Annotated in this window: 59 protein-coding genes, 1 tRNA gene and 1 pseudogene (2 of these 61 running past the window's edge); 27 read left to right on the top strand and 34 right to left on the bottom strand. The window is 64.0% G+C overall.

Annotated features, from left to right (window positions below; all coding sequences use genetic code 11):
- The 5 genes in view from AUR_RS11465 to AUR_RS11445 are tightly spaced (at most 9 nt apart) and all read right to left on the bottom strand, a layout consistent with a single transcriptional unit that may run on beyond the window.
- Positions 1–190, bottom strand: partial view of an urease accessory protein UreF gene (locus AUR_RS11465; RefSeq protein ID WP_062094625.1) — the beginning only. It extends 491 nt beyond the left edge of the window; 190 of the gene's 681 nt are visible here — the first part of the coding sequence; its start codon is at positions 188–190; its stop codon lies off the left edge, out of view.
- Entirely contained in the window at positions 171–647 is a 477-nt protein-coding gene (gene ureE / locus AUR_RS11460) for an urease accessory protein UreE (protein WP_021471305.1), read from the bottom strand. Before ureE ends, AUR_RS11465 begins: the two co-directional genes overlap by 20 nt.
- Before the next feature lie 7 nt (positions 648–654).
- A complete protein-coding gene (ureC, locus tag AUR_RS11455; protein WP_062094623.1) occupies positions 655–2,385 on the bottom strand; it encodes an urease subunit alpha in 1,731 nt (576 codons plus the stop codon).
- Positions 2,382–2,735 carry an urease subunit beta gene (locus AUR_RS11450; protein ID WP_062094620.1) on the bottom strand — a complete coding sequence of 118 codons (354 nt, stop codon included), beginning with the start codon at positions 2,733–2,735 and terminating at the stop codon, positions 2,382–2,384. Before AUR_RS11450 ends, ureC begins: the two co-directional genes overlap by 4 nt.
- Before the next feature lie 9 nt (positions 2,736–2,744).
- Positions 2,745–3,047: an urease subunit gamma gene (locus AUR_RS11445; RefSeq protein ID WP_031216174.1), complete on the bottom strand. Its 303-nt coding sequence runs from the start codon at positions 3,045–3,047 to the stop codon at positions 2,745–2,747.
- 240 nt (positions 3,048–3,287) lie between these two features.
- Here AUR_RS11445 and AUR_RS11440 point away from each other — a divergent pair, with 240 nt between their 5' ends.
- The 4 genes from AUR_RS11440 to AUR_RS11425 all read left to right on the top strand — a co-directional run bounded on the left by AUR_RS11440 (position 3,288) and on the right by AUR_RS11425 (position 6,390).
- Entirely contained in the window at positions 3,288–4,487 is a 1,200-nt protein-coding gene (locus AUR_RS11440) for a pyridoxal phosphate-dependent aminotransferase (protein ID WP_062094617.1), read from the top strand.
- Positions 4,484–5,446: a 2-hydroxyacid dehydrogenase gene (locus tag AUR_RS11435; protein WP_062094614.1), complete on the top strand. Its 963-nt coding sequence runs from the start codon at positions 4,484–4,486 to the stop codon at positions 5,444–5,446. The genes AUR_RS11440 and AUR_RS11435 overlap by 4 nt, the downstream gene beginning before the upstream one ends.
- A gap of 189 nt (positions 5,447–5,635) precedes the next feature.
- A complete protein-coding gene (locus tag AUR_RS11430; protein WP_062098934.1) occupies positions 5,636–5,920 on the top strand; it encodes a hypothetical protein in 285 nt (94 codons plus the stop codon).
- A 101-nt stretch (positions 5,921–6,021) separates the two neighbouring features.
- Positions 6,022–6,390: a hypothetical protein gene (locus tag AUR_RS11425; RefSeq protein WP_062094611.1), complete on the top strand. Its 369-nt coding sequence runs from the start codon at positions 6,022–6,024 to the stop codon at positions 6,388–6,390.
- 53 nt (positions 6,391–6,443) lie between these two features.
- Here AUR_RS11425 and AUR_RS11420 read toward each other — a convergent pair.
- Positions 6,444–6,516, bottom strand: a tRNA-Lys gene (locus AUR_RS11420).
- 238 nt (positions 6,517–6,754) lie between these two features.
- Between AUR_RS11420 and AUR_RS11415 the strand changes: the two genes are divergently transcribed.
- Positions 6,755–7,414 carry a hypothetical protein gene (locus tag AUR_RS11415; protein ID WP_021471313.1) on the top strand — a complete coding sequence of 220 codons (660 nt, stop codon included), beginning with the start codon at positions 6,755–6,757 and terminating at the stop codon, positions 7,412–7,414.
- A 202-nt stretch (positions 7,415–7,616) separates the two neighbouring features.
- Here AUR_RS11415 and AUR_RS11410 read toward each other — a convergent pair whose 3' ends face one another.
- The gene (locus AUR_RS11410) at positions 7,617–8,348 is read right to left on the bottom strand and encodes a hypothetical protein (RefSeq protein WP_062094601.1); all 732 of its coding nucleotides are present in this window, start codon (positions 8,346–8,348) and stop codon (positions 7,617–7,619) included.
- Positions 8,349–8,544: 196 nt separating this feature from the next.
- On the opposite strand from AUR_RS11410, the gene AUR_RS11405 reads away from it, so the two are divergent.
- Both AUR_RS11405 and AUR_RS11400 read left to right on the top strand, forming a co-directional pair.
- The gene (locus AUR_RS11405; protein ID WP_021471315.1) at positions 8,545–9,162 is read left to right on the top strand and encodes a DUF47 domain-containing protein; all 618 of its coding nucleotides are present in this window, start codon (positions 8,545–8,547) and stop codon (positions 9,160–9,162) included.
- A 1-nt stretch (position 9,163) separates the two neighbouring features.
- Positions 9,164–10,186, top strand: a complete 1,023-nt coding sequence (locus tag AUR_RS11400; RefSeq protein ID WP_128397150.1) for an inorganic phosphate transporter — start codon at positions 9,164–9,166, stop codon at positions 10,184–10,186.
- Positions 10,187–10,346: 160 nt separating this feature from the next.
- Here the strand turns inward: AUR_RS11400 and pstB are convergent, their stop codons facing one another.
- The 4 genes from pstB to pstS all read right to left on the bottom strand — a co-directional run bounded on the left by pstB (position 10,347) and on the right by pstS (position 14,482).
- Positions 10,347–11,126 carry a phosphate ABC transporter ATP-binding protein PstB gene (gene pstB, locus AUR_RS11395; RefSeq protein WP_021471317.1) on the bottom strand — a complete coding sequence of 260 codons (780 nt, stop codon included), beginning with the start codon at positions 11,124–11,126 and terminating at the stop codon, positions 10,347–10,349.
- A 60-nt stretch (positions 11,127–11,186) separates the two neighbouring features.
- A complete protein-coding gene (pstA, locus tag AUR_RS11390; RefSeq protein WP_021471318.1) occupies positions 11,187–12,290 on the bottom strand; it encodes a phosphate ABC transporter permease PstA in 1,104 nt (367 codons plus the stop codon).
- Entirely contained in the window at positions 12,291–13,223 is a 933-nt protein-coding gene (pstC, locus tag AUR_RS11385; protein WP_021471319.1) for a phosphate ABC transporter permease subunit PstC, read from the bottom strand.
- A 137-nt stretch (positions 13,224–13,360) separates the two neighbouring features.
- On the bottom strand, positions 13,361–14,482 hold the full coding sequence (pstS, locus tag AUR_RS11380; protein ID WP_062094596.1) for a phosphate ABC transporter substrate-binding protein PstS: 1,122 nt from the start codon (positions 14,480–14,482) through the stop codon (positions 13,361–13,363).
- A gap of 217 nt (positions 14,483–14,699) precedes the next feature.
- Between pstS and AUR_RS11375 the strand changes: the two genes are divergently transcribed.
- Positions 14,700–15,827: an FUSC family protein gene (locus tag AUR_RS11375; RefSeq protein WP_021471321.1), complete on the top strand. Its 1,128-nt coding sequence runs from the start codon at positions 14,700–14,702 to the stop codon at positions 15,825–15,827.
- Between the two features lie 59 nt (positions 15,828–15,886).
- On the top strand, positions 15,887–16,594 hold the full coding sequence (locus AUR_RS11370; RefSeq protein WP_031216176.1) for a phosphatase PAP2 family protein: 708 nt from the start codon (positions 15,887–15,889) through the stop codon (positions 16,592–16,594).
- A 306-nt stretch (positions 16,595–16,900) separates the two neighbouring features.
- On the opposite strand, the gene AUR_RS11365 is transcribed toward AUR_RS11370, so the two are convergent.
- The 4 genes from AUR_RS11365 to AUR_RS11350 all read right to left on the bottom strand — a co-directional run bounded on the left by AUR_RS11365 (position 16,901) and on the right by AUR_RS11350 (position 20,684).
- Complete coding sequence (locus AUR_RS11365) at positions 16,901–18,298, bottom strand: FAD-dependent oxidoreductase (protein WP_062094594.1); 1,398 nt, start codon at positions 18,296–18,298, stop codon at positions 16,901–16,903.
- A gap of 93 nt (positions 18,299–18,391) precedes the next feature.
- Positions 18,392–19,369 carry a thioredoxin-disulfide reductase gene (gene trxB / locus AUR_RS11360; RefSeq protein ID WP_062094593.1) on the bottom strand — a complete coding sequence of 326 codons (978 nt, stop codon included), beginning with the start codon at positions 19,367–19,369 and terminating at the stop codon, positions 18,392–18,394.
- A 36-nt stretch (positions 19,370–19,405) separates the two neighbouring features.
- Positions 19,406–19,828 (bottom strand): arsenate reductase ArsC, encoded by a 423-nt coding sequence (locus AUR_RS11355; RefSeq protein WP_021471325.1) that lies wholly within the window; start codon positions 19,826–19,828, stop codon positions 19,406–19,408.
- A 181-nt stretch (positions 19,829–20,009) separates the two neighbouring features.
- Complete coding sequence (locus AUR_RS11350; protein ID WP_062094585.1) at positions 20,010–20,684, bottom strand: arsenate reductase/protein-tyrosine-phosphatase family protein; 675 nt, start codon at positions 20,682–20,684, stop codon at positions 20,010–20,012.
- Between the two features lie 45 nt (positions 20,685–20,729).
- Between AUR_RS11350 and AUR_RS11345 the strand changes: the two genes are divergently transcribed.
- The 7 genes from AUR_RS11345 (at position 20,730) to radA (ending at position 26,005) form a co-directional block, all read left to right on the top strand.
- Positions 20,730–21,467 (top strand): aquaporin, encoded by a 738-nt coding sequence (locus AUR_RS11345; RefSeq protein ID WP_062094583.1) that lies wholly within the window; start codon positions 20,730–20,732, stop codon positions 21,465–21,467.
- Positions 21,468–21,514: 47 nt separating this feature from the next.
- Positions 21,515–21,868 (top strand): ArsR/SmtB family transcription factor, encoded by a 354-nt coding sequence (locus tag AUR_RS11340; RefSeq protein WP_062094581.1) that lies wholly within the window; start codon positions 21,515–21,517, stop codon positions 21,866–21,868.
- Positions 21,869–21,891: 23 nt separating this feature from the next.
- Positions 21,892–22,377, top strand: coding sequence for a GNAT family N-acetyltransferase (locus tag AUR_RS11335; protein ID WP_062098932.1), 486 nt, complete (start codon positions 21,892–21,894; stop codon positions 22,375–22,377).
- A 127-nt stretch (positions 22,378–22,504) separates the two neighbouring features.
- Positions 22,505–22,936 (top strand): LexA family protein, encoded by a 432-nt coding sequence (locus tag AUR_RS11330; RefSeq protein ID WP_062094580.1) that lies wholly within the window; start codon positions 22,505–22,507, stop codon positions 22,934–22,936.
- Positions 22,929–24,227: a Y-family DNA polymerase gene (locus AUR_RS11325; RefSeq protein WP_179015151.1), complete on the top strand. Its 1,299-nt coding sequence runs from the start codon at positions 22,929–22,931 to the stop codon at positions 24,225–24,227. Before AUR_RS11330 ends, AUR_RS11325 begins: the two co-directional genes overlap by 8 nt.
- Positions 24,228–24,255: 28 nt before the next feature.
- The gene (locus AUR_RS11320) at positions 24,256–24,537 is read left to right on the top strand and encodes a hypothetical protein (protein WP_021471332.1); all 282 of its coding nucleotides are present in this window, start codon (positions 24,256–24,258) and stop codon (positions 24,535–24,537) included.
- A 94-nt stretch (positions 24,538–24,631) separates the two neighbouring features.
- Positions 24,632–26,005, top strand: coding sequence for a DNA repair protein RadA (gene radA / locus AUR_RS11315; RefSeq protein ID WP_021471333.1), 1,374 nt, complete (start codon positions 24,632–24,634; stop codon positions 26,003–26,005).
- Positions 26,006–26,094: 89 nt separating this feature from the next.
- On the opposite strand, the gene AUR_RS11310 is transcribed toward radA, so the two are convergent.
- The 3 genes and pseudogenes from AUR_RS11310 to nhaA all read right to left on the bottom strand — a co-directional run bounded on the left by AUR_RS11310 (position 26,095) and on the right by nhaA (position 28,841).
- Complete coding sequence (locus tag AUR_RS11310) at positions 26,095–26,847, bottom strand: hypothetical protein (protein ID WP_062094579.1); 753 nt, start codon at positions 26,845–26,847, stop codon at positions 26,095–26,097.
- Between the two features lie 247 nt (positions 26,848–27,094).
- Positions 27,095–27,301, bottom strand: a pseudogene (locus tag AUR_RS20555) (ATP-binding cassette domain-containing protein); the annotation flags it as partial.
- A 163-nt stretch (positions 27,302–27,464) separates the two neighbouring features.
- Positions 27,465–28,841: a Na+/H+ antiporter NhaA gene (gene nhaA / locus AUR_RS11300; RefSeq protein ID WP_062094578.1), complete on the bottom strand. Its 1,377-nt coding sequence runs from the start codon at positions 28,839–28,841 to the stop codon at positions 27,465–27,467.
- A 350-nt stretch (positions 28,842–29,191) separates the two neighbouring features.
- Between nhaA and AUR_RS11295 the strand changes: the two genes are divergently transcribed.
- Both AUR_RS11295 and disA read left to right on the top strand, forming a co-directional pair.
- Entirely contained in the window at positions 29,192–30,607 is a 1,416-nt protein-coding gene (locus AUR_RS11295) for a TrkH family potassium uptake protein (protein WP_321171932.1), read from the top strand.
- A 247-nt stretch (positions 30,608–30,854) separates the two neighbouring features.
- Positions 30,855–31,931 carry a DNA integrity scanning diadenylate cyclase DisA gene (disA, locus tag AUR_RS11290; RefSeq protein WP_021471338.1) on the top strand — a complete coding sequence of 359 codons (1,077 nt, stop codon included), beginning with the start codon at positions 30,855–30,857 and terminating at the stop codon, positions 31,929–31,931.
- Between the two features lie 16 nt (positions 31,932–31,947).
- Here the strand turns inward: disA and AUR_RS11285 are convergent, their stop codons facing one another.
- A complete protein-coding gene (locus AUR_RS11285; protein ID WP_021471339.1) occupies positions 31,948–32,616 on the bottom strand; it encodes a hypothetical protein in 669 nt (222 codons plus the stop codon).
- A gap of 127 nt (positions 32,617–32,743) precedes the next feature.
- Here AUR_RS11285 and AUR_RS11280 point away from each other — a divergent pair, with 127 nt between their 5' ends.
- From AUR_RS11280 to AUR_RS20725, 8 genes are all read left to right on the top strand, one after another.
- Positions 32,744–33,694 (top strand): HhH-GPD family protein, encoded by a 951-nt coding sequence (locus tag AUR_RS11280; RefSeq protein WP_062094576.1) that lies wholly within the window; start codon positions 32,744–32,746, stop codon positions 33,692–33,694.
- 32 nt (positions 33,695–33,726) lie between these two features.
- A complete protein-coding gene (locus tag AUR_RS11275) occupies positions 33,727–34,209 on the top strand; it encodes a hypothetical protein (protein ID WP_062094575.1) in 483 nt (160 codons plus the stop codon).
- Positions 34,210–34,304: 95 nt separating this feature from the next.
- Entirely contained in the window at positions 34,305–34,796 is a 492-nt protein-coding gene (locus AUR_RS11270) for a hypothetical protein (protein ID WP_062094573.1), read from the top strand.
- An 87-nt stretch (positions 34,797–34,883) separates the two neighbouring features.
- A complete protein-coding gene (locus tag AUR_RS11265) occupies positions 34,884–37,472 on the top strand; it encodes a DUF4118 domain-containing protein (protein ID WP_062094571.1) in 2,589 nt (862 codons plus the stop codon).
- Complete coding sequence (locus tag AUR_RS11260) at positions 37,469–38,149, top strand: response regulator (protein ID WP_021471344.1); 681 nt, start codon at positions 37,469–37,471, stop codon at positions 38,147–38,149. The genes AUR_RS11265 and AUR_RS11260 overlap by 4 nt, the downstream gene beginning before the upstream one ends.
- Before the next feature lie 149 nt (positions 38,150–38,298).
- Complete coding sequence (locus tag AUR_RS11255; protein WP_128397149.1) at positions 38,299–40,275, top strand: APC family permease; 1,977 nt, start codon at positions 38,299–38,301, stop codon at positions 40,273–40,275.
- Positions 40,276–40,363: 88 nt separating this feature from the next.
- Positions 40,364–41,029: an SDR family NAD(P)-dependent oxidoreductase gene (locus AUR_RS11250; protein ID WP_206616243.1), complete on the top strand. Its 666-nt coding sequence runs from the start codon at positions 40,364–40,366 to the stop codon at positions 41,027–41,029.
- Positions 41,026–41,160 (top strand): hypothetical protein, encoded by a 135-nt coding sequence (locus AUR_RS20725; protein ID WP_277749643.1) that lies wholly within the window; start codon positions 41,026–41,028, stop codon positions 41,158–41,160. The genes AUR_RS11250 and AUR_RS20725 overlap by 4 nt, the downstream gene beginning before the upstream one ends.
- 6 nt (positions 41,161–41,166) lie before the next feature.
- On the opposite strand, the gene AUR_RS11245 is transcribed toward AUR_RS20725, so the two are convergent.
- The 15 genes from AUR_RS11245 to lysS all read right to left on the bottom strand — a co-directional run bounded on the left by AUR_RS11245 (position 41,167) and on the right by lysS (position 55,438).
- A complete protein-coding gene (locus AUR_RS11245; protein ID WP_021471347.1) occupies positions 41,167–41,529 on the bottom strand; it encodes a VOC family protein in 363 nt (120 codons plus the stop codon).
- A 4-nt stretch (positions 41,530–41,533) separates the two neighbouring features.
- The gene (locus tag AUR_RS11240) at positions 41,534–41,794 is read right to left on the bottom strand and encodes a DUF4235 domain-containing protein (RefSeq protein WP_021471348.1); all 261 of its coding nucleotides are present in this window, start codon (positions 41,792–41,794) and stop codon (positions 41,534–41,536) included.
- An 83-nt stretch (positions 41,795–41,877) separates the two neighbouring features.
- On the bottom strand, positions 41,878–42,054 hold the full coding sequence (locus tag AUR_RS11235; protein ID WP_021471349.1) for a CsbD family protein: 177 nt from the start codon (positions 42,052–42,054) through the stop codon (positions 41,878–41,880).
- An 89-nt stretch (positions 42,055–42,143) separates the two neighbouring features.
- Positions 42,144–42,818, bottom strand: coding sequence for a dihydroxyacetone kinase phosphoryl donor subunit DhaM (gene dhaM / locus AUR_RS11230; RefSeq protein ID WP_021471350.1), 675 nt, complete (start codon positions 42,816–42,818; stop codon positions 42,144–42,146).
- Positions 42,815–43,468, bottom strand: a complete 654-nt coding sequence (gene dhaL, locus AUR_RS11225; RefSeq protein WP_031216185.1) for a dihydroxyacetone kinase subunit DhaL — start codon at positions 43,466–43,468, stop codon at positions 42,815–42,817. Before dhaL ends, dhaM begins: the two co-directional genes overlap by 4 nt.
- Positions 43,469–43,471: 3 nt before the next feature.
- Positions 43,472–44,473 (bottom strand): dihydroxyacetone kinase subunit DhaK, encoded by a 1,002-nt coding sequence (dhaK, locus tag AUR_RS11220; RefSeq protein ID WP_021471352.1) that lies wholly within the window; start codon positions 44,471–44,473, stop codon positions 43,472–43,474.
- Between the two features lie 86 nt (positions 44,474–44,559).
- Complete coding sequence (locus tag AUR_RS11215) at positions 44,560–44,745, bottom strand: hypothetical protein (protein ID WP_021471353.1); 186 nt, start codon at positions 44,743–44,745, stop codon at positions 44,560–44,562.
- Positions 44,746–44,754: 9 nt separating this feature from the next.
- The gene (locus tag AUR_RS11210) at positions 44,755–46,143 is read right to left on the bottom strand and encodes an FAD-binding oxidoreductase (RefSeq protein WP_241650913.1); all 1,389 of its coding nucleotides are present in this window, start codon (positions 46,141–46,143) and stop codon (positions 44,755–44,757) included.
- Positions 46,144–46,349: 206 nt separating this feature from the next.
- Complete coding sequence (locus tag AUR_RS11205; RefSeq protein WP_021471355.1) at positions 46,350–46,859, bottom strand: amino-acid N-acetyltransferase; 510 nt, start codon at positions 46,857–46,859, stop codon at positions 46,350–46,352.
- A gap of 252 nt (positions 46,860–47,111) precedes the next feature.
- Positions 47,112–49,214, bottom strand: a complete 2,103-nt coding sequence (locus AUR_RS11200) for a S9 family peptidase (protein WP_206616241.1) — start codon at positions 49,212–49,214, stop codon at positions 47,112–47,114.
- 65 nt (positions 49,215–49,279) lie between these two features.
- Positions 49,280–50,494 carry a glycosyltransferase gene (locus tag AUR_RS11195; protein ID WP_062094563.1) on the bottom strand — a complete coding sequence of 405 codons (1,215 nt, stop codon included), beginning with the start codon at positions 50,492–50,494 and terminating at the stop codon, positions 49,280–49,282.
- 116 nt (positions 50,495–50,610) lie between these two features.
- The gene (locus tag AUR_RS11190; protein WP_021471358.1) at positions 50,611–53,103 is read right to left on the bottom strand and encodes an ATP-dependent Clp protease ATP-binding subunit; all 2,493 of its coding nucleotides are present in this window, start codon (positions 53,101–53,103) and stop codon (positions 50,611–50,613) included.
- A 175-nt stretch (positions 53,104–53,278) separates the two neighbouring features.
- A complete protein-coding gene (locus AUR_RS11185; protein ID WP_062094561.1) occupies positions 53,279–53,605 on the bottom strand; it encodes a histone-like nucleoid-structuring protein Lsr2 in 327 nt (108 codons plus the stop codon).
- 127 nt (positions 53,606–53,732) lie between these two features.
- On the bottom strand, positions 53,733–53,906 hold the full coding sequence (locus AUR_RS20295) for a hypothetical protein (protein WP_021471360.1): 174 nt from the start codon (positions 53,904–53,906) through the stop codon (positions 53,733–53,735).
- Between the two features lie 2 nt (positions 53,907–53,908).
- Complete coding sequence (gene lysS / locus AUR_RS11180) at positions 53,909–55,438, bottom strand: lysine--tRNA ligase (protein WP_062094559.1); 1,530 nt, start codon at positions 55,436–55,438, stop codon at positions 53,909–53,911.
- A 56-nt stretch (positions 55,439–55,494) separates the two neighbouring features.
- Here lysS and AUR_RS11175 point away from each other — a divergent pair, with 56 nt between their 5' ends.
- Positions 55,495–56,173: the 5' portion of an alpha/beta fold hydrolase gene (locus AUR_RS11175; protein ID WP_062094557.1), read on the top strand. The gene runs 212 nt beyond the window's last position; 679 of the gene's 891 nt are visible here — the first part of the coding sequence; its start codon is at positions 55,495–55,497; the stop codon falls past the right edge of the window.

Here is a 56,173-nt window from a genome sequence, read left to right as displayed (position 1 = left end):
GCCCGTCGGAGTAGGTGAGCTGCTGGGCCAGGAAGGCATGGAGCCACATGCTGAAGGTATGGTGATCGCGCATTACCCCGCGTTCGATGTACCCCTCAAAGCCCAAAGAATGAGCGAATGCCCCTGTAGGCAAGGCGGAATCCGTGAGTTGCTGGAGGGCCAGCTGGTAGTCAGTGCGTGTGTTCGGCATGGCGGAATGGCACCGGCATCACCCGTTCCTGCCTCTGATATGGCACGCCCACATGCTTGAGGTAGTCCTCCACCGTGTGGTCATACTGGCACACCATGACGTCGGCTTGATATTCGGAGGCGGCATCGAAGAACTGTGCCTGCAGGTGCCTGTTGCCGAGGGAGTGCGCCACGACGCCCATTTCATGGATGGTCCCGGGGGCGATCACCAGGACGTCGGTGGGAAGCACGGAGACGACAATCAGGTTGGCCTCGTCTGCAGCGAGGATGTCGCCGTCGCGAAGGTGGCCGGAGCCGGAGGGGAGCCGGATTCCCAGCTCCTTGCCGTGGTCGGTGGTGACGCGTTGGATGCGTTTCACCAGCAACGAACCGGGAAGGACCACCCGCTCTTGGTGGCGGCCCGCGTAAGCGTCCCGGGGCAGCTCGTGGAGGTTGCCAAGGATTTCTTCAATGATCATGTGAGTCCTAGAAGAGGAAGTACCGCTGGGCCATGGGCAGCACGTCGGAGGGTTCGGAGGTGATTTCCTGGCCGTCAACGGTGACGGTATAGGTTTCGGGGTCGACGGCGATGTCCGGAGTTTCGCCGTTGAATTTCAGGTCCGCTTTGCTCAGCGTGCGGATACCGGATACGGGTTTGATGATCCGCTCGAGTCCCAGTTCTTCCGGAACACCGGCTTGGATCGCGGCTTTGGACAGGAACGTGATGGACGTCTGCCGAAGTGCTTTTCCATAGGCCGCGAACATGGGCCGCATGGTGCGCGGCTGGGGCGTGGGGATGGAAGCATTGGAGTCGCCCATGAGCGCATAGGCAATCTGGCCTCCCTTGATCACCAGTTCGGGCTTTACCCCGAAGAAAGCCGGATCCCACAGCACCAGGTCGGCAAACTTACCGGCTTCCACCGAGCCGACCACGTCCGCCATGCCCTGTGCGATGGCAGGGTTGATGGTGTATTTGGCAACGTACCTTTTGATCCGGAAGTTATCGTTGTCCGGGGATCCGTGGGCGGCGCCGGACGGGTCCCGCAGCACACCACGCTGCCTCTTCATGGCATCGGCTACTTGCCACGTACGGGTCACCACTTCGCCGACGCGTCCCATGGCCTGGGAATCGGACGAGGTGATGGAGAAGATGCCAAGATCGTGCAGGACATCCTCTGCGGCGATGGTTTCAGCACGGATGCGGGAGTCCGCGAACGCCACATCTTCCGGAATGTCAGGGTTGAGGTGATGGCACACCATCAGCATGTCCAGGTGCTCTTCCACCGTGTTCCGCGTGTACGGAAGAGTCGGGTTGGTGGAGGCTGGAAGCACGTTCGGCATCCCGGCGATCTTGATGATGTCCGGCGCATGCCCGCCGCCGGCGCCTTCGGTATGGAAGGTGTGGATGACCCGGCCATTGATCGCCCGGATGGTGTCCTCCACAAAGCCGCACTCATTGAGCGTGTCGGTGTGAATGGCAACCTGGACGTCGAATTCGTCGGCGACGCGCAGGGACATGTCAATCGAGGAGGTGGTTGAGCCCCAGTCTTCATGGACTTTCAGTCCGACGGCACCGGCGCGGATCTGCTCCGCGAGGGGCTCGACGGCGGATGCGTGGCCCTTGCCGAACAAGCCGATGTTGACGGGGAGGCCTTCAGCCGCTTGGAGCATGCGTGAGATGTGCCATGCCCCGGGCGTAACGGTAGTCGCCTTGGTGCCCTCGGCCGGGCCGGTTCCACCGCCCACCATAGTAGTGATGCCGTTGCAGAGTGCTGCGGGCACCTGTTCCGGAGAGATGAAGTGGATGTGGGTATCGATGCCTCCTGCAGTGAGGATCTTCCGTTCCCCGGCGATGATCTCCGTGCTTGATCCAATAACAATGTCCACGCCGCCGGTAATCTGCGGATTACCGGCCTTGCCGATTCTGAAGATGTGGCCGTCTTTAAGGGCCACATCAGCTTTGTAGATGCCGCTGTAGTCCACAACGACCACGTTGGTGATGACGGTGTCCGGGATGTCTTCCGAGCGGGTCAGCTGCCCGTTTTGGCCCATGCCGTCGCGGATCACCTTGCCGCCGCCGAAGACCACTTCTTCGCCGTAGGCCGTGAAGTCTTTCTCGATTTCCAGGAACAGCTCCGTGTCGGCCAAGCGGATCGCGTCGCCGGTGGTGGGGCCGTATAACTCTGCGTATTGCCGGCGAGGAATCTCGAAGCTCACTGGGCAGCCTCCCCGGTGACGTCGGCCGGTGCCGGAGTGCCGCCGTCGAGCCTTCCATTCACGGCGTTGCTGAGTCCGAAGACCTGCCGCGTGCCTGCAAGGAGGATCAACCGGACCGTCTTCCGGTCCCCCGGCTCGAACCGCGCGGCGGTGCCCGCCGGGATGTCGAGGCGACGGCCGTAGGCGGCCTCGCGATCGAACTCAAGGGCGCTGTTGGCTTCGGCGAAGTGATAGTGCGAGCCAACCTGGACCGGGCGGTCGCCGCGGTTCACGACGTCGACGGCGATCGACTCGCGTCCGCTGTTGCACACGACCACACCCTCCTGAAGCCGGTACTCTCCGGGAATCATGGCAGCCTCCTAACGGATGGGGTTGTGGACGGTGACGAGCTTGGTTCCGTCGGGGAACGTGGCCTCCACCTGGACGTCGTGGATCATCTCCGGCACGCCTTCCATCACGTCTTCGCGGCCGAGCAGGGTGGTTCCGTAGCTCATGAGTTCTGCCACGGTCCTGCCATCGCGTGCGCCCTCGACGAGTTCGTAGCTGATGATGGCGATTGCCTCCGGATAATTCAGCTTCAGCCCCCGGGCCTGCCTGCGCCGGGCGAGATCGGCGGCGACCACGATCATGAACTTTTCCTGCTCACGCGGTAAAAGATGCATGGGTTTCCTCTGGCTTCGGCATCATCCGGACGGGTTGATTGCCAGCCTAGGGAGCGGAGGTTTCAGCTGTATTTCCGGAATGTCTCAGGCGGGGGTCGGATGCTCAGCGGCGTCGGGGACCCAGGTCCCGGACAACGGCGTTGGTTCCCGAAAACCGTAGACAGGCTAATACATCTCTAATATATTAGTTGCGTACTTCAAGCTACCGCTTTGATCAGCTCGATGAGGAGTTACCAGCACATGCAGAAACTCGCACGCCGGCTTGAGCGCCTGGGCACTGAAACTGCTTTCAGCGTTGCGCAGGCAGCCGCCGCTTGGAAGGCGAAGGGCAACCTCGTTTACCCCTTCCACCTTGGCGACATCAACATCCCCACCGCCCCGCACATTATTGAGGCGATGAACAAGGCCATTGCCGATGGATACACCGGCTACTGCCCCGGCCCCGGCATCCCCCAGCTGCGCGAAGCGTTGGCCGAAGACATCGGATCCCGCCGCGGCATCGAATTTTCTCCCGAGAACGTGGTGGTCATGACCGGCGGCAAGCCCGTGATCACCAAGTTCCTCCAGGCCGTGATGAACCCGGGCGAGGAAGTCCTCTACCCCAACCCCGGTTTCCCGATCTACGAATCCCAGATCGAATACCTTGGCGGCACCGCCGTGCCTTACCGCTACGTGCCCACGTCCAAGGGTTTCGCGATCGACCTGGACCAGGTCCGGGCCTCGATCACCCCGAACACCACCGCGATCATCTACAACGATCTGCAGAACCCCATCTCGGCCGAGTCCACTGCGGCCGAACGCGAAGCAATCGCACAGATCGCGATCGAGCACGACCTGTGGGTCCTCTCCGACGAGGCCTACTTCGAAACCCGGTACGAAGGCGTCTCCTCCTCCGTCACCTCCATCCCGGGCATGGCCGAACGGACCGTGATCCTCTACACGTTCTCCAAGAAGTTCGCCATGACCGGTTCACGCCTGGGCTGTGCCGTGGCCCCGCGCGACATCGCGCAGGTTCTGTCCACCCTGAACACCAACGATGAATCCTGCACCACCCACTACGTGCAGTGGGCCGGCATCGAAGCGCTCCGCGGACCCCAGGAACCCGTCCAGGACATGCTGGACATCCTCAAGGGCCGCCGCGATGCTGCCTGCGGGATCGTCAACAGTATCCCCGGCATGAGCGTGGCTGTTCCGCAATCCACGTTCTACCTGTTCCCGGACGTCACCGAGGCCATGCAGAAACTCGGGTACACCGCCGTCGGCGACTTCGCCTCCGACGCCCTCTACAAAACCGGCGTGTCCTTCTGCACCCGTGAACACTTCGGCCGGCGCCTGCCCGGCGAAGACCGCCAATACATCCGCCTGGCCTACTCCGGCATCGAAACCCCCGCCATCGAAGAAGGCCTGGGCCGGCTGCTTGAATGGATCGAGAACGCATGAGCCGCGTCGTCGTCACGGGACGCATCCCCGAAACCGCCCTCGAGAACCTCCGCGCCAAGCACGACGTCATCGCCTGGGAAAGCGAAGGGTCCATCAGCCGCGAGGAACTCCTCCGCCGCGTGGCCGGAGCCGACGCGATCGTCAGCCTCCTCACCGAACGCGTCGATGCTGAACTGCTCGACGCCGCCGGGCCCCAACTGAAGGTCGTCTCCAACGTCGCCGTGGGCTACGACAACATCGACGTCCCGGCCTGCACAGAACGCGGCATCATCGCCACGAACACCCCCGGCGTGCTCACCGAAGCCACCGCGGACATCGCGTTCGGGCTCATCCTCATGGCCACCCGCAGGCTCGGCGAGGGCGAACGGCTCATCCGCGCCGGACAGCCCTGGAAATGGGGCATGTTCTTCCTCCTCGGCTCCAGCCTGCAAGGCAAAACCCTCGGCATCGTCGGCATGGGCGGCATCGGTATCGCCACCGCGCGCCGCGCCAAGGCCTTCGGCATGGACATCGTCTACCAATCCCGCAGCCAAATCGACCCCGCGATCGCCGTTGAACTCGGCGCCCGCCGTGTGGGACTCGACGAGCTCCTGGCGATCTCCGACGTCGTTTCCCTCCACTGCCCCTACGGGCCGAACACCCACCACCTGATCGGTGCCGAACAACTCGCTGCCATGAAGGACACCGCCTACCTGGTCAACACCGCCCGCGGACCCATCATCGACGAAGCCGCCCTCGCCCTGGCGCTGCGCGAAAACCAGATCGCCGGCGCCGGACTGGACGTCTTCGAACAAGAACCCAAGGTCCACCCCTGGCTCCTCGAGTTGGAAAACGTAGCCCTCGTCCCGCACCTTGGCTCCGCAACCGTCGAAACCCGCACCGCCATGGCGGTCCTCGCCGCAAGCAACACCCTCGCTGTCCTGGGCGGCGAACAACCACCAACACCCATCAACGGCTAACTCCGCCACCCACGACGGCGGACGCGCGCCCCACGGTCACGCGTCCGCCGTCGTTGGCGTATCCGCAGCGGTAACTATAGGTCTTGCGGCCGGTAACTATAGGTCTTGGAGGGCACAAGGGATAGTCTGGTAGAAATGCTCGGGAGTCTAGCGATCCTCGGGCAGCCGGCTAAGCAAAGGCCACAGGACATGGGCTTCGACCGCAACGAACCAGAGCAGAGTCGGGGGCTCCAGGAAGTACTGACAGCAGGACACATCAGTACTGAGTCGTTATGGCTCCACTACGTAAGCATCGGCGGGATGCTGGGGGTAGTGGAAGTCGAAGCCTACGTGAAGGGCTTGTTGTCCGTGCCGACCTTCCAGCGGGACGTCCTTGCGGCGGCCGCCAACGAACTATCGGATGGCCCCTTCGCGCTTCGCGCTCCCTTTGCCATCGATTTTGACCCGCCGGCTACGACTCCGGTTCTCCCCTGACCCCGCATCTTCACACGCAGAACATCACCCCGCAATGAGTCTGCAACATGGATGCGGGAGGCTGGCTCCATAGCCAAAGAAGCCAGCTGAGGGGAGCGACCATGGGCATCGCACATACAGACCTGTTCCAAGCATTGAAGACTCAAGCCAGTTTGGCCCAGGCCTTCGGCACGCTGCCGGGCAGCGATGAGGAACCGCATCCGCTGACCGAGGGCGAACACATCGAGGCCTGGCACAACGGCCGGCTCTACCACCGCGGAACCGTGGTCAAGACGATTTCCGGAACCGGGTTGTTCTGGCTCCAGGACGACGGCGGCAACCGGCGGCTCCTGGACGTGGAATCGCTGGACATCATCCGCGAGGGGCTGCCTCCCGCACCTGCGCCGGCTGCGGAACCTGCCGCCGTCGCAACGGTTACGCCGCTTTCGCTGTATCCGATCTTCCAGGACGGCACCCAAGCCATCGCCTGATGGGCCACAAAGAAACCCCCGGAACCGTGTGGTTCCGGGGGTTTCTGCGAGGGTGGGCCCTGTGGGGCTCGAACCCACGACCCACGGATTAAAAGTCCGATGCTCTACCAACTGAGCTAAAGGCCCTCCAGCTGTAGAAACAGCCATGAATACTGTACCTCACTGTTTGCGGGGCAGTAGAACGCAGGAACCCGCGTGCGGCTACGACCCCCTTTGGGCAGCTAACGACGGCGGAGCGCAGCCACAGCGGCGTGTCGGCCGGCCGACTGCGGCAAAGTGGGTCGTGACGGCACACCGTCTGAAGGCGTTCCGGCCGGGAGAACCGTTACTCGACCCCGTCAGGGCACAGGAGTACGGTGAACACATGAGCGAACAGCCAGGATCACGTGCGTACGGCGGAGCGAACCGGCACCACAAGCCGAAGCCCTTCGCCCCCATCGACTTTGAGCCGTTTGCGGGCGGCGCGGACCCGGCCAGGGTCTCCGAGGCTGCCCACCTGGCGGCCCAAGCACTGGTCCGCCGCGGCAGGGACAGCGATGATCCCACGGTCACCCGTCGCCTGGTGAAGCTCGCTGACGAACAAGGCCTGGACGCCATCGCCGAGATGTGGGCCGAGAGCCCTGCCCGCTCCCTGCCCGGTGCACTGTGGCGGCTCTACGCACTCCGCGCAGCCACCATCCAGAACCCGGAGCGGATCTCCGTCTACTTCCGCGCAGGCCGCGACACCGCCCAGGTCTCCAATGTGGTGGCAGGAGCCGCTGAGCCACCGGGCGCCGACGAGATGAAGACCATGGCGGACGCCATCCTCTCAGGAGCTTTCGACGGCGATTTCGACGTCGCGCTGGAACGTTCGGCGGCCTTCTGCCGGGTTGTGGCACTCGGCCAGGCGACACTCGCCGACGGCGCCGAACACGCCAACGAGGGCCACGCCAGCAAGCTCACGCGGAACTCGCACCAGCTGGTGAAAACTGCCGAAGACCTTGAGCATGCCGCGAACGCGTGGCGCCTGGGCGAGTTGGACTAACCCTCCGGACCCACCCAAACGCAGGCAACAGAAAGGCCGGAAGTTACCCACTTCCGGCCTTAACTGTCAATGTTGACTTAGCTTCCACGACGTAGAACACTGAAACTGGTGTCGAACCGCGAAACCCCCGGGCTTCAACTTATAGCCGCTTCGAGCGGCCTACCGCCGAGAGGCGTATCCGGTTCGGCACCATTTTTATGCCCTACTTCAGGGTGATGGTCGTTTCGGCCTGTTCCTTCTTGTCGTGGTCGAGCTTGCCGTCGGCACCCTGCGGCGTCAGCGTTGCCTTCACTTCAGCTTCCTTGCCTGCGGTGTAGGCGAAGTTTTCGGCGATGTTGAAGGACTCACCCGGGCCCAGCTTGAAGGGAGCCTCTTCCTTGAGCTTGGTTCCGCGGCTGGTGAGCCCGTGCTTTTCGAACTGGTCGCTGCTGGAGTCGGAGGGCATGCCGCCAAGGTACTTCCAGTCCGTGTACTTTGCGCTCGGCGAGACCAAGGAGTGGCTCAGCGGAATCTCAGCGGACGAAGTGTTGGTCACCACGTAGTTCAGGTACACCACGGGATCGCCCTTCTTGAGCAGGTTCTCCTTGGTTTCCTTGTCCACGAACATGCTGTCCTTGCTGGCAACGTCGGTAGCCACCTGGAAGATGTCCACGTTGAAGCTCTCGCCCTTGATGCTGCCCAGCTTCTGGCCGGCATCAGTGATGGGCAGGGCCCAGGAGGCAGCTTTGTATGCGCCGGAGGAGGTGCCGGCGTTCCCGGATTCGGATGCCGAGGAGGACGACGACGGCGAGGCTGATGAAGAAGCCGACGCAGAGGAGGACGGCGACGACTCGGAACCGGCCGCCGTCGTGCTTTCCTTGGAACCGCAGGCAGTCAGCGCGAGCAGGCCGGCGAGCGCAACACCGGTGAACTTCACTACATTGTTGATACGCACAATTCCCCCATTGAGTTGATTTATTGAATGGCGCCCTCAGCCTTTCATAAAAGTAAGTGGGCCTTCCATGGGGAGAACTTCCCACGTTCGCCTCGTCCTGCCGTCGACCGGCCTGCCGCTGCCGGTAAAGTTGTGACGGAAAGGGCAGCATCACGTCGAGCAGCCCACTCCCCATCCGCCCCGAACCGGAAGCGTCATGAAGCTGCGTCTTTTTCCCCAAGAGCCCGCCGGACTTGCCCTGCTCTCGCAAATGGCCGGCGTGATCGTGGCTGCCACCGGGACGCTGTCCGAAATCCTCGGCGCTCCGGCGAGCGAACATGAACGGCTCAGCGAGGAACTGCACGAGCACGAGTCGAAGTCCCTGGACCTGCACTTTGCCCTCCTGACACACATGCGCACGAGCTTCGTCAATCCGCTCCCCCGCGAAGACATGTACACCCTGTCCCGGTTCCTGAACGAGGCCATGGAAAAGCTGGATGCGGCAGGCGAACTGGTGGCCCTCTACAAACTGGACCGCTTGCCAAAGCGCGCGGCGGACCAGCTGGAGATCATCAGCCGCCAAGCCGAGCTCACCGTCGATGCCATGCGCAAGCTCGAGGACCTCGACGAGCTCGAGGACTACTGGATCGAGATACTGCGGCTCGCCAAACGCGCGGAGCGGACGCACCGCATATGGGTGGCGGAGATGCTGCAGGACATGAAGTCCGCACAGTACGCCCGGAACAGGGACATCGCCAACCAGTTGGTGGAAGTCACCAAGGACATGCGCCGGATCGCCACCCAGGTAGGCAGCATCATCGTCAAGGAATCCTGACGTGACCACTGCCGTCCTGGTCCTGGTGGTGGGGTTGGCCGCGGGATTCGCGTTCCTCAACGGTTTCCGCGATGTCTCCAACGCCGTCGCACTGTCCACGCGGACCCGCGCCCTGACGCCCTCTGTTGCCGTACTGCTGGCGGTCATCTTCAACTTTGTTGGTGCGATGCTGAGCGGCGGCTTCGTGCTCGCCTTCACGCAATCCTGGATCACGCTGCCGTCCGGAACGGGCGGGCTGACCATGCTTGCCTCCGCGCTGTCTGCTGCGATCCTGTGGGGCGTGTACTCGTGGTGGCGGGGCATACCGCTTTCCTCCACCAACTCCCTCATGGGCGGACTGATCGGGGCAGGCGGTGCAAGCGTCCTGGTGGGCGGAAACTTTGTGGACGGCGTGGATTCGGTCCTGCTGACCCAGGTGGTCCTGCCTTTGGTGGTCTCCCCGGTGGTGGCTTTCGTCGCCGCGTACCTGCTGGTCTGGCCCGTCACGTGGGCTGCGCGGTATGCCCAGCCGGACGTCATCAACCGGCGCTTCCGCCTGGCCCAGGCAGTGTCCTCGGCGGCGGTTGCGTTCGGTCACGGCCTGCAGGACGGCCAACGCACGACGGCGGTGCTCCTCCTGGCGCTGGTGGCGGCCGGACTGGAATCCGGGGGAAGCGTACCTTTCTGGATCCTCCTGCTCACCGCCGTCATGTTGACCGGGGGCACGCTTTTTGGGGGCTGGCGTATTTCGCACAACCTCGGGTACAGAATGATCCGGATCGATCCGTTACGCGGCTTCGTTGCCCAGACACTGACGTCGGTGATGCTGTTCGTGGGCGCGATCGGCCTGCAGTTCCCGCTCTCCACCACCCACACGTTGACGGCGTCGGCGCTGGGCGCGGGCACCAATCAACGGTTCCATGTGACCAACCGCCGGCTGGTCCGGAGGATTCTCATGTTCTGGGTGCTCACGCCCTTGGTGACCGCCGCCGTCGCCTTTGTCCTGGAGCTGGCGCTGTCCCCCCTCGCGACCCTGCCCAACTAGGTCGCATTTGTGCGCGTTTAGAGCGGTCAAAACGCGCACAAATGCGACCTAGTTGGGTGCGGGGGCGGGTACGGAAAAGACGACGGCGGCCGTACCCCCAAGGCGACGGCCGCCGTCGTGATCCGCCGGTCCCCTACGGAAACCGGAGCCTGGACAACCCTTATCCGAAGCGGCCGGACACGTAGTCCTCGGTGGCCTTCTGGGACGGGTTGTTGAAGATGGTGGTGGTGTCCGCGAACTCGATGAGCTTGCCCGGCTTGCCCGTACCGGCAATGTTGAAGAACGCCGTCTTGTCCGAAACGCGGGCGGCCTGCTGCATGTTGTGGGTCACGATCACCACGGTGTACTGGTCCTTGAGCTCGTTGATGAGGTCCTCCACGGCGAGGGTGGAGATCGGGTCCAGCGCGGAGCACGGTTCGTCCATCAGGATCACCTGCGGCTCCACCGCAATGGCGCGGGCAATGCACAGACGCTGCTGCTGGCCGCCGGAAAGGCCGGAACCGGGCTTGTCCAGGCGGTCCTTGACCTCGTTCCACAGGTTGGCGCCCACCAGGGACTTCTCCACGAGTGCGTCGGCTGCGCCCTTGGAGATCTTCTTGTTGTTCAGCTTCACGCCCGCCAGCACGTTGTCACGGATGGACATGGTGGGGAACGGGTTGGGGCGCTGGAAGACCATGCCAACCTGCGTGCGCACGGTCACGGGGTCCACGCCGGGGCCATAGAGGTTATCGCCGTCGAGCAGGACCTCACCCTCGACACGGGCGCCGGGAAGGACCTCGTGCATGCGGTTCAAGGTGCGGAGGAAGGTGGACTTGCCGCAGCCTGACGGGCCAATGAAGGCCGTGACGGACTTGGCTTCGATGTTGATGTTGACGTCCTCAACGGCCAGGAAGTTGCCGTAGTAGACATTCAAGTCTTTGACGTCGATGCGCTTGGACATGGTGTTCCTTTGTTCCTTGGGGGTCTGGAAGTTTTGGGGCGGGACGTGCCGTGGGCCCGGTCAGCGGCCTGTTTTCGGAGCGAAGAGACGGGCGATCAGGCGTGCTCCGAGGTTCAGGAGCATCACCAGGATGATCAGGACCAGGGCCGCACCCCACGCACGCTGGTCCGAGGGGCCGGGGTTGGACGGCGACGTCGGATTCAGGATCTGCGTGTAAATGAACGTGGGCAGGGAGGCCATCCAGCCGCCGAACACGTTGTTGTTGATGGTGGTAGCGAAACCGGCCGTCACCAGGATCGGCGCGGTTTCGCCGATGACCCGGGCGATTGCCAAGGTGACGCCCGAAGCAATACCGGAGATCGCCGTCGGAATAACAACCTTCAGGATGGTGCGCCATTTCCGGACACCGAGCGCGTAGGACGCCTCGCGAAGCTCGTTCGGGACAATCTTGAGCATTTCCTCGCTGGAGCGGACAACCACCGGAATCATCAGGACTGAAAGCGCGACGGCGGCCACCGCACCGGTCTTGGTGCCGGGGCCCACGACTGCGAAGAAGAACGCAGCCGCAAACAGGCCGGCCACGATGGACGGGATGCCGGTCATGACGTCCACGAAGAAGGTGATCGCCTTGGCCAATGGTCGGTCGGCACCGTACTCCACCAGGTAGATGGCGGTGAGGAGCCCGACGGGCACGGAAATGACGGTGGCCAGGAGCGTGATCTGTACGGTGCCCAGCAGTGCGTGGTAGATACCGCCGAAGACCGCGCCGCCTTCCTCGACTGCTTTGTTGTCGTAGGCGCCAGTGACCCCGTTCATTGACGTGCTCAGGAAGCCCGGCGTGACAAGCCCGGGGATGCCGTTCACCAGGACGGTCCAAATCACGGAAACCAGGGGCAGGAGCGCCACCAGGAAGGCCCCGACCACCAGGCAGGTGGCCAGCTTGTCCTTGGCTTTGCGGGCACCTTCAACAACACCGCTCCATGCCACCAGGCCGACGGTGAAGAGGATCGCGGAGACAAGCCCCCAGCCGAAGGCGTTGAAGCCGATCAAGGCCAGGATGGCCGCGCCAACGATCAGCGCGACGGCCAGGACTACGTAGGGCGCGAACTTCGGCAGTTGGCCCCTGGTGAGCGCGGAGCGCTTGCGGACTGCTGTGGCGGTCATTTAGTTGGCTCCCGAGAATTCTTTGTGCTTGGTGATGATCCAACGGGCGATCATGTTCACGCCAAGGGTGATGACGAACAGCACCAGGCCTGCGGCGATCAGCGTGTTGACCTTGAGGCCGCTTGCTTCCGGGAAGTTCAGGGCAATTTCGGCGGCGATGGTCTGGTTGCCGGACTGGATCAGGCTCGCAGTCAGGGCGCCGGAGGAGAGCACCAGAGCGACGGCCATGGTCTCGCCGAGCGCGCGGCCCAGGCCCAGCATGATGGCGCTGATGATGCCCGGACGGCCGAACGGGAAGACGGCCATGCGGATCATTTCCCAACGGGTCGCTCCCAGGGCCAGCGCGGCTTCCTCGTGCAGCTTGGGGGTCTGCAGGAAGATTTCGCGGGACAGGGACGTGATGATGGGAAGGACCATGACGGACAGGACGATGCCTGCGGTGAGGATGGTCTTGCCGGTAGCGGAGGCCGGGCCTTGGAAGATCGGGACCCAGCCCAGGTTGTTGGCCAGCCAGTCGTAGGCCGGGGAGATCTCCTTGGCGAGGAACGCCGCGCCCCACGCACCGTAAACAACGGAAGGGATGGCGGCAAGGAGGTCCACCACGTAGCCCAGGCCTGCGGCAAGCCGGCGGGGTGCGTAGTGCGAGATGAACAGTGCGACGCCGATTGCCACAGGCGTGGCGATGACGAGGGCGATCACGGCGGCAATGAGCGTACCCACCACGATCGGGGCGATGTAGGCAAAGAAGCCGTGCCCGCCTTGGATGTCCTCCGGAGGTGCGACCAGTGCCGGGATGGCCTGGACTACCAGGAACAGCGCGACTCCGAAGAGAACCGCGAGAATCAGGCACCCTGCGGCCAAGGCGGCCCCGGAGAAAACCTTGTCCCCGGCGCGTCCTGCGCCTTGGGAGGTTGTCAGGGAGTTGGTGGTCACTTCACGATCCTTAAGTCTGGAGTGAACTGGTCTTGCATGGCTAAGTTCCCTGCCCCGGAACGGTGGCTTCTGGCCACCGGCATCCGGGACAGGGAACTTCAGTGTTCAGCCGGTCCGGGCAAGCCCGCCGGGAAACCTTAGGCTTTGGCCTTGATGGTGTCGATGGCGGCCTTGGCCTTGTCCTGCAGCGCCTTGGAAAGCGGTGCGGACTTTGCGGCGTCAGCTGCGGTCTTCTGGCCCTCGTCGGAGACGACGTAGGTTTCGAAGGCCTTGACCAGGTCAGCCACGTCCTTGGTTTCATACGTGGTGCACACAACGTGGTAGGAGACGAGCACTACCGGGTAAGCGCCGGAAGCGGTGGTCTTGCGGTCCAGCTTGATGGCAACGTCGTTGGTGGCGCGGCCTTCAACGGGCTTGCCTGCTTCAACAGCCTTGGCAGCGGCCTCAGCGGAGATCTTGACGAACTCCTCGCCGACCTTGATGGATGCGGTGCCCAGCTTGCCGGAGACGGCGGAGTCATCAGCGTAGGTCACGGCACCGGGGGTGTCGGTGACGGTCTTGACGACGCCGGAGGTGCCCTTGGCGTTCTCGCCCTTCAGGGATGCGGGCCAAACGCCTGCAGCCTTATCCGTCCAAACCTCGGGAGCAGCAGCTGCCAGGTAGTCGGTGAAGTTGGAGGTGGTACCGGAGTCGTCAGAGCGGTTGACCGGGGTGACCTTGAGGTCCGGCAGGCTGACGCCTTCGTTGAGGGCGGCAATAGCGGGATCGTTCCAGTTGGTGATCTCGCCGCGGAAGATTTTGGCTACGGTGGTGGCGTCAAGCTTCAGTTCAGTGATGCCCGGAACGTTGAAAGCAACAGCGATCGGGGAGATGTACACCGGGATGTTGATTGCGCCATCGGGACCGCACTTGGCCTTGGAGGCTTCCAGCTCCTCATCCTTCAGGTAGGCGTCGGAACCGGCGAACTGGGCCGAACCGTCGACGATGGCCTTGCGGCCTGCACCGGAACCATCCGGAGAGTACTGAACCGTGGCGCCCTGGTTGGCGGCAGAGAAGCCGGCCTTCCATGCGTCCATGGCGGCGCCGGTGGAGGAGGCGCCGATGCCCGTGAGGGTGCCGGTGACCTTGGTACCGGATGCGGCGGACTGCGTGCCGGCGGAGGTGCCGGTTGCGTTGTCGGAACCACAAGCGGTGAGCGCGAGTGCGCCAGCTGCGATGACCGCGATGGCCGCGGTACGGCCGAAGTGAGTTGCCTTCACTTGTATGTGCCCCTTCCAGGGATTTCAGATGCTGCCGAACGGAGATTTCGGCGCGGGTGATCTGTGGACCTTTTGTGCCTTAACTGAAGGTATGGAGCGCAGGTAACGGGACCTGTGGCGGAATGTGAACGGAAAGTGAACGACGGCGGACCATTGGGTTATGTGGCGCGTGCCACCTTGAGGTTGGTGGCAGGTTTCCGCAAATAGACTGGAAGGCATGGCCGCCACGAAGGGACTCTCCGCAAGCAAGAGGTTTGTGCGTACCCGGCTGAGGACCGGCCTGGTGCGGAGCCGGAACTCACTGGTGCCCGCCATCCAGATGACCGTGTGCGCGGTGGGTGCTTACGCGTTTGCCGAATACGTCCTCGGCCACCAAGGCCCCCTGTTCGCCGCAACGTCATCCTTGATTGCGCTGGGGTTCTCCCGCGATCCACGCCTGCGTCGCGTGATCGAGGTCGGTTTGGGCTGCACGCTCGGCATCGTTGTAGGCGACCTCCTGCTCCACTGGCTGGGCGCCGGAATCTGGCAGGCCGCCGTCGTACTTCTTTTCTCCATCCTGCTGGCCAGGTTCCTGGACAGCGGCACCATCTTCACCACCCAGCTGGGCCTGCAGTCGCTCTTGGTGGTGCTGCTGCCGGCGCCGGCCGGCGGGCCGTTCACGCGCAGCCTGGACGCAGTGGTGGGCGGAGTGTTCGCGCTCCTGGTGACCGTCCTCATGCCGAAGGACCCACGCCGGGAGCCGCGGAAGGACATCCGGAAGATCTTGGACGAGCTCGCGGAAATCCTGCGCGACTGCGCGAAGGCGATGATCGACAGTGACTCCACCGCCGCGTGGCATGCGCTGATCCGCGGCCGCAACTGCCAGGCGCTGGTGGATCGTATGCGGCAGACGCTGCGGGCATCCGGGGAGGTGGCAACGCTCGCTCCCGCGCATCGACGGCACAGGGATGAACTGGCCGGGCTGGAGCATTCCCTGGAGTACATCGACCTCGCGCTGCGTAACAGCCGGGTCTTTGCCCGCAGGCTGACCAGCGCGATCAACCACGCGGCGCTCTCCGATGAGGCGATCGACAACATCGCCGAAGTCCTGCAGGAGACCGCCGCAGCAATCGATGAGTTGACCCTCGGTTTGGCGGAGCAGAACGACGGCGCCCGACGGGCCCACATGCGGCGTGCCCGCACCGAGCTGACCATGGTGGCCTCGCGCGTGCACCCGAAAATGCTCGATGTGCAGCGGTTGGAGGGGGAGGCCGTGGTGATGCTGTTCAGGCCGCTCCTGGTGGACCTGCTTGAAGCCAGCGGCCTGGATCCGGAAGAGGCGCGCTCGGTTTTGCCGCGGCTCTGACTTGGGCCTTGCGCGCCCGCTCCCAGCGAAGGCCCAAGTCCGCTGTGGATAATGGAGCGATGCTCCCTGCGTCATCAATGCGTTCCCCGGCGCGATTCCGGCCCGGCCCTCCCCTGCGGCCGCGCCAGCGTGTGCTGTTCCTTTGGGCCGGCGCCCTGTTCGTGGCCGGAGATGCCATCTTCTGGTTGATGTTTGCCGCTGTCCTGTCCTCCAGCGGGCTGGCAACCCTTGACGGAACAGTCCACACGTTGGTCGTGGATTCGCGCAGTCCCCAGGTAAACGGCTTCCTCGCGGCGGTTTCCGGACTGACTTCGCCAACGGTCACGTCGATCGCCGCGGGAGTGATTGCCGTGGTCTGGGCTGTATGGAAGCGGGAGCTGTGGCGTCCTGCCGTGCTGTTGGGGGCCATGCTTGTCTCAGTGGTGCTTGCCACCGTGGTCAAACTGGAAGTGACCCGCTCCCGGCCGCCTTCCACGGATTTCCTGCTTGGGCCCGACGACGCCCTGTCCTTCCCCTCCGGCCACACCCTCGGCGCCTCGGTACTGGCGTTCGTCCTCGCCTACCTGCTGTGCTCCCGTTCCTGGACGCGTACGACGGCGGTCCTGGCGTATGGTGCCGCCGCTGTCCTGACGCTGCTGGTCGCCTACAGCCGGCTCTACCTGGGATATCACTGGCTCACCGATGTTGTGGCTTCACTGGGAGTTGCACTTGGTGTCTTGGGCTTGGCGGTGTTCGTGGACGCCGCGAGGAACGGGCGGGGCGGGTAGGTTCTTGCGGCCGACGAGTAGGACCAAGTAGTGGGCCCCTGTGAGGCACCGATATAACGAGTACCGACTACTGGTGTAACCGGTTCCGCCGGACGGTTAACTGTTTCTTGGAAGGCCGGACAAGCCCCAAGCATCGCCGGAATTCCACTTCGCAACACCGCATCGGTGGTCTCCACAACCGGTGCTCCGGCCGCCGCAGGGCGGTCCGGCCCATGACGAAGCCGGCGGCGACAGAGTCTTCTGAGACCGAGACTCTCCCCCCAGCCGCCGCCGGCTTCAAGGCCGGCTGGCCGTCACTTCATCACTTTAATTGGGCTGGTTTTGGCCCGAACGCCCGTGCGCCAGCCCGGTCGGGAACCCGACGAACGCCGGCTCCGGAGCCGAGCAGCAACCTTGGGACTCTTGCTCTTCGGTCGCGGGGGTCGTGTTGGCGGGGACGTCGCAGCTGGCGCCGATATCGGCGGAGCAAACACCCGTTTCGGGCAGATCCAGATGGACAGTGTCGGCGGCTTCGTGGTCTCCGGCAAGGGCGGCCGCGACGGAGCGGACTTGCTCGTAGCCGGTGGCAAGCAGAAACGTCGGGGCCCGGCCGTACGACTTCATCCCGACAATGTAGAAGTCCTTTTCCGGATGGGCGAGAAGCTTCGCGCCGTGGGGTGGGACGGTCCCGCAGGAGTGGAATTCGGGGTCGATGAGGGGGCCGAGTTCGGTGGGTGCTTCAACGGCCGGGTCCAGGTTCAGGCGCAGTTCCCGCAGGATATCCAGATCGGGCCGGAAACCGGTGCACGGGACGATGACGTCGGCCTCGAGGGTGCGCCCGTCCACGGCCTCGACCGTGACACCCGTGTTGAGGGTTTTGATGGTGCTGATCCCGTACCCGGTATGCAGTTCGATGGTGCCTGCCTCGACAAGGCGGCGCAGCCGGGAGCCGAGCTGGCCGCGGGCCGGGAGCCCGTCGGCGTCACCGCCACCGTAAACCTTCTCAGCGCTCGCGCCGCGGACGGCCCAGAGGATCCGGGTGGCGGGCTCCGCTTTGGCCAGGTCGGCCAGGTTAATCAGGGTATTCGCCGCCGAGTGGCCGGCACCGACAACCAGCACGCGGCGGCCGGCGAATGCTTCGCGGTCCCGGCCGGTCACGTCGGGCAGGGGCGAGGAGATCCGCGCACCGGCTTGTTCTTCGCCGATGGCGGGCAGGCCGGACGTGCCCAGCGGGTTGCGCGTGGACCAGGTTCCGGAGGCGTCGATGACCGCGGCTAAGGTGTGGTCCCGGATCTCCCCGTTGCCGTGGTCGACGCGGACGGTGAATGCGGTGGTGTCCCGGTTCTTGCTGTGGGTTTTGTCCAGGCCCTGCCGGGTGACGGCAATGACCCGTGCGTTGGTGTGGAGGCGGGACGCGATCGGTTCCGTGGCGGCCAGCGGGGTGAGGTAGTTGTCTATGAGTTCGCCGCCGTAGGGCAGGGCGGTGGGGCGCGGGTGCTCCCAACCGGTTTGTTCGAGCAGCCGCACGGCTGCGGCGTCGGTGTTGAACCGCCACGGGGAGAACAGCCGGATGTGCCGCCAGTGCTCGTTCGCGGAGCCCGCGGTGGGGCCCGCTTCGAAGATGACCGGGTCCAGGCCCTGTTCGAGCAGGTGCGCCGCGGCGGCGAGCCCTACCGGGCCTGCACCGATCACGGCGATGGGAAGGGCGCTGGTGGCTGTATCCATGACTGTCCTCTGTTCTCTGTATCCGTTGGTGCGGTGGTTTCGGGGTGCCTGCCGGTCCGGCGGGGGCATCCAGTTCACCCCCTGATCGTGTGCTTAGGCGTGGGTGGGTTCTTCGACCAGGGCGGTGGCGATGCTGTCTGCGTCCTCCAGCGCGGCGAGGTAGCGTTCGGCGTCCAATGCTGCCGCGCATCCTGTGCCGGCGGCGGTGATGGCCTGCCGGTAGCGGTGGTCCACGGCGTCCCCGCAGGCGAAAACACCGGAGAGGTTGGTGAGCGTGGTGGGTGAGTCAACCTTGATGTAGCCCTCGTTGTCCAGCTCGACCTGTCCGGTAACCAGTTCGGTGCGGGGCAGGTGACCGATCGCGACGAAGATCCCGGTCGCGTCCTGGTGGCGGGTTTCCCCGGTGCGGGTGTCAGTCAAGGTGACACCGGTGACCTTGGTGTCGCCGTGGATGGCGGTGATGGCGGAATTGAAGGCGAAACTGATCTTGGGGTTGTCCTTGGCGCGCTGGGCCATAATCCGGGAGGCCCGGAGTTCGTCCTTGCGGACCACGACGGTGACGGACTTGGCGAAGCGGGTCAGGAACGTCGCTTCTTCCATGGCCGAGTCCCCGCCCCCGACGACGATGATGTCCTGGTCCTTGAAGAAGAACCCGTCGCAGGTGGCGCACCAGGACACCCCGTGACCGGACAGTTTCTTCTCTTCGGCCAGGCCGAGTTCCTTATAAGCCGAGCCAGTCGCGAGGATGACAGCCGGGGCCTCATGCGTCTCGCCGGCGCCCGTGACCACGCGCTTAAGGTGACCGGTGAGATCAACTTCGGTGACGTCGTCGAACACCACCTGCGCACCAAACTTCTCAGCCTGTTCCTGCAGACCGTCCATCAGTTCGGGGCCTTGGATCCCGCCTGGGAAGCCCGGGAAGTTCTCCACCTCGGTGGTGTTCATCAGCGCCCCGCCGGCGGTGACGGACCCGGCCAGGACCAAAGGCTTGAGGCCGGCGCCGGCGGCGTAAATGGCTGCGGTGTACCCGGCAGGGCCGGAGCCGATGATGATCAGTTGTTCGGTGCTCACGAAACTGCTCCTAAGAGAGAGACTGGAAGGGCCGGGTTATTTGGCGGCTGGGATCAGGGAAGCGATCAGGTCCTCGATGCGGCTCTTGATCTCGTCCCGGATCGGACGGACCGCCTCCACACCCTGCCCTGCCGGGTCTTCCAGGACCCAGTCCTCGTAGCGCTTGCCGGGGAAGTACGGGCATTCGTCCCCGCAGCCCATCGTGATCACAACGTCCGAGGCCTGCACGGCCTCGGTGGTCAGGACCTTCGGGATCTCGGCGGACATGTCGATGCCGAGTTCGGCCATGGCCTCGACGGCTGCGGGGTTGACCTTGTCCGCAGGCTGGGAACCGGCGGAGCGGACCTCGATCGCGCCGTGCGCCAGAGTGGTCAGGAACGCTGCGGCCATCTGGGACCGGCCGGCGTTGTGGACGCAGACGAACAGAACGGACGGCTTCTTGACGGTTTCGGTGCTCATAAGGAGTTCTCCTGGGTTTGGGTTGGGTGAGCTGTTCGGCTTGGCTATTCGGGGCCGCAACCCACACCCTCCAGATATTGATGTTCGTCGATGTAGGGAGTATTTCCCAAAACATTGATGATTGTCAATATTTAGATGAGGCGAGGTTTGGCCCCGGCGTTTGGGTGGTTGGCGTGGGTGTTCAGGCGGCGTGCAAACGTGGGGCGAGGTCGCTGATTCGGCGGGTGATGTCCTGGTAGGCGTGCTCGAAAGCGGCGGGGGTGCCGGACCGGACGGGGTCCGGAACGGACCAGTGAATATTGCTTGGCGGGGCGGCGAGCTCTTCGTGGGCACTGTCGCAAACGGTGATGATGAAGTCGCGCCCGTCGGCGACGTCATCCAGGTGCTGCGGAGCACGGTGGCCGAGGTCCAGCCCATGCCGGGCCGCGATCTCGATGGCCCCGGGAGCGATGCGTTCGGCGGGGTGGGTGCCCGCGGAAGCGGCCGGGATATCGCTGGCCTGCCGCCAGAGGGCGGTAGCCAGTTGGGAGCGGGCACTGTTGTGGGTGCACACGAACAACACCCGGCGCACGGCATGCCCGACACCGGGAGTGAGACCATCCAGGGAGCCAGGGGTGAGGCTGAGGTAGCTGCGGCGCTTGTCTGCTTCGGAGCGGTGCCGCCCGACCAGGCCTGCAACCTCGAGGGTGCGCAGGTGGTGGGAGAGCAGGTTGGAGGGGATGCGAAGCTCGGCCTGCAGTTCGCTGGGCGAGTAGTCACCCAAGGTGAGCAGATCCACGATCCGCAGCCGGGCAGCGTCGGCCAGGGCCGCATGCTTCGCTAGCCGAACGTCGAAGGTGGTTCGCTCAGTTTTCATTGGTTCAATCTTGACTGAGATAATTTTCCCGGTCAAGCTTGTGGCATGACTTCACAGCAGCCGCCATTGTGGCGCCGCGCCTTGGCCGAACTGATCGGCACCTGCCTGCTTGTCGCCGTCGTGGTCGGGTCCGGGATCGCCGCGCAGCAGTTGTCCCCGAACGACGTCGGCCTGCAGTTGCTGGAAAACAGCACCGCCACGGTGCTGGGGCTCACGGTGCTGATCCTGGTGTTCGGCCCCGTCAGCGGGGCGCACTTCAACCCGGTCGTTTCCGCGGCGGACTGGTTCCTGGGCCGGCGCCATGGCACCGGACTGAACCTGACCGAACTCGGCACCTACGCAGTGGCGCAAGTCGCTGGTGCGATCGGCGGCAGCGTCCTGGCCAACGTGATGTTCGACCTCGGGACCTCGACCTCAACCAAGGACCGCACCACGCCCGGGCACCTGGTCGCTGAAGCCGTCGCCACCGCCGGGCTCATCCTTCTCATCTTCTCCCTGGCCCGCACAAACCGCGGACTGCTGGCCGCCCCGGCGGTCGGGGCATACATCGGGGCCGCATACTGGTTCACGTCCTCGACCTCGTTCGCGAACCCAGCCGTGACCATCGGCCGGATTTTCACCGATACCTTCGCAGGCATCGCCCCGGTCTCCGTTCCCGGCTTCATCCTCGCCCAGATCACTGGCGCCGCACTGGGCCTGGGCCTACTACTGGCCCTGTTCCCCGCGGCTGGGAGTGCCGCGGACGACGTCGTCGTTCCGCACCCCGCCAAAGAGACGGCCTGACCGCAACTTGATATTGATGCTTGTCAATATTCGGGCATAATGGGGAGATGACTTCTCCGCTGACCCTCGAACCGGATACTACCGCCGACCGTGGCTGCTGCGCCCCCGATGCTGCTGCCCTCGATGCCGAGGAAGCCAAGCAGCGGGCCATGGTCTTCAAGGCCCTGGCCGACCCGAACCGGCTCCGGCTGCTCTCCATCGTCAAGGCCTCATCCACCGGCGAAGCGTGCGTATGCGACCTCCCCGGGCCGCTGGAACTGAGCCAACCTACCGTGTCCCACCACCTCAAAGTGCTGGTAGAGGCCGGGCTGCTGCACCGGGAGAAGCGCGGCACGTGGGCCTACTTCTCCCTCGTCCCCGGCGCCCTCGATGAGGTCGCCGCGACGCTCGCCACGCTGTGAGCCCCGCAGCGCCGATCAGGGCAATGCAGCCCGGGGACTGGCCCGCGGTGCGAAGGATCTACCAGGAAGGGATCGACGGCGGCCACGCCACGTTCGAATCCACCGCCCCCGACTGGGAGGCGTTCAACACCACGCGGCTCCCCGGCCACCGCCACGTCGCCGGCCTACCAGGCCGGGCCGCTCTGGGCTGGGCAGCCGTCACGCCGGTGTCATCCCGGACCGCATACGCCGGAGCGGTCGAACACTCCATCTACGTCAGCACGGACGCCCACGGTCAGGGCATCGGCGCCGCCCTGCTCCAGGCACTGATCGCCTCCACCGAGAGCGCAGGGATCTGGACTATTCAATCCAGCGTCTTCCCCGAAAACGAACCCAGCCTCAAACTCCACCAGACCCACGGCTTCACAGTAGTCGGACGCCGCAATCGCATCGCCCGCATGCCGCACGGTCCACTCGCCGGGCAATGGCGCGACACACTCCTCATCGAACGGCGTTCCGCACTGATCTGATGGCCTCGTAGCACTGCCGGCCGGGCCACGGCGAAGAGTCGCCTCGGATGCGTTCGATTAAGAAGCTATTTTGTCGGCCGCCTGCAGTACAGTTAATTCGAACATAAATTCGAATAAAAGGTGTGTTGTGGGCGTGATAGTTGGCCCCCGCGTGATAGATGCGGGACTGTCTCTGGTGAGGATCCTGGTGGCGCCGGTCGCGGTGGCCGCCGGTTATCCCTCGCCGGCGCAGGACTACTTTGAGGGCCGGATCGACCTCAACGAGCACCTGATCAAAGATGTGACCAGCACATTCATCGTCCGGGTCACCGGGCAGTCGATGGAGCAGGCCGGGATCAGTGACGGGGACGAGCTGATCGTCAACCGTGCCTTGGAACCGAAGGACGGCTCCGTGGTGATCGCGGTGCTTGACGGGGAATTGACCATCAAGCGGCTCCGGATCACTCCCACGGCCGTGCTTTTGCAGGCGGACAATCCCCGTTTTCCGGACATCGTGGTTCCGGCGCTGTCCGAACTCACCATCTGGGGCGTGGCCACGAGGTGCCTGCACCATGTCTAGGCCAGCACTAATGCGCCGGATGCAGGAAATCGCGCACGTGGACGTTAACTGCTTCTACGCTTCGGCCGAGCGCGCCTTCAACCCTTCCCTGGAAGGCAAACCGGTAATCGTGCTCTCCAACAATGACGGCTGCGCCGTCACCCGTTCCCCTGAAGCCAAGAAGCTGGGAATCGGCCTCGGCGAGCCGTGGTTCAAACTCCGGCCCCGCGCCAAGGAATGGGGTCTGGTGGCCCTCTCCAGCAACTACGAACTCTACGGCGACATCTCCGCCCGGGTCATGGAATTGCTGGGCCGCTACTCGGCCTGGTTGGAGGTCTACTCAATCGACGAAGCATTCCTGGGCGTCAAAGGCGAACCGGAGCAACTGCTGGAGTTGGGCCGGACCATTCGTACGGCCTGCCGGCGGCACGTCGGCGTGCCCGTCTGTGTCGGCATAGCCCCCACCAAGACCCTGGCCAAGCTGTGCAACAAATGGGCCAAGCACAATCCGGCCTTCCGCGGCGTATGCAGGTGGGAATCAGTACCCGCGGAACAGCGCGAGGCGCTGATGGGGCGGCTTTCCGTGATCGAAATTTGGGGAGTCGCCACCCGGCTCACCAAGCGCCTGAACGCGATGGGCATCTTTTCGATTCTGGATCTGGCCCGGGCGAACCCCGTGGCGATCCGGGACAGATTCTCCATCGTCATGATGCGCACCGTCCTGGAACTGCAAGGCACACCATGCATCCCCATGGAAGAGGAACGCGTCGGCAGGGACCAACTGATCTTCTCCCGTTCCTTCTCCACGCCGATCACCACGGCGGCAGGGTTGCGGCAGGTCATGAGCGTCTACGCCCAGATGGCCTCTGCACGCCTGGCCAAACACGACCTGCAGGCCAAGGTCCTGACCGCGTTCGCCGCTACGTCCCACTTCAACCCCAACGAGAAATCCTTCCCGTCGGTCTGCCTGACCCTGCCCGCACCAACCGCCGACCCCGTGCTGCTCACCAGGGCCGCCCATGCACTGCTCCCCCAGATCCACGAAAACGTGAAGTACGTGCGGGCGGGAATCATGGTCACCGACCTGCGTCCCACCGGGAACCAGAAGCCGCTGGAACTGTTCCAAAATCCCCACGAAGAACGCGGCATCGGGACCCTGCTCGAGGACGTCTCCAAACGCTATGGACGCGGAACAATCGGCCTCGGGCACGCAGGCATCCGCGGCGGACCCGACTGGACCATGAAACGCGACATGCTCTCCCCCAGATACACCACCCACTGGGACGAACTCCCCCTCGTCAAAGCCGCCTGACCCTGCTGACAAGTAGAAAGAAGCCCCCATGACCCTGGCTCCCGAACACCCGAACTGCACACTCCATGAGGTCGCTGTCCGGTTCAGCCCCGGCGGCACCCCGATGGCCATCCGCCATGACGGAGTGATCTGGATGGTGGACCCGGACATCCACGCCGACCACTGGTTTACGCAGGACTCCGCAGGTGACACCCCGCGCGAGCACTGGCAAGTCCAAGCCAAACTCCCCACGGCAGGGGCGGAACTGCGGACTTTCACACTTCGCCGGGAGCCGCTGGACGTCGCTTGGCGGCTCGAATCAATCAGCTGATGCCCTATGATCCGTGCCGCGCCGCCGTGCCGGAACAACCCCGGGAACAGATCGCTGCCTTATCCTGTCAGTCCCCCCGGCTAACCTTGAACGCATGGCTTCCAAGACGTCCCGTGCTTCCAAGACACCCGCTTACAAATGCGCCGAATGCGGCTGGACGGCCATCAAATGGGTGGGTCGGTGCGGCGAGTGCCAGGCCTGGGGAACCGTCGAGGAGTACGGCGCCACGGTTGCGCGTACGACGGCGGCGGCTACAGTGCTGGAGCCGGCCCGCCGGATCGCTGAGGTAGACGGGACAACCGCAGCGTTCCTGCCCACAGGCGTGGACGAACTCGACCGCGTCCTGGGAGGAGGGCTGGTCCCCGGCGCCGTCATCCTGCTCGCCGGGGAACCCGGCGTCGGGAAGTCCACCCTCCTGCTGGACGTCGCCGCGAAGTTTGCCCGCACCGGGCAGGACGTCCTCTACATCACGGGTGAAGAGTCCGCTGCACAGGTGAAGTTGAGGGCCGAGCGGATCGATGCGGTGGCGCACACCCTTTACCTGTCGGCAGAGACGGATCTGGGCCAGGCGCTTGGCCAGGTGGAAAAGCTGGAACCCAAACTCCTCATCGTGGACTCGGTGCAGACGTTGAGCAGTGCCGACGTCGAAGGCAGCGCTGGCGGTGTTTCCCAGGTGCGCGAAGTCGCGGCTTCAATCATCGCCGCTGCCAAACGCCGCAACATGACCACTCTTCTGGTTGGCCACGTCACCAAGGACGGAAACATTGCCGGGCCGCGGCTCCTTGAACACCTGGTGGATGTTGTGTGCCAGTTCGAAGGCGAGCGCCACTCACGGCTTCGCTTGCTTCGCGCCGTCAAGAACCGCTACGGCGCCACGGACGACGTCGGCTGCTTCGACCTGAACGAGGCCGGAATCGAAGGACTGGCTGATCCGAGCGGGCTGTTCGTTTCGCGGACCCGCGAACCCGTCTCGGGTACCTGCATCACGGTCACTATGGAGGGGCGCCGCCCTCTCCTTGCAGAGGTGCAGTCGCTCTTGGCGGACAGCGCCAACGCCCAGCCGCGGCGGGCCACCAGCGGCTTGGAGAGTTCCCGCGTTGCCATGCTGCTGGCCGTGCTCCAGCAGCGGGCCGGATGCATGCTGCATAAGGATGATTCGTATGTGGCGACAGTCGGCGGGGTGAAACTGAGCGAACCCGCAACGGACTTGGCGGTGGCCCTCGCTGTCGCATCCGCCAAGTCCCGCAAGGCCCTCCCACAGCGTCTGATCGCCTTTGGCGAAGTGGGGCTGGCCGGTGAAGTCCGTCCTGTGCCCGGGATCAACCAGCGGATCCAGGAAGCCCATCGGCTCGGCTTCACGCACGCGATCGTTCCGGCCAGTCCTGCGGGAGCCGGGGTCATCCCCGAAGGCTTCTCGGTGCGTGAGGTTGGGCATCTTGCGGAGGCGCTGGAACTGCTGATCACCTAAGCTGTGCTACCGAGCTGCGCGGTACGGCCTTGAACGCGCCGCAGTGCAGATCGTCCGTGGACGATCTGCACTGCGAACAATAAAGCCTCTTATGGGACGGCGAGGTCTCTGCGGTAGATAGCGCGGCCCGCGAGCGCAGCCACTATGAGGGCCGTACCGGACATAAGCAGGGCGCCCTGGAGGTTGAAAGTTTCGACCGGCATGGCCGAGGAATGCCTGAACGGGCTAAGGTCCCGGAGCCAGGCGGGCAGGCCGAGAAGTTCGCCGAACTGTGCGAGGACGAGCGCGACCCCCAGTGCCGCCCACCCGACGGGGCTGGATAAGCGGGGCGTGAAGGCGAACACGAGCGCGGTGAGCGCTGGGAACACCAGTGCTGCAGGGACGTGCGCCAGGGACGCGGCCACCACTATGTCCGGGCTGCTCCCGCCTGCTTGTGAGACCGCAAGCACTGTGGCAGCCACAGCCCCGGTGATGACAGGAATGGCGGCAGTGGAGAGCGCTGCGACGGCCAAGGTGCCTGTAAGCCAGCGGATGCGTGGTGTGGGCACTGACAGCAGCAGTTCGGCCCGCCCTTCGACTTCTTCAACCCGAAGCCGGAGCACGGCCTGGATACCGGCGGCAGCTGCCATCACACCACCAAGGCCAAGCATGGCGGTGGTGAACAGGTCGATCATGTTGGCTTTGACGGGGACTAGCCGGGATATCAGCTCGGCGATTGAGGGGTTTCCTACGAGGGCGTCCCTGATCACCGGCCCCAGCGCTCCGGCCACCAGACCCAGCACGGCCGCCGTGAAGCACCACCCAACCAGTGTTCCCCGCTGGAGCCGCCATGCAAGGCCCATCACGGACCTTATGCCCGGCCCTGCGCGTTCGGGACCGTTATCTCGTGCGTGGATGTAGCTGTCCCCCAGGTCCCTGCCTTTTCTGAGTGTCACGGCAACTGCCGCCAAAACCAGTGCGGCGCCAGTGAGAACTAGCAAGGGAGACAGGTCTGTATCCGTATAAGGACGGATACGTTGGCCCCAGCCGATGGGTGAGAACAGCGAGGGCCACCCTGGGACAACGCGCAACATGGACTGATCCGGGGTGCCAAGGGCGTCCCCCGCACCACGCATCAGATCGGATCAACCCGAGGAGGATGCGAAGGGTCGTCGATTTTCCCGCGCCGTTGGGACCGAGGAAGCCGTGAACCTCGCCGGCACGGACGGACAGCTCCAGCCCTGAAAGGGCAACGGTACTGCCGAAGTTCTTGACGAGACGGGAAATCTGGATGACAGAAGAGGGATGTGTGCGCATGGCCGGACACGTTCCTTTGGGTCGCAGTGATCACGCCCCGGCGGTAGCCGCAGCGAACCGCACGCCGTCACGCGTGTGGGCCGACCAGGCTTCCCGGCTCTCCAAGCGACATACTACAATCGCCGTACAACGCGCGGAAGAGCCGGCCCAGGCACTAAAAAGGTCACGGTTTTGGCTGGTTAGCGGCGCCACCAGGGTTGTTCTGTGGTTTGTCTTGCTGGTAGACGTCGGGGATGCCGTCATTGTTGGCGTCAGCTGTTTCTTCGGCTTCAGCCATGCGGTAGTGGCGGTTTCGGGTGCTGAGCACTGCCGCAGCGAGCAGCGCTGCCACGAGGGATGCGGCAAGGATCGCAACTTTCGCGTGGTCATCATGGGGATTGCCCTGCCCGAAGCTTAGCTCTGCAACCAGTAAGGAGACAGTGAACCCAATCCCCGCCAGCATCGACACGCCCAGCACATCGATCCACGCCAGTGACTTGTCCAGTGCGGCCCGGGTGGCTTTGGTCAGGAGCCATGTAGTCGTCAGGATCCCGACGGGTTTTCCGACCACCAAGGCGATTATGATGCCCGCAGCGACCGGGTCAGTCATGGCCGATGCCAGTCCGTCCCATCCTCCCAGGGCCACCCCTGCGGAGAAGAAAGCGAAGACCGGCACAGCGATACCGGCGGAGATGGGCCGGAAGCGGTGTTCGAAGATCTCGGACAACCCCGGACCGGCGGTTGGGCCGCCGCTTGCTTTGGAGCGGATGACCGGTACGGCCAAGCCCAGCAAAACACCAGCGACTGTGGCGTGGATTCCCGAGGCATGGACAAGCGCCCAAGTCACAACGCCCAGAGGCAGCAGGATCAGCCACGCAGCGGCAGCTCTGGTGCCGAAGAATCGACGGTACTTCTGCGCCAGGAACGCGTAGACCCCAAGTGGTATGAGTGCCATAAACAACGGGGCCGGTTGGATGTCGGTGGAGTAAAAGACAGCGATGATGGTGATGGCGATCAGGTCATCGACCACGGCCAAGGTCAGCAGGAATATCCGCAAAGCGCCGGGAAGGTGGGAACCGATGATCGCCAAGACGGCGACCGCAAAGGCGATGTCTGTTGCCGTTGGGATCGCCCATCCAGGCAGCGTTTCCGGGCTGGCTGCGTTGACGAGGGCATAGATAAGAGCTGGTACCACCACGCCGCCGACCGCCGCAGTGATCGGGACGACGGACTTACTGAACTCCCGCAGGTCGCCGGCAACAAACTCGCGCTTAAGCTCAAGACCGACCAAGAAGAAGAAGATCGCCAGCAACCCATCGGCCGCCCAGGCGCCCAGGCTCAACTCAAGATGCCACGGTTCGTAACCGATCTTGAAGTCGCGCAGTGCAAAGTAACTCTCCGACGCCGGCGAATTTGCCCACACCAACGCGATCACGGTGGCAACGACCAACAGTGCGCCGCCGACGGTCTCTTTCCGGAGGATCGCACCGATACGCAACGATTCCGAATAACTGCCACGACCAAGGATTGAGGGCCGGGCACCGGCAGGTGGCAAAGGCATGGGATGCTCCTAAAGCAAGACGACAAGTAACCATGCCGACCAGACTTCCCGGCTCACCTGGATCCAAGTCTACGGGACGCAGCTGCCGGGCTCACGGCTGGCAGTGCGCGGGGCACGTTCCGTTGCTGCCATTTCTTGGCCCTCCCACCCAACGCGTTAAGGATTCGTAAAGGCTGAGGACTTTTCCCCCGGATGTCGCCAAGCCCGGTGCTACGCTGCTCAGGCCCAGAGCGGAACGACAACGAGGCGACGCCCGAATGCACGCACACGACACCTTGCACGACCATAGGCTTTCTCCCGCCGGACAGTTCCCGGTGCCTACGCGGCACGTCAGCTGAAGCGACATGAGGTTGCGTAAGGTAACACCGAAACCCGGAGCCGCTGGCATAAGCACTGATGAGTGGTGGAAGGAAGCAGGACGGCACAGCGGTAAGCTGGCCCGCGCCACTCTTCACCCGGTCCGGTCCGTTCCCCTGGCCTTCCTCGCCGTCATCCTTCTCGGGACAGGGCTGCTCACTCTTCCCATATCCAGGACAGCTACAGGTGATGACGCCGGGCTCCCGGCCCTGTTCACGTCAGTGTCGGCGGTGTGCGTCACGGGCCTGATCACCGTTGACACCCCCAGCTACTGGACGCCTTTCGGGCATGTCGTGATCCTGGGACTAATTCAGGTTGGCGGGTTCGGGATCATGACCCTGGCGACTCTGCTCTCACTGCTGGTCCGCAAGACAATCGGCCTCAGGGGACAACTGGTAGCCCAGACAGAAACGCACACCCTGAACTTCGGTGATGTCCGCTCCGTCCTCTTCCGTGTGGCACGGATTATGCTGACCGTCGAAGCGGTCACCGCACTGGTCCTGGCCGGCAGGTTCTGGCTCGCCTACGACGCAGACGCCGGCACTGCCCTTTGGCATGGGGTTTTCCACGCGATCTCCGCCTTCAACAACGCCGGCTTCGCCCTCTACAGCGACAACCTCATGGGATTTGCCTCAGATCCTTGGATCATCGTCCCCATCTGCCTCGCTGTGATCACAGGCGGACTCGGGTTCCCGGTGCTTATCGCCCTCTACAAGGACGGGTTCCGACCCAAAGCCTGGTCCGTGCACCTACGCCTGACCATCTACGGCACCATAGGCCTACTCATACTCGGTGCAGTACTCTTCGGCACCTTTGAATGGAACCGCGATCAGACCATTGGCCAGTTGCCCACTGGAGGAAAGCTACTCGCCGTGTTCGCCGGAACTGTGTTCCCGCGCACCGCCGGGTTCAACACCATCGACTACGGCGTCGCATCACCCGAAACACTCATGGTCACTAACATCCTGATGTTCATCGGCGGCGGCAGCGCCGGGACCGCCGGCGGCATCAAAGTCACCACTTTCCTTCTCCTGGCCTTCGCCATTTGGAACGAAATCCGCGGACGCGAGCACGTCACCATCGCCCACCGCTCCATCAGCTCATCGGCGCAACGCCAGGCCTTATCGGTGGCACTGCTCGGCGTCGGCGCCGTCATCACAGGCACCCTGCTCCTGCTCATCTTCACCGACCACAGCCTGGACCGGGTCCTTTTCGAAGCGATCTCGGCATTCGCCACCGTCGGCGTCAGCACCGGAATCACCTACGACCTGCCCGCGGACGCCCAATGGGTCCTCATCACACTCATGTTCGCCGGACGCATCGGGACCATCACAGTTGCCTCCGCCCTCGCACTCTCCAACCGGCCCCGTCTCTACCAACTCCCCGAAGAAAGACCGATCATCGGCTGACGTGGCATCAGCCGATGTCCAGACTCTTGGGCAGGAAGTGCGCTCCCCAAACAACGCCGGCCATCCACTTTCGGAGCCATCCCAAACATAACGAAATGGCCCACTTTGGGGCTTGCTGGTGCGGTTAAGGGTGTCCGGAAGCCATATCATGGTGCTAGCCGTCATCAGGGCATTTTTGTTCCATGCCGCCGGATGCCGGATTCAGCTTGTCTGTGAGCCGTGGCTTGCACCTTCGAAGGGAAACCCTATGGCCCGGAGCCCGGAAGAATCGCTCAAGGCGACTCTGGCCAGAGTCGCACCCGGAACTCCCCTGCGTGACGGTTTGGAACGCATCCTCCGTGGCCGTACCGGCGCGTTGATCGTACTGGGCTCGGACCGCACCATCGATTCGATCTGCTCGGGCGGGTTTGAGATCGGCATTGAGTTCTCTCCCACCCGCCTCCGTGAGCTCGCCAAGATGGACGGCGCAATCGTCTGTGACAAGGACGCCAGCAACATCATCAAGGCCGCTGTCCAGCTGGTCCCTGATTCCAGCATCGAAACCCAGGAATCAGGCACCAGGCACCGCACGGCCGAGCGCGTGGCCATCCAGACCGGTGTACCGGTCATTTCGGTCAGCCAGTCAATGCAGATCATCGCCCTCTACGTGAACGGTTTGCGCCACGTTCTGGAGGGTTCGGAAAAGGTTCTGGCCCGCGCCAACCAGGCCCTCGCCACGCTGGAACGCTACAGCGCCCGCCTGGACCAGGTCACCAGCTCGCTTTCGGCCCTGGAAATTGAAGCCTTAGTCACGGTCAGGGATGTTGCGGTGACGCTGCAGCGCCAGGAAATGGTCCGCCGGATCTCCGAGGAAATCGCCCAGTACGTGTTGGAACTGGGCGAGGACGGCCGCCTTCTGTCCCTCCAGGTGGAGGAACTCACCATGGGCCGCGGCCCGGGCATCGACGTCATCATCCGCGATTATGCCGATCCGGACGCAACGCCCGAAGACATTGAGGCCTCCGTTCAAGCGCTTCTGAACCTCGGCCCCACCGAACTCATCGACCTCAGCAAGATCGCCCACATCATCGGCTTCGCCGGTGGCGTTGAGCAGCTGGACGCCGTGGTCCAGCCGCGCGGCTACAGGCTTCTGTCCGGTTTGAAGTCCGTTCCCAAGGCCGTGGCCGACAGGTTGGTGGATTACTTCGGCGGCCTCCAGAACCTCATGGCAGCCACCATTGAGGACCTCATGACCGTGGACGGCATCGGAGACCAGCGCGCCCGCACCGTCCGTGAAGGCCTGAGCCGCATGGCAGAGGCAAGCCTGCTGGACAGGTTCCTCTAAACAACCGGAGACGGGCCTAGTTCAGCTGGAACACGGCCTTCGGGCTGGTCTTGTTTCCCAGCCGCGCCTCGAACGTGTAGTACGCACCGCCCCCGCCCGGCTTGGCGTTGATCGCACCGCAGCCTTCCAGTGTCCGGTTGCGTTGCCATGGGAAGTTCGCGGTTTCGCTCTTGCCTGGCTGGATGGTCTTGATGAGGTCCACGCCGCCTGTCTGGCAGTCCTTGGAGGAGAAGATGCGGTCCGATCCGCTCATCACCAGGTACTCCATTTGGGACGTGCCCACGTTCACCTCGCAGGGCGCGGATCCGCCGTTGGTGATGGTCATGGTGAGCAACGGCATTTCCTCAGGCCCGTATGCCGGCTTGTCGGTTTTTGCCGCCACCGTCATGCCGTTGAAGTCGCAAACGGGCGTTGGGGAGGCAGAAGGCGTGGCGGTCGCGCCGGACGGAGCAGCAGCCGGGGACGGCGGCGTGGTTTGGAAGGGTGTAGCCACAGCCTCGGGCTCGGAACCGCTGGCAAGCGCACGGGTGATGGCTGAAATACCAGCAACGAGCAAGGCGACCACCACCAGCAGGCCGATGAGGACAACAAGACGCCGACGCCGGTACACGGCCGGGCTTGGGCGCCGCTTTTGCGTCGGCGCAGAAGAGCGCGCTGACGACTGCTGCTTACCCTGGGTGGCCATATTTCTAGGCTAGGCGGCTGACCCTCAAGGGACCTCACCACCACGCCGCCTGCGGGCAATGTGACGTCCGCCATGGTGCCCCGGCCGCCAAACGGGAGGCCTCGGGTCAACTACAGTAGAGGGCAGCATGACACCGAAAAATACCGGCCATCTGTGGCTGCTCCACGAGGCTTTGGACCAGTGGTTTGACGCCAATGCCCGCGACCTTCCCTGGCGTGAGCCTGACTGCAGCCCGTGGGGAATCCTGGTCAGCGAAGTCATGCTCCAACAAACCCCTGTGGTCCGCGTGCTCCCTGTCTGGCGCGACTGGATGGAGCGTTGGCCAACTCCCGCGGATCTCGCGGGCCACCCGTCGGGCGACGCCGTCCGCCACTGGGGCCGGCTCGGCTACCCGCGCCGGGCCCTCCGACTGCACGCCGCCGCCGTCGCCATCCGGGACCAGCACAAAGGTGCGGTGCCGGACAACTACGCGGAACTGCTGGGCTTGCCCGGCGTGGGTTCCTACACCGCAGCCGCCGTCGCGGCTTTTGCATTCGGTCGACGGGAAACTGTGGTGGACACCAACATCCGGCGGGTGCATGCCCGCCTCATCTCCGGGCAGGCCCTCCCGGCACCGGCCCTGACGGCGGCGGAAATGCGCCTCGCGGAGGCGCTGCTACCCGAGGACCGTGGGCTGTCCGTCCGCTGGAACGCGTCCGCCATGGAGCTTGGCGCGATGGTTTGCACGGCCCGCAATCCCAAGTGCGTGGACTGCCCGGTCCGCGCCGGCTGCGCGTGGCTCGCGGCAGGTGAGCCGCCGCCGTCGTACACCCCCAAGGGCCAGGCGTGGCACGGCACCGACCGGCAGGTCCGCGGTGCCGTGATGGCCGTCCTCCGCGAAGCCGCGGGTCCCGTTCCGCGCGAGATGTTCGAGCAGGCGCCTGCGGATCTCGGGTTCGCGCCCAGCGGCGTCGGAGTCCCGCTGGCCGCGCTGCACCGGCTCAATTCAGCCCCCGAACAACTTGAGCGCGCCCTGGACGGGCTGTTGAAGGACGGTCTGGCAGAAATGCACGACGGCGGTTTGCGGCTTCCGGCCTAGTCCTCGCCGGGGTGTGCGCCTACCCTGAAGCCATGGGCAGGATGACATTGGCGTTGACGCTGGCGGGAACCGTGGGATTGCTGCACGGTTGCTGGGAAGGCCCTGTTGCCTGCCCTGCCATGGCGCAAGTTGCCGGAGTATCAGTGGCGGTGTCGTCCGGGTACTCGGCTTCAGTGGGCAAGCTCTACCTCAAAGCCTGCCAGGACGGAGTGTGCACGGAAGGCGACGTGGCGCTGTACCCCGGCTCGGTGTCCGTCGATCAGGGCTGCACACCCGAAGGAGTGTGCTCCGCGAAGTCCTCCCCTGACGGGACCATGCGTGGATTCCTCGAGTTGCCGGCGTTGGCTGAATCCCCCTTGGACGCGACGGTGAGCGGCACCGCGCCGGCAGGAACTGCTCTTCCTTCACGGACGCTGACCTTCACCCCCAAGGGTGGATTCCCCTTCGGTGAGCAGTGCCAGAGAGTCGTGACGGCCAGCCTCGTCCTGGATGAAACGGGACTACGGCAGGAATAGTGGCATGGCTCTGGCTAATTAATTCCCCGCCGGGTAGTCTCGCTCCTGCGTGTAGGTAACGGTTGGGAGGCGTCGTGCGCAGTATGGAAAAAGCCATGGATACGCGCGTTGCCTCCGCAACGGAATTGGCCGCCCGCATACAGCGCGCCCATGGGCCGGAGCTGAAGAGTCTCCTGACAGATCTCACATCGCCGAGTGACCACCGCTCCGGTCGCCGCCTCCACCGACTGGGACCAGTCCCTTCCATGGAGGACGCCACCATCAAACTGACGCTGGTTGCAGAAGCTGTGGAGCTTGGCTGGTTCGCCCCTGGACCCGCGCCGTCCGGGACCTGCGTCACGCTTTCCCTGGCCGCCCACCACGAGGAAACCGGGCTGCACGCTGAGATTCCGGCGGACGAGTGCGAAGCCTGGGTGCGGGCGCTGGTCGGTCATGCCTGGATGCGTTTCGTTTACAGGTGCGAGTGCTCAGCCGGGCCCGCGAGCGCCAGCGTAGACTCCTACAGACTGTATTTGGATTCCTTCCACAGGCCTGCCGGCAAGCCCGTGGAAGTGCCGGCCGAGGGCTGTCGACCGCTGGACGGATAGGGCCTGCCCCCCCGAACACCCGGGTTTCTTGACCCGAGGACTCCGGCGTCCTACGCCGGCAGCGTTTGATGGTGCAAGACTGTGAGTGTGGCAAGAGGTACTCTTCGCGTTTTTCTGGGCTCGGCGCCTGGTGTGGGCAAGACTTTCGCCATGCTCCAGGAAGCCCGTCAGCTTGCGGCGCTGGGCCGGGATGTTGTTGTCGGCATCATCGATGATCACGGGAGGAACGACATCCAGGGCCTCGTCTTGGGTCTCGAGGCCATCGGGCACCGCCAAGGCGACCTTTCCGGCGGCCCGGATCCGGAATGGGATGTGGACGCAGTGGTAAGCCGGCACCCGGACATTGTTGTTGTGGACGACATCGCCCATTCCAACTCCCCCGGGAGCCGGTTCGCGCATAGGTGGCAGGACATCGAACTGCTGCTCGCGTCCGGGATTGATGTGCTGTCGACCGCCAGTATCCAGCACTTGGCTTCGCTGAGCGACGTCGTCTCCTCAATAACTGGACAACCGCCAACGGAAACCATTCCGGATGACATTGTGCGCCGCGCGGACCACATTGAACTCGTTGATATTGCGCCGGAGCTACTCCAGGAACGGCTGTTGGCCGGGAACATCTACCCGCAGGACATGGTGGACGCTGCCCTAGCCAATGAATTCCGGCTTGGCAACCTCACTGCTCTTCGCGAGATCGCCTTGATCTGGCTGGCGGACAGGGTGGACGAGGGATTGGCTGAATACCGGGCCAATGAAGGCATCACTGCGACGTGGCCTGCCCGCGAGCGCGTTGTGGTGGCGCTAGGCAACGGCCCGGACGACGAGGCGTTGATCCGGCGGGCTTTCCGTATCCTGTCCCGGATCAATGGCGGGGACTTGCTGGCTGTCCATGTAGCCCGCCCCGGAGAGAACCCGACGGCGGACTCCCGCTTGTTGGTTGAGCAGCGCCGGCTGGTTGAGGAGTTGGGCGGCAGCTATCACACGCTTGTCGGAAAGGACGTTGCAAAGTCCTTGCTGGAGTTTGCCCGGAGCGTGAATGCTACGCAGATTGTGGTGGGCGTACCGCACCGCCGGCTCCCCGGCCGTGTGTTGGGCGGCAACGTGGGCTACAGGGTCGTGAGCGGATCGGGAGATATTGACGTTCACATGGTCTCCCGTTCGGCCGGGCCGAGGACCCTCCCGCAGCTCCCGTCCGGCTCATTGGGGCGGACCAGGACAATCGCGGGATTCATCCTGGCGTTCCTCCTGCCGGCCCTGAGTACCGCTGTGTTGGCAGTTGTCCCCGATCTGAACCTCGCCACGCACGTACTCATCCACTTGACCGGGGTAGTGACCGTAGCGTTCGTTGGTGGCCTGTGGCCGGCAGTGCTGGCAGCCCTTCTGGATTCGTTGCTGTTGAATTACTTCGAGACGGAGCCGGTAGGGACGCTGGGCATCAGCAACCCCCAGAACTTCTTTGCGTTGCTGGTATTCCTCTGCGCAGCAGTATCGGTGTCACTGCTCGTGGACATCTCGACGCGAAGGACCCGTGAAGCCGCCCGGGCCCAAGCCGAGGCCGGGACCCTGGCCGGCTTGGCCAGGGACGCCTTGATATCGGACGATTCCGTGGAAACCTTCCTCGGCAAGACCCGGGAGACCTTCCAGGTGCAATCTGCAGGCCTTTTCACCAGGCCGTCCGATGCGAACGACCGGCCCTGGCAGCTGCAAGCCTTTTCCGGAAGCAGGCCACCCTCACCGGACGCAGCAACGCCAGGTACTGACGCCGTCGAGCTGGCTGATCCCCATACTGCGCTGGTGCTGTCCGGCCGGACCTTAACGGCGAGCGACCGGCGGCTCCTGTCCGCCCACGGCGCCCATCTTCTCCTGCTGCGCCAGCGGGAGCTGCTTCACAACCGGCTCAGAAGCACCAGGAAACTGGCTGAGGGCAACAGCATCCGCACGTCCATCCTGCGGGCCGTCAGCCACGACCTGCGGACTCCCCTGGCCGGCATCAAACTGGCCGTCACGGCCTTGCAGCGGCAAAAAGGGCGGCTGCCCCAAGCCTTGGAGACGGAGATGCTGGACACCATCGATTCCTATGCCGACCGGCTCGACTCACTGATTGCCAGACTGCTGGACATGTCCCGCATATCCAGCGGTTCGGCCACTCCGTTGTCCGCCCCGGTGACGTGGCGCGATGCCATTGAGGACGCCTTGCGGGGCCTGCCTTCAGGAGGGATCCGGGTAGAGCTCGCCCCCAACATGCCGGTGATCGAGGCGGACATCGGCATGCTTGAACGGGTGATAGCCAACATCGTTGAGAACGCGCTGAAATATGCACCCGGGTCCGACGTCGTCATTGTTGGCGCGTCCGGCGCAGCCGGGGTTGCCATGGTGAATGGCCGGCCCTGCGGCGAGCTCCGGATTGTCGATCACGGCCAAGGCGTCGCGGAGGGCGGCGTGGTGGCGATGTTCCAGCCTTTTCAACGGCTCGATGATGCCCCGGAAGGCTCGGGCATAGGTTTGGGTTTGGCTGTGGCGAAAGGCTTCACCGAAGCGATGGGCGGTGAGCTGATTGCCCAGCCGACGCCGGGTGGCGGCCTGACGATGGTGATCCGGTTGCCGCTCTCCACAGGCCCGGGCAGCAGCGGCCCGGGCAGCACCGGCCCGTCCAAGAGGGCCGTGGGGAGCGCATCGTGAGGACCGTTCTGGTGGTGGATGACGAACCGCAACTCCTTCGGGCCCTGCAAATCAACCTGCAGGCAGAGGGCTACCGGGTGTTGACGGCGTTGGACGGACTGTCAGCTTTGAACCACGCCGAAACCAGCGCGCCCGATGTCATCGTCCTGGATCTCGGGCTGCCGGACATCAACGGCGTGGACGTCATCGCCAGGATCCGCCGCACCAGCATCACGCCGATCATTGTCCTTTCAGCCCGCCACGGGTCCGTCGACAAGGTGCGGGCGCTGGATGCCGGTGCCGACGACTACGTCACGAAGCCGTTCGGACTCGATGAGCTTCTGGCGCGGCTCCGCGTCGCCGGGCGCCGTTTGGCCCCCGACGTCGGGGCGCACGGCCCGACGGTCGACGTCGGGGATTTTGAGGTCGACCTGGCCAACCGGAAGGTGCTTCGGAACGGAGCCGCGGTCCGTTTGACGCCCCGGGAGTGGGCGATCCTTGAACTGCTGGTGCGGAACCCCGGCAAGCTCATCACCCAACAGCAGATGCTGGCGAAAGTGTGGGGGCCGGGCTATGCCGACGAGACCCATTATCTGCGCGTCTACATGGGGCAGCTGCGCCGGAAGCTTGAGAGCGACCCGGCCCGGCCCAAACATCTGCTCACCGAGGCCGGGATGGGGTACCGCTTCGAGCCCTGAAACCGGCCGCGCGCGTGCCCGCGGAGACTCCGAAGTGGCGGGCGTAAAAGATTTATCAAGAAAAACTCCTTTCCCGATCCGCAGTTCATGGCCGGTGTTAGCTTCGCACTGAACGCGGTGCCGACGTCTTGCAACGCGGAAAGGAATCCATGACCACGTTGAGCAGGCCCCCGGCAGATCCGTCTGCACTCCGCCCAAAAGGCGGGGAGGCCCTGAAGAACTGGCTGCTGTTCGGGCTGCAGGACAGTAAAGGCCTCCACCAGGGCCCGGGTGCTGTGGGCGATGCCCATACCAGGAAGCATGCGTGGTGGCAGGTCATGTGCCTGACGGGTGTGGACTACTTCTCTACCTTGGGCTACCAGCCGGCCATCGCTGCCCTCGCTGCCGGCGTCATCTCGCCGCTGGCTACCTTGGTGCTGGTCGCCGTGACACTTCTCGGTGCCCTGCCGGTCTACCGGCGCGTGGCCGGTGAAAGCCACCGGGGCGAAGGGTCCATCGCCATGCTCGAACGTTTGCTGCCCCGCTGGCGCGGCAAGCTACTGGTCCTGGTCCTGCTTGGCTTCGCCGCAACAGACTTCATGATCACCATGACGCTTTCCGCTGCCGACGCCACTGCGCACCTGATTGAGAATCCTGTTGTTCCCGGCTGGTTGCACGGGCAGAACGTGCTGATCACCCTGTTCCTGCTGGCACTCCTGGGCGCTGTTTTCCTGCGGGGATTCAGGGAAGCAATCGGGGTCGCCGTCGTTCTGGTTGCCTTGTATCTTGCACTCAATGCCGTGGTGGTGGCCGTGACCCTGGTCCAGGTCTTCACGCATCCGCTGGCCGTCAACGGTTGGTGGAACACCTTGGTGACCTCCCATGGGAACCCGCTCATGGCCGTGGCGGTCGCGTTGGTTGTTTTCCCGAAACTGGCCCTTGGCCTGTCCGGATTCGAAACCGGCGTTGCGGTGATGCCCCAGGTCCGCGGCGATGCCAGGGACTCCGAAGCCAACCCGGCAGGCCGCATCAGGGGAACCCGGCGCATGCTCACCAGTGCCGCGCTGATCATGAGCGGCTTTCTCCTCACCACCAGCTTCATCACCGTGGTCCTCATCCCGGAGCACGAATTCCAAGCAGGAGGAGAGGCGAACGGCCGCGCCATGGCCTACCTCGCCCACGAGTACCTGGGGACCGGTTTCGGCAGCGTCTACGACATCAGCACCATCGCGATCCTGTGGTTCGCCGGCGCCTCCGCCATGGCCGGTCTGCTGAACCTGGTACCGAGGTACCTTCCCCGGTACGGCATGGCCCCGGACTGGGCAAAAGCCGTCCGACCGTTGGTGCTCGTTTTCACGTTCGTGGCGTTCTTCATCACGGTCATCTTCGACGCCGACGTCGACGCCCAGGGCGGTGCCTACGCCACCGGCGTCCTGGTCCTCATGACCTCCGCCGCCGTCGCCGTCACGCTGTCGGCCCGTCGGAAGCAACAACCCAAACGAACCGTGGGCTTTGGTGCCATCGCCGCTGTTTTCATCTACACCACCATCACCAATGTCATTGAGCGCCCGGAGGGCATCAGGATCGCGGCAATCTTCATCCTGGGCATCGTGGTGATTTCCCTGCTCTCCCGCGTCCGGCGCTCTTTTGAACTTCATGCCACCCGGGTTCACCTCGACGAGCAGGCACTGGAGTTCATGTCCACCACCTGGGAAGGCCCCATCGCCCTCATCGCCCACGAGCCGCTGCGTGTTTCTGCTGCGGCCTACCGGGATAAGCTCGCTTCGGCCATCGAGGTGAGCCACCTTCCCCTCGCTCACGATCCCCTCTTCCTCGAAGTGATCGTGGACGATTCATCCGATTTCGAAACAGAACTCCACGTTCGCGGCGTCACCCGCCACGGCTACAAGATCCTCGAAGTCCATGGCCCGGTGGTTCCAAACACCATTGCCTCCGTCCTTCTCCACATCAGGGACGCCACCGGGCTCATGCCGCACATTTACTTCCGTTGGACCGAAGGCAATCCCTTGACGAATCTCTTCAGGTTCCTGGTCCTCGGCGAGGGCGAAATTGCACCCGTTACCCGGGAAGTCCTTCGCGAAGCAGTTCCCGATGTCAGCAAGCGCCCGTGGGTCCACGTCGGCTGAACGGGAACCGGTCAGGAGCCTCCACCGCTGCAAAGAAGGGCCGGCTCCACCCGTGCCATTCCACCAAATACTAAGTACCCTTAGAATCATGGAAACCAGCGACAATCCCCTGGCCTTGGTCACAGGAGCTTCCTCCGGCATCGGCTACGAGCTTGCGAAACAGTTCCTCAGCAACGGCTTCGACACCATCATGGTGGCCGACGGAGAGGACATCCGCAGCGCGGCCGAAAGCCTGGCTGGCTTGGGCGGAACACCGACTCCGCTTCAGATAGACCTGGCCGAGAGGTCCGGTTCCGGAACCCTGCAGACGGCGGTCAGTGCGTTCGGCAAACCCCTCGAAGCCGCTGCCATCAACGCCGGCATCGGCGTCGGCGGGCCCTTCATCGAGACGGACCTCGCCCAGGAGCTGAGGATCATCGACCTCAATGTCGCCGCCGCCGTCAGCATCGCGAAGTGGGTGGCCAGGGACATGGCCGCCCGCAGCAGCGGCCGGATCCTGTTCACGTCGTCGATCATTGCCCGCACACCCGCGCCCTTCCAAGCGATCTACGGGGCTTCCAAGTCGTTCGTTCAATCCTTCGGACAGGCGCTGCGAAATGAACTGAAGGACACAGGCGTCAGCGTCACAACGCTCCTGCCGGGCCAACGGAGACGCCGTTCTTCGAGAAGGCAGGCCTCCTGGACACCAAAGTGGGAAGCGAAGAGAAGGACGACGCGGCGCAGGTGGCGGAGCAAGGTTTCAGGGCCCTCATGAAGGGTGAGGGAACGGCCCTGGGAGGCTCCGTCAAGTCCCGCACCATGGGTTTGGGTTCCAACATCCTGCCCGACGCCGCCGGCGCCGCCTTTGGCCGCCGGCTCAGCGAACCCGGTTCGGCAAAGGACTAATTCCGGCTAGGAGAGGCAGAGGCAGAACGGATGCCCGGCCGGATCGAGGAACACCCGGAACGTCTCGCCCGGTTGATGGTCGGCCTTGCTGGCTCCCAGCGCCAGGACGGCTTTTTCAGCCTCGTCGAGATCCTCCACCACCACATCGAAGTGCATCTGCTGCGGAATGGTCTGGCCGGGCCACACCGGTGCCTGGTAGACGTCTACTTGCTGGAAGGAAATACAGTTGCTGCCGTCGGCGGGACGGATGTCCATCCAGTCGCCCTCTTCGTTGGACACTTCCCAACCCAGCAGCTCGCCATAGAAGTTGGCCAGGGCGCGCGCGTCCGGGCAATCGATAACAACACTGGGATGCTTCGCTATAGCCATTTCGCTAGACCTCATCTGCGGTTTTCTTCATGCGCTCAATAGCGCTCTTGGTACCTCGCTGGGTAAGGACGTGGACCACGGCTCCTACTGCGGCGGAGGCGACGGCAAAAACAAGAACGCCCGGAAGTGCATCGTCCAGGTCGGTTCCGTCCTTGGGAGCAGGCCTGCCCGTTTTCTTCTCCCAAAGTCCCTCAAGGGTTTTGTTCGCAAGCGCACCGGCTCCGAGGCTGATCACCAGGCCGAAAAGTTTAACCAGAAAGTTCACGGAATCTCCCTCGGGTTCAAGATCGTCAATGCGTAGAAACACGTCAGGGCCGCTGTGACACAGCGGCCCTGACGATGTGAAAATTAGTCCTTCTTGAAGGCGTCTTTTACCTTCTCGCCGGCGCCCTTGAGGTCGCTCTTGACCTGATCACCCTTGCCTTCGGCTTCGAGGCGCTCGTTGTCGGTCAGCTTACCGGCGGCTTCTTTTGCCTTGCCTGCGATCTTGTCGCCAGCGTTCTCCATCTTGTCATCGGCACCCATGCTTGCACCTCTTTCTTGTAGTGAACCTGTACTACTACAACATCACTAATCAGGATACTTATCAATCTCTTGGCGCAAAATGTCGCGAATTAGAGTTCGCCGAATCCGTCCGCCACCAAGCCACGGACGTAGTCAACGGCCTTCTGCGCATCCTCGCCGCGCGCCTCAACATGGAGCGTGGCACCCTGCCCTGCAGCCAGGGTCATGAGTTCCATGATCGATGCTCCATCGGCGCCGTTGATGGTCACCTCTGCGTCCATCCCGGAAAGTCCTCCGGCGATCTTCGCAGCAGGCCGGGCGTGCATTCCCAGCGGATTGATGAGCTCAAAATCGGCCGTTACGTCCGGTTCCTGCACTCCCGCTGCCTCCGGCGCAGCGACGGCACCCCCGGCCGCTTCAGCGGCCTTCCGCACCTCCTCGACGCCGGCACCGCCCTGGGCAGCGACGGCCGCGGCAACGAGTCCCTCGACAAGGGGCGCGTCAGCCAGGTGCACCGCGTCCGGTTCGCTGGCAAACTCCTTCACCGACTCCGCGGTCATCACCGCCGAACCCAGATCCGTCAGCACCACCACGCCGTCGCCTGCGGCTTCGGCAAGGGACTGCTCGACGGCGGCCAGCACCTTCTCGAAGCTGGTGCCGATCCGCCCGTCGTCAGTTCCCCCGGCGGCGACGAGTCCGACGTCGGACGCCATCTGGGTGGCCAGCTCAACCGCACCCTCAGCGATCTTGCTGCTGTGCGAGACGACCACGATCCCAACCGTCATCCGCCGGTACCGCCGGATGCGCCGTCCGCCGCCGTCGCAGCCGCCCGGAGCAAAAGCGCCGTGGACGCAGCCCCCGGGTCCCGGTGTCCTGCGCTGCGTTCACCCAGGTAGCTGGCCCGGCCTTTGCGGGCGACGAGCGGGTCGGTTGCCACGGCACCTGTTTCCGCAGCCTCTGCGGCCGCCTGCAGGGCGGACAACGCGTCGTCGCCGTTGTCCGCAGCCTTTTGGGCTGCTTCCACGGCCGGCGTCCAGGCGTCCACCATGGTCTTGTCACCCAATTCGGCCTTTCCGCGCGCCACCACTCCGTCACGGGCAGCCGCCAAGGCGGACGCCACTGCTCCGGCGTCGAGCTCGGACGCATCCCCCAGCGAGGTGGCGGCACGGAGGTAGGCAGTCCCGTAAAGCGGCCCTGCGGCGCCGCCCACCTTGGACATCAGCGCCATGGCCGCAGCCTTCAACGCTGCCCCGGCCGTTTCCGGTGGTGACTCGTTGAGTTTCTGCAGGACTGCCTGGAAGCCGCGGTCCATATTTTCGCCGTGGTCCGCGTCCCCGATTGCCCGGTCAAGTTCAATCAGTTCCACACGATGTTCGGCCATGGCCTCAGCTGAGAGATTCAGCCACTTCACAGCCCAATCAACACCCAACCCCACGTCTCACACTCCCCAACGGAGGGCCGCAGTATGGACGGGAGCGTCCCAAAGGGTGGTCAGTTCATCGTCCAGGCGAAGCACCGACACGGAGCATCCCTGCATCTCCAGGGAGGTCACGTAATTGCCAACCAGCGAACGCTCCACAGTGGCACCCCGTTCGGCGAGCACCTGCGCCGCCCGGCGGTAGACGATGTACAGCTCACTCAGGGGCGTGCCGCCCATGCCGTTGACGAACAGCAGGACCTTGTCCCCGGAGGCGATGGAAAGATCCTCCAGCACAGGTTCCAGCAGCCGGTCGGTGATGGCATCCGCGGGTTCCATGGCAATCTTGTGCCGGCCTGGTTCGCCGTGGATGCCGATTCCGATCTCAATCTCGTCATCAGCGAGTTCGAAGCTCGGCGTGCCCGCGTGCGGGACCGTGCAACCGGAGAGTGCCACGCCCATGGTCCGGACGTTCGCCACCACGCGCTCGGCGATGGCGGCTACGGCATCAAGGTCGTCGCCCCGTTCGGCGGCGGCCCCCGCGATCTTCTCCACGAGGACCGTCCCGCCGACGCCGCGCCGCCCGGCCGTGTACAGCGAGTCCTCCACGGCAACGTCGTCGTTCACGAGCACCGAGCGGACGGCCACGCCTTCGGCCTGGGCCATTTCCGCTGCGGTCTCGAAGTTCAGGACGTCACCGGTGTAGTTCTTCACGATGTGTACGACGCCGGCACCGGAGTCCACCGCGGTGGTCGCCGGGATGATCTGGTCGGGTGTGGGTGAGGTGAACACGGCTCCCGGCACTGCGGCGTCCAACATGCCGAGTCCAACGAAGCCTGCATGCAGCGGTTCGTGGCCGCTGCCCCCGCCCGATACCAAGGCGACCTTTCCCTTCACCGGCGCACCCTTGCGGACGACGAATTTGGGGTCGGGGTGGACGTCCACGAGGTCGGCATGCGCCATACCGAAACCCTCGACGGATTCGTCCACCACCGCACGTGGATCATTGATGAGCTTTTTCATGGTCGATGCTCCTGAGCCTGCAGTGGTCTGGTGCTCTGACCCTACTACCGGCAGCCGCGGCCATGGTAGGCCTCCAAGGGGTCCTCTTAGCCGCCTTGTTTGGCAACGTCGGAGGGCTCCCGATCATGGCTGGCCTGCACGTCGGGCCAGAAGTCGGAGGAGATCTCGTGGGACGGGTGCCCTCCGGACCATCCCGACTCGTGGAGCCAGGAACCGTAAGGGATCTCAATCTGGAACGCGGAGAAGTCCGGGAACGTTACTCGGTCTTGCACGGCGTGTTCCTAGTTGCCCGGCACGGCGTCGCCGCCGGTCGTGACAACGTCCTCGAGCAGTACGGTCTGATCGATGACCGGCAGCCCTACGACATGTCCGAAGCTGAACATGTTGTTCGGGTCGACTTCCGCTTTGGCCCTCTTCAGGCGCTCCCGGATGCGTGGAGCCCAAGCCCGGTCGCGGTCCTCGGCATCAACAAAGTGCCCGTGCAGGTTCACGAAAGTCGAACCGCTGGAGGCCTCGCGCAGATCCTCCTGGACGGCGTCGTACACCTGCGGAAGCAGCTCCGCCAAGGGCGGGACGGCTATCCCTGCCATGAAGAAACTGAATGCCGCGTCGCGGCCGCTGACGCTGTCCTCACCGTCGGCCGAAACCGCCAGGGCACCGCCGAGGAGGCGAAGCTCCGCCATGAGAACGGGACTTTCGACGCCGGGACCGAAGTGCCGCAGGATGGCCTCCTTGGCCTGGTGATCCAGCCGGTCCAGCAGGAAACCCCGCTCACGGGCCGGAACCGGTTGGTCCGGGTCCTGGTGGATTGAATCGAACTGCGTGGACTCAAGCGGACCCGTGGCATCCATCATGAAGGGGGCGCACTGGCGCATGGGCTCCAGAAGTTGGGTGGCCACTGCGGCATCACCTTGGTACGCATAACGGAGGTGCACCACGAACTTCCCGCGGAGTGGTTCCGGGATGATGTCCATGTCCGGCAGCCGCAGGAAAGCCAACGACGCCGATGCTTCCGTTGGAAGGGTGTCCACCCACCGGCTGAACTGATCGAGGACTGTTGCCGCATGCTGGCCGTCAAAATAGACGCCGCCGGCAAAGATGTCTTCGCTGGGAAACAGGTGGAACTCGATTGCCGTGACGATCCCCAAGTTGCCCTTTCCTCCCCTGAGGAGGAAGAACAGTTCCGGGTTCTCGTCCTTGGACACGCGTCGTTGGGTGCCGTCGGCCGTGACGAGTTCGAAGGCGATGACGTGGTCGGAAGCGAAGCCGTACTTGCGGCCCATGATCGGCAGGCCGCCGCCAAGCGTGTAGCCCACCACGCCCACGTCCGTGGTGGAACCGCACAGACCCATCAGGCCGAAGGTTGCAGCGTGGTCAACCACCGCCTTCCATCGGACGCCCGCACCAACGCGGGCGGTCCTTTCGACGGGATCTATGCTCAGTTCCAACATCCGGCGGGTGCTGATCAGCAAGCCGCCCTGAATTGCATTGGAGGCACCGTGGCCGGTGGACTGGACGGCAACGGGCATGCCCTGCTCCGCTGCCCATTTCACCGCGGTTGCGACGTCCTCGGCGTCGAGGGCGCCGAACGCAACATCCGGCTGGTGCTGTGTTGAAAGGTTGAAGGCCGCTACTTCTTCAGCGAACCCTGGATCGGTAGGCGTGAACACTGGACCGCGCACGCTGAGTTTGAGTTCTGAAACGCTTGAAATGCCTAGAAAGGACGCGTGGGACTGCATGATCTTCTCTCGATGAACCGATGTGGCGGAAGCTCCCCAGCAAGCCTGAATCAGTTTATCCATCAAATTTAGATAAGAGAAGATACTTTAAATCACCCATAATTTCGGCGCCTGTCCGGGAATTGTTGGAGGTGGGGCTAGAGGTGCTTGATCATACGGGTGTTGCCCAAGGTATTTGGTTTTACCCGGGCAAGATCAAGGAACTCCGCCACGCCTTCGTCATGCGAGCGCAGCAGTTCCGAATACACCTCGGGATCCACGGCGGACTGGTCGGCCATGACTTCGAATCCATGGCGGACGAAGAAGTCCACCTCGAACGTCAGGCAGAATACGCGGCTGACGCCGAGGGTCCGCGCCTTTTCCACGAGGCTTTCCACCAGGACGTGGCCCACGCCTTTGCCCCGCCAGGAGTCGGCGGCCGCGAGAGTGCGGATTTCGGCGAGGTCTTCCCACATGACGTGCAGGGCGCCGCAACCAATAACTTCGCCATCGTCCGACTCGGCGATCTGGAACTCCTGGAGGCTTTCGTAATACGCCACGGTTTCCTTGGAGATCAGGATCCTCTCCTCGGCCAATGGAGCCACGAGCCCCTTGATCGCCGCGACGTCGCTGGTGCGGGCAGGGCGAATGCTGAAGGCGGAATCCACTCCACCATCCTAGCCAGCCGCACAGGTGCTTGTTTCCGCCGCCCGTCATCGGCTGTCATCCGTAACTTAGGCACGACCCAACCAACACTTATGCGGCTAAGTGTTGGTTAGACCCTGATTAACCAACACTTAGGGCCGTAAGTGTTGGTTAATCAGCCTACTCATGAGGCAGCACCCCGGCATCCTTGAGGTCCTGGACGCCTACGCTGCCGGCATACGCCGCATGTCGCAGGGCTGAGTGCCGGCAGCTCCTTACAGCCCGAGCTCCTCCGGCAGCTCCACGTCGAAGCCCAGCACCTGCTTGGCCAGGAAGTGCTCAACCACCTCGTACCAGATCTTCGTATGCCGGGGTTGGAGTACCCAGTGGTTCTCGTCCGGGAAGTACAGGAAGCGGTGCGGGCTATGGCCATTCCCGTCGGCCGGAAGCTGCGAGGAGGAGAGCAGCTCGTACCAAAGCCGCAGCCCTTCCCCGATCGGCACCCTGTAATCCTTGTCCCCGTGGATCACCAACATGGGCGTCTTGATGTTTCCCACGTTGAGGTGCGGCGAATTCTCCATCGCCATCTCCGCCGTCATTTCCTTGAGCCAGTACTGGGCAGCGTCGGTGGTAGGGCCGAATTGGTCCAGTGCCCAGAGGCTTGCGTGGGTAACGATCGCTTTGAACCGATCCGTTTTCCCCGCTACCCAGTTCGCCATGTATCCACCGAACGAGCCACCCATGGCCGCGGTCCGCGTTTCATCGATGTCCGGCCGTGCCACCACGGCATCGGTGATGGCCATCAGGTCCTCGAACGGCCGTTTGCCCCATTCACCCCATCCGCGCTGGATGAAGTCCTGCCCGTAGCCGGTGGACAATGCCGGGTCGGGAAGCAGCACGGCGTACCCCTTGGCCACCATCAGCCACGGGTTCCAGCGCCATGTCCAGGCGTTCCAGGAATTGAGCGGACCGCCGTGGATCCAGAGGAGAAGGGGTACGGGCTGATCACCGGAGGCGTGATCCGGCAACGCAAGAAACGCCGGCACCCGCGAACCGTCGGCAGTGGTTGTTGCCACCAGCTCCAGGCGGCCGGGATGCACGGGACGTTCCGCCGGGGCAGGCAGGCGGACCACATCGCCGGTGGCACCATCGATCCGGACTGCTTCGGCCGGGAAGTCATAGGAACTCCGGAGCGCAAAGACGCTCACCCCGTCCGGCGAGGCCACTACGTCCGTGTAGGCCGCTGCGTCCTTCGTCAGGCGCGTCACCGCACCGTCAGCGACGTTGATTCGGAAAACCGGCGACGCGCCGTCGTCGTCCGCTGTCACCAGGACCGCGCTGCCGTCCGGAAGCCAGGCGACCGGGTGCGCCCAGCGGTCCCAGTCGTGGGCAAACGGGATCAGCTCCGTGGTTTCGCCGCCTGAAACGTCCAGCAGGTGCAGTTTGACCTGCGGGGCCTGGGTGGGCGTGGTGTCGCTTTCGCTCTGCACAACCAGGGTGCGGTTGTCCGGGCTGACCGGCCCGGGGAAGTAGCTCATGCCTTCGCGGTCCAGCAGTACCTTCACGGCTCCGGTGGCGACTTCGACGGCGGCGAGCACCTCGCGGCTGTCGGCCTTGGCGAGCGCCTTCGTGAGGCTCGTGTAGATGGTCTTCCCATCGGGGCTCACCACGGTTTGTGCTTCCCGGAGCGAACCTCCGACGCCGGGGGTCAGGTTCCGCAGTTCGACCGGCGGTTGGGCGTCCACGGTGGAAGGCTTTCCGGGCTCGTTCTGTTCGCCGGGTTCCACAGCGAAGATGCGCGGTTGCGACGGGCCCAGGTCCGCGTCCCAGTATCGGACGGGGTAGCCGCTGTGCAGGATCGCCGAAACTTTGTTGTCCTTGCGGGCTTTCCGCCGCTCCTTGTCATTCTCTTCGTCGGTGGAACCGGCCAGGACCTCCCCCACAACGAACGTCGCATCGGCGTCCTTGGCGGCGAGGACTGCATTGACTCCGCCTGCCCGCGAGTGCACCACCCGGGCCTCTCCCCCGTCCGCCGGCAGCAACCACAGGGCGCTGACAGGGTCCTCATCGGGGGTCTCCGGGTCGGGGCGTGCGGACGTGAAGTAGAGGTCGCCGTTGGCTGCGAAGGCGGCGCCCGCCTCTCCCTTGGCACTCCTGGTGATGCGCCTGGCCTGCTTCTCCCCGGCAGGGTCCAGCTCCCACAGAGCCGTGACGTATTCGGTTCCCTTGCCATTGAGGGTGGCAACGGTGGTGACCAGCCGCCTGCCGTCGGGGCTGATGGTGAGTCCGCCCACGCGGGGAACTGAAAGATAGTGCTCCAGATCGTGGAAAGGCGTCTCCGGTTGCGTGCCCGGGTTGTCAGAGTCAGTCGAGTCCATACTCTGATTCAACAGGGAATGTGCCGCGCATCACAGGGTAGTTCACTAAGAGTGAAACAGTGCTTTCACATACTTTGGACTCTCCGGAGTGCATCCAGCACCGGCGCCACGCCGTCTTCCGCGACGATGCTGGCGGCCAGGACCCGCGCCCGGTCAGCGTACGATGACGTGCTGACCGCGGCTTTGATTGCCGCTGCGAGGCGCGCCGCTGTCAGTCGCTTGAAAGGGATGGGTCCAGGGCCTGCACCAAGGGCGGCCACCCGGGAGGCCCACAAGGGCTGGTCCGTGAAGACCGGCACGCAGACGGTGGGGACCCCGGCGAGGAGGCCAGCCGCCGTCGTACCTGATCCGGCGTGGTGCACAACGGCCGCCATCCGGGGAAAGAGCCACTCATGGGGCACATCCTCGATGCTGATGGCATCAGGCTCCTGCACGCCCCCGCCCTGCAAGACGGCGCGCTCTCCGGCGAGCCTGACGGCTTCCAGCGCCAGGTCTGCGTCCAGCTGCGCGCCGCTGCCAAATCCCACGTAGACAGGAGGCGGTCCGGCGGCCAGGAAATCCACCAATGAGGAGTCCGGCTTCCACTCCGGCCTTGCCGGCGGCCACCAGTAGCCGCCCATCGTCAGGCCGTCGTGCCAATCCGCCGGGCGCGGCAGGACTGTGGGGCTGATGCCATGGAGGATGGTCGCCTTGGTGCGCCGCCGACGTCGGTCAGCCGTCTGGCGCGACAGTTTTGGAAGCCCCAACTCCCGGCGTATGCGTGCGCTCGGGGCGTCGTACGGCGCGGGCCCGGAAGCCACCCGTTCACCAATCAGCCTGTTGCCCAGCCGTCCGAGGTTACGTGCGGAGCCCAACATCACCGGCGGATACGCAGCACTTGGCTCAACGGGCTGCAGGTGGGCACCGATGACCGGGATGCCCAGCGCTTCGCCGACGTCATAAGCGTAGGGAGCCACGGAGTTGGCCATGATGAGGTCCGCTCCACGTTCCGCCGCAGCCAAAGTCCCCGTGGCCGCCTGGTCCATGTAGGTGCGCAACCCACGCCAGGACTCAAGCATCCCGCTGACGGCCGGCTCCGCTCCCGCCGCACCGCGTTGGATAATCCGGGTCAGGCTGCCAGGGAGTTCCCTGTACTCGCATCCGGCCGACACCACCACCGATTCGTAGGCAGGATTGCCGGCCACGGCAACCTCAAACCCGTGCTCCTGCAGCTTGCTGCCCAGTCCTGCCATGGGAGCCACATCTCCCCGCGTTCCCGGGGCCACCATCAATACCCGCATCAACCCTCCTGCTGCCTGTTACCCGGGCCCGTTCAATTCCGGATCCCAAACAAGCAAGTGCCCCGCACACTCCTAGGAGAATGTGCGGGGCACTCTGCTTTATGGCGCTTCCACCTTTACGCGGACGGAGCGATCTCCGGGATCCGCGGCTTGGCGTTGCCTTCGAACGTGAACTTGGCGTCGTCACCTTCACCCTCGACGTCCACCACAACGATGTCGCCGGTGTGGATGTCGCCGAACAGGATCTTCTCGGACAGCTGGTCCTCGATCTCGCGCTGGATGGTGCGGCGCAGCGGCCGGGCACCCATTGCGGGGTCGTAACCACGGGTGGCGAGCAGGACCTTGGCGGCCTTGGTGAGCTCGATGCCCATGTCCTTGTCCTTGAGGCGGCGCTCCAGGCGGGTGACGAACAGGTCCACGATCTCGATGATCTCGTCCTGCGTCAGCTGCGGGAACACCACGACATCGTCAACACGGTTGAGGAACTCGGGACGGAAGTGCTGCTTCAGCTCTTCCGTGACCCGGGCACGCATCCGGTTGTAGCCGGTCTGGGTGTCCGTGCCGGACTGGAAGCCCGTTGCGACGCTCTTGGAGATATCGCGGGTACCCAGGTTGGTGGTCATGATGATCACGGTGTTCTTGAAGTCCACCACGCGGCCCTGGGAGTCGGTCAGGCGGCCGTCTTCGAGGATCTGCAGGAGCGAGTTGAAGAGATCGGCGTGCGCCTTCTCAACCTCGTCAAACAGCACCACGGAGAACGGACGACGACGGACCTTCTCGGTCAGCTGGCCGCCTTCTTCGTACCCGACGTAGCCCGGAGGGGCACCGAAGAGGCGCGAAACCGTGTGCTTCTCGGAGTACTCGGACATGTCCAGCGTGATGAGGGCGTCCTCTTCACCGAACAGGAACTCCGCAAGTGCCTTGGCGAGTTCGGTCTTTCCGACGCCGGTGGGGCCGGCGAAGATGAACGAACCACCCGGACGCTTGGGGTCCTTCAGGCCTGCACGGGTACGGCGGATGGCCTGCGACAGGGCCTTGATGGCCTCGTCCTGGCCGACGACCCGCTTGTGCAGCTCGTCTTCCATCTTCAGCAGGCGCGAGGACTCTTCCTCGGTGAGCTTGAAGACCGGGATGCCCGTGGAGTTCGCGAGGACTTCTGCGATCAGGTCCTCGTCAACCTCGGAGATGTCGTCCATGCCGCCGGACTTCCAGTTGCGCTCCTTCTCTGCGCGCTCGGCAATGAGCTTCTGCTCCTTGTCGCGCAGCGAAGCGGCACCTTCGAAGTCCTGGGCGTCAATAGCCGATTCCTTCTCCAGCTTCACGTCGGCGATGCGCTCGTCCATGGCCTTGAGCTCCGGCGGAGCGGTCATGCGGCGGATGCGCAGGCGGGCGCCGGCTTCGTCGATGAGGTCGATCGCCTTGTCCGGCAGGAAGCGGTCCGAGATGTAGCGTTCGGCCAGCTGCGCTGCGGAGGCGAGGGCGCCGTCGGTAATCGTCACGCGGTGGTGTGCCTCGTAACGGTCCCGCAGGCCCTTCAGGATCTCGATCGCGTGCGCAACCGAAGGTTCCTTGACCTGGATGGGCTGGAAGCGGCGCTCCAGCGCAGCATCCTTCTCGATGTGCTTGCGGTATTCGTCAAGCGTGGTGGCACCAATGGTCTGGAGTTCGCCACGGGCCAGCATCGGCTTGAGGATGGACGCGGCGTCAATGGCGCCCTCTGCAGCACCCGCACCAACCAGGGTGTGGATCTCATCGATGAACAGGATGATGTCCCCACGGGTGCGGATTTCCTTGAGGACCTTCTTCAGGCGCTCTTCGAAGTCACCACGGTAGCGGGAACCTGCAACCAGGGAGCCAAGGTCCAGCGTGTAGAGCTGCTTGTCCTTGATGGTCTCCGGAACGTCCCCGCGGACGATCGCCTGGGCAAGGCCCTCGACGACGGCGGTCTTGCCGACGCCGGGCTCACCGATCAGGACCGGGTTGTTCTTGGTGCGGCGGGAGAGGACCTGCATGACTCGTTCCATCTCCTGCTCGCGGCCGATCACGGGATCGAGCTTGTTTTCGCGGGCAGCCTGCGTCAGGTTGCGGCCGAACTGGTCCAGGACCACGGAACCGGCAGGGGTGCCTTCCTGCTGGCCCTGGCCGGATCCCGCACCGGCGGTTTCCTTGCCCTGGTAGCCGGAGAGCAGCTGGATAACCTGCTGGCGCACGCGGTTGAGGTCCGCGCCGAGCTTCACCAGCACCTGGGCTGCCACGCCCTCGCCCTCACGGATGAGGCCGAGGAGGATGTGCTCCGTGCCGATGTAGTTGTGTCCGAGCTGAAGGGCCTCGCGAAGGGAAAGCTCCAGCACCTTCTTTGCACGCGGGGTGAAGGGGATGTGACCGGACGGAGCCTGCTGGCCCTGGCCGATGATCTCCTGCACCTGTTCCCGGACGCCGTCGAGCGAAATGCTCAAGGACTCAAGCGCCTTGGCGGCAACACCTTCACCCTCATGGATCAAACCCAAGAGGATGTGTTCAGTACCGATGTAGTTGTGATTGAGCATCCGTGCCTCTTCTTGGGCAAGGACAACCACGCGACGGGCACGGTCCGTAAATCTCTCAAACATTTCGCCACACTCCTAGCTACGACGTACTTTGATGCTACGTGCCGAAGCGGGACTTTTGGAGCGTGTTCGCCACAGGGGAAACATGGCCCCCCGCTCCCGCCCGGGAAGCGGGTTCTTGAACGTCCGCGTTAAAGACCAAAGCCCCGGCACTCGGCCGGGGCTTTGAGGCGACGAATCAGGAATTCGCCTTCTGGTACGCTTCCTGAATTTCAGCTTGAATACGTCCACGGCTGTTTACCGTGTAACCGTTGTCACGGGCCCACTGGCGGATCTGCGCGGAATCCTGGTTGCGGGTGGTAGCTGTGCGGCCCCTCGTTGCGCGTCCGGAAGAGGTCTTCCGGGCTTTGGCGACGTAAGGCTCCAAGGCTTGACGCAGGGAAGCAGCGTTGGCCGAGGACAAATCCATCTCGTAGCTCACGCCATCCAGGCCAAAACGGACAGTTTCATCAGCTGCCCCTTCATCCAAGTCATCGACCAGGATGATTTTTACTTTTTGTGCCATGAGTAGCCTCTCTTTTGGAGGGTTGATAATCAGAAATCCCCATGTTGTATTTCTGATTATCGTTCACAGCGAGCATGCGCGTCAAAGGCATATGTGGATAAAACCCCAATGCCGGCCAATTCAGAGGCTATTTAGCCGCGTTGCCTTCGGCATCAGGACCCGAATTACGCAGATTTGCTTCCGCCTGCGCCCGGGCTTCAGCCTCACGCTCGGATTTGTCCGCATTGAATATGGACTTCATGGCAAACCAGAAGATCAAACCAACTACAACAGAGGGCGCCAGGACGGCAATGTACTCCATGATCAGTGCCCCTCAGGCTTCAGCAACGGGAACAGGATGGTCTCGCGGATGCCCACGCCGGTAAACATCATCACAAGGCGGTCGATGCCCAGGCCAATGCCGCCCATCGGCGGAGCGCCGTATTCCAGGGCGCGGAGGAAGTCCTCATCCAACTGCATGGCTTCGTCGTCGCCGGCCGCCGAACGCCGGGACTGCTCCATGAGCCGCTCGCGCTGGATCACCGGGTCAATCAGCTCGGAGAACGCTGTGCCGCGCTCCATGCCGCCGATAATGAGGTCCCAGGCTTCGATCAACCGGCCGTCCTCACGGTGCGGACGGGCAAGGGGCTGCGCCGACGGCGGGTAATCATAAACGAACGTCGGGTTCAACAGGGTCGGTTCGACGATTTCCCCGAACAATTCCACCGCGAGCTTCTCGGCATCCCACTTGGGGTCCACCTTGACGTCGTGCTTGGCAGCAATGTCCCGCAATTCCTCCACCGTGGTGTCCGGGGTAATTTCGACACCCACTGCTTCGGAAAGCCCCGGGTACACCGCAAGCCAGGACCATTCGCCGTCGAGGTTGATCTCGCCGGCTTCCGTCTGAATGGTGCGCGTCCCCACGACGTCAGCCACATTCAGGATGATTTCCTTCATGCGCTCGGCCATGACGAATTGGTCCGCCCAGGCTTCGTAGCATTCCAGGGTGGTGAATTCCGGGCTGTGCGTCGAATCCACGCCTTCGTTGCGGAAAACCCTGCCCATGTCATAAACGCGGTCAATACCGCCCACCACAGCGCGCTTCAGGAAGAGCTCGGTGGCAATGCGCAGCGTCATCTTCTGGTCAAAGGCATTCATGTGGGTTTCGAAGGGGCGGGCCGTTGCGCCGCCATGCACCAATTGCAGCATGGGGGTTTCGACTTCCACATAACCGCGGCGGTCCAGGGTGTCCCTGATGGAACGGGTAATTGCCGCACGCGTGTAAACCATTTCACGGGCTTCGTCGCGGACCATCAGGTCCACGTAGCGCTGACGGACCCGGGTCTCCTCGTTGAGTTCCGCGTGGAGCACCGGGAGGGGCCGGAGGGCCTTGGACGCCATGGACCAGGACTCGGCCATGACGGACAGTTCGCCACGGCGGGAAGAGATCACTTCGCCCTTGATGAACACGTGGTCGCCCAGGTCAACCAGGGCCTTCCACTCGGCCAGGGCTTCCTCGCCGACGTTCGCCAGGCTCAGCATCGCCTGCAGGCGCACGGCCTTGCCGTCCACGCCGCCTTCCTGGAGGGTGGCGAAGCACAGCTTGCCGGTGTTGCGGATGAACACGACGCGTCCGGTCACACCGACGACGTCGCCGGTGGTGTCGTCCGCCTCGAGGTGGGCGTACTTTTCACGGATTTCAGCAAGGGAATGAGTCCGCTCAACGCCCACGGGGTAGGCCTCCGAACCACGCTCAATCAGCTTGGCGCGCTTCTCCATACGGATGCGCATCTGTTCGCTGGCATCGGCAGGCTCTGCGGAGGTGTTCAGGGCGGGGGTGTTTGCGGAAGTCACAGTCCTTAAGTTTACCGCTGATTACGGGCCACTACTTCCGGACATAGACTCGGGCTGTGGAGACGTGGACTGTTGAAACGAACGACGGCGGTGGGCAGCTTGAGGTGCACACCTTCCGACCCCTGTCGAATGCCGCCATTCCGGGCTCGCAGGCACCCGCTGAACCGTCCGGCGTCGTCATGATCCATGGCACCCTGGTGACCGACTCCCTGTACTGGCCGTTCGCGCGGAACCTGAGCCGCATGCTGGGCCGCCCCGTTCACTGCTACAACCGTCGCGGCCGCGGGAGGTCCGCGCCCCAGCCACCGGACTACTCAGTGGAGACTGAGGTAGCCGATCTCGGTGCAGTGATGGACAAGAGCGGTTCCACTGACGTGGTGGCTCACAGTTATGGCGGCTTCGTTGCCCTGAACGCGGTGCTGAAGTCGAAGATAAACCGCTTGGTGACCTACGACGCCGCGGTGTCCCTGTCCGGCAACCTCCACGGCCGGTGGCGCCCGGAGCTGGAAGAAGCCGTCACGGCAGGGCGGCTGGACCAAGCCTGGGCCCATCTGGTCCAGGGCCTGGGCACCGCAGGACCCATTTCCTACCTGCCCATGGGCGCATTGCGAACACTCAGTATCATCTCCGCCCAGACCCGGCTGGGGTTCGAGATGCGCTCGCTTCTGCCCACCGCGGTGACCGAGATGCGCGCGGTCCTGGCAGCGGACGTTTCACTCGACGATTTCCGGTCGC

Origin of the sequence: Paenarthrobacter ureafaciens (genome assembly GCF_004028095.1) — a bacterium.
Taxonomy (GTDB): Bacteria; Actinomycetota; Actinomycetes; order Actinomycetales; family Micrococcaceae; genus Arthrobacter; species Arthrobacter ureafaciens.
Note: the sequence above shows the minus strand (reverse complement) of the source record. Positions and strands in the feature narration are given on the sequence as shown.

Bases quoted from the DNA above. Each gene is read 5' to 3' on its own strand.
- AUR_RS11450 (WP_062094620.1), bottom strand. From the start codon at position 2,735: ATGATTCCCGGAGAGTACCGGCTTCAGGAGGGTGTGGTCGTGTGCAAC.
- AUR_RS11370 (WP_031216176.1), top strand. From the start codon at position 15,887: ATGCTCCCTGCGTCATCAATGCGTTCCCCGGCGCGATTCCGGCCCGGC.
- AUR_RS11190 (WP_021471358.1), bottom strand. From the start codon at position 53,103: ATGTTTGAGAGATTTACGGACCGTGCCCGTCGCGTGGTTGTCCTTGCC.
- AUR_RS11270 (WP_062094573.1), top strand. From the start codon at position 34,305: ATGGATACGCGCGTTGCCTCCGCAACGGAATTGGCCGCCCGCATACAG.
- AUR_RS11415 (WP_021471313.1), top strand. From the start codon at position 6,755: ATGAGCGAACAGCCAGGATCACGTGCGTACGGCGGAGCGAACCGGCAC.
- AUR_RS11185 (WP_062094561.1), bottom strand. From the start codon at position 53,605: ATGGCACAAAAAGTAAAAATCATCCTGGTCGATGACTTGGATGAAGGG.
- AUR_RS11285 (WP_021471339.1), bottom strand. From the start codon at position 32,616: ATGGCCACCCAGGGTAAGCAGCAGTCGTCAGCGCGCTCTTCTGCGCCG.
- AUR_RS11365 (WP_062094594.1), bottom strand. From the start codon at position 18,298: ATGGATACAGCCACCAGCGCCCTTCCCATCGCCGTGATCGGTGCAGGC.
- nhaA (WP_062094578.1), bottom strand. From the start codon at position 28,841: ATGCCTTTGCCACCTGCCGGTGCCCGGCCCTCAATCCTTGGTCGTGGC.
- AUR_RS11430 (WP_062098934.1), top strand. From the start codon at position 5,636: ATGGGCTTCGACCGCAACGAACCAGAGCAGAGTCGGGGGCTCCAGGAA.
- AUR_RS11375 (WP_021471321.1), top strand. From the start codon at position 14,700: ATGGCCGCCACGAAGGGACTCTCCGCAAGCAAGAGGTTTGTGCGTACC.
- AUR_RS11340 (WP_062094581.1), top strand. From the start codon at position 21,515: ATGACTTCTCCGCTGACCCTCGAACCGGATACTACCGCCGACCGTGGC.
- AUR_RS20295 (WP_021471360.1), bottom strand. From the start codon at position 53,906: ATGGAGTACATTGCCGTCCTGGCGCCCTCTGTTGTAGTTGGTTTGATC.
- disA (WP_021471338.1), top strand. From the start codon at position 30,855: ATGGCCCGGAGCCCGGAAGAATCGCTCAAGGCGACTCTGGCCAGAGTC.
- pstA (WP_021471318.1), bottom strand. From the start codon at position 12,290: ATGACCGCCACAGCAGTCCGCAAGCGCTCCGCGCTCACCAGGGGCCAA.
- radA (WP_021471333.1), top strand. From the start codon at position 24,632: ATGGCTTCCAAGACGTCCCGTGCTTCCAAGACACCCGCTTACAAATGC.
- AUR_RS11425 (WP_062094611.1), top strand. From the start codon at position 6,022: ATGGGCATCGCACATACAGACCTGTTCCAAGCATTGAAGACTCAAGCC.
- AUR_RS11320 (WP_021471332.1), top strand. From the start codon at position 24,256: ATGACCCTGGCTCCCGAACACCCGAACTGCACACTCCATGAGGTCGCT.
- AUR_RS11195 (WP_062094563.1), bottom strand. From the start codon at position 50,494: ATGCGGGTATTGATGGTGGCCCCGGGAACGCGGGGAGATGTGGCTCCC.
- AUR_RS11255 (WP_128397149.1), top strand. From the start codon at position 38,299: ATGACCACGTTGAGCAGGCCCCCGGCAGATCCGTCTGCACTCCGCCCA.
- AUR_RS11200 (WP_206616241.1), bottom strand. From the start codon at position 49,214: ATGGACTCGACTGACTCTGACAACCCGGGCACGCAACCGGAGACGCCT.
- pstB (WP_021471317.1), bottom strand. From the start codon at position 11,126: ATGTCCAAGCGCATCGACGTCAAAGACTTGAATGTCTACTACGGCAAC.
- AUR_RS11335 (WP_062098932.1), top strand. From the start codon at position 21,892: ATGCAGCCCGGGGACTGGCCCGCGGTGCGAAGGATCTACCAGGAAGGG.
- AUR_RS11405 (WP_021471315.1), top strand. From the start codon at position 8,545: ATGAAGCTGCGTCTTTTTCCCCAAGAGCCCGCCGGACTTGCCCTGCTC.
- dhaK (WP_021471352.1), bottom strand. From the start codon at position 44,473: ATGAAAAAGCTCATCAATGATCCACGTGCGGTGGTGGACGAATCCGTC.
- AUR_RS11325 (WP_179015151.1), top strand. From the start codon at position 22,929: ATGTCTAGGCCAGCACTAATGCGCCGGATGCAGGAAATCGCGCACGTG.
- AUR_RS11275 (WP_062094575.1), top strand. From the start codon at position 33,727: ATGGGCAGGATGACATTGGCGTTGACGCTGGCGGGAACCGTGGGATTG.
- AUR_RS11345 (WP_062094583.1), top strand. From the start codon at position 20,730: ATGACTTCACAGCAGCCGCCATTGTGGCGCCGCGCCTTGGCCGAACTG.
- AUR_RS11355 (WP_021471325.1), bottom strand. From the start codon at position 19,828: ATGAGCACCGAAACCGTCAAGAAGCCGTCCGTTCTGTTCGTCTGCGTC.
- AUR_RS11350 (WP_062094585.1), bottom strand. From the start codon at position 20,684: ATGAAAACTGAGCGAACCACCTTCGACGTTCGGCTAGCGAAGCATGCG.
- AUR_RS11440 (WP_062094617.1), top strand. From the start codon at position 3,288: ATGCAGAAACTCGCACGCCGGCTTGAGCGCCTGGGCACTGAAACTGCT.
- AUR_RS11310 (WP_062094579.1), bottom strand. From the start codon at position 26,847: ATGGGCCTTGCATGGCGGCTCCAGCGGGGAACACTGGTTGGGTGGTGC.
- AUR_RS11435 (WP_062094614.1), top strand. From the start codon at position 4,484: ATGAGCCGCGTCGTCGTCACGGGACGCATCCCCGAAACCGCCCTCGAG.
- AUR_RS11250 (WP_206616243.1), top strand. From the start codon at position 40,364: ATGGAAACCAGCGACAATCCCCTGGCCTTGGTCACAGGAGCTTCCTCC.
- AUR_RS11280 (WP_062094576.1), top strand. From the start codon at position 32,744: ATGACACCGAAAAATACCGGCCATCTGTGGCTGCTCCACGAGGCTTTG.
- AUR_RS11245 (WP_021471347.1), bottom strand. From the start codon at position 41,529: ATGGCTATAGCGAAGCATCCCAGTGTTGTTATCGATTGCCCGGACGCG.
- ureE (WP_021471305.1), bottom strand. From the start codon at position 647: ATGATCATTGAAGAAATCCTTGGCAACCTCCACGAGCTGCCCCGGGAC.
- AUR_RS11445 (WP_031216174.1), bottom strand. From the start codon at position 3,047: ATGCATCTTTTACCGCGTGAGCAGGAAAAGTTCATGATCGTGGTCGCC.
- dhaM (WP_021471350.1), bottom strand. From the start codon at position 42,818: ATGACGGTTGGGATCGTGGTCGTCTCGCACAGCAGCAAGATCGCTGAG.
- AUR_RS20725 (WP_277749643.1), top strand. From the start codon at position 41,026: ATGAAGGGTGAGGGAACGGCCCTGGGAGGCTCCGTCAAGTCCCGCACC.
- AUR_RS11235 (WP_021471349.1), bottom strand. From the start codon at position 42,054: ATGGGTGCCGATGACAAGATGGAGAACGCTGGCGACAAGATCGCAGGC.